The following is a 48,983-nucleotide window of genomic DNA, read 5'->3' on the forward strand; positions in this document are numbered from 1 at the left end:
ACCGCCTCTGCGCCCTGTATTTGCTGCGCCCACCATTGGTTCCCCAGAGTTTCCTGTTTGGGAATATACATTTCCTCCCTCTGCTTGCAAACCGGCATTATTTGCAAAGTTTGCAAGTGCCACTTGAGCAAGGGCAATGGAGCGTCCATTACTAAATGCACCAAGCAGAGAACCATTGGAGTCAAAGCGAATATCCATTAAATCCCCTGCTTGGTAGCCATTTTGGTTAATTGAATAAGTTTCTGAAATCTTATCTACGCTCGTTAGCCCACCAAAAGTTTCGTTTGCTCCAAATTTAAGTTCCAATCTTTGTGGTCCTTTTGAACCATTTTTAGGGTCAAATTGTAAAACAGGTGGATTCATACCTGAAAGCGAACCATCACTATTAAAACTTGCTCTTCCACCTTCAAAAACATTTGGCTTAGTGATAGAACCTCCAATAAATTGTGCAGGTTCAGGCACAATCGCACGGAAACTCCATACTGCATCACCTGTTTTCCAAAACTCAAAGCGAACATTATGCTTACTTCCCAAACTATCAACAATATCTACACTTGTAGCGTGTGTGGCTTTGACAATTTTGCCCGTATTTACTGCTGCACCACCTTCAATCAAAGAAGCTGTATTTAAAGCTTTCATTGTTTCTTTAAAAAGCACATTATTTGTTACATTATCGGAAAAATGGCTTGTAACATATAAACTAAGATTACGTTGTTCATCATCGGCATCATCGTGATTAGCAATCTCAAACATACCCCAACGATTAATTGTTACTCCTACCGTAGCTGTGCTTTCATAATAAGTTTTTTCAGGATTTTTAATCATATTCGCATCATATTGTATGAGGGCGCGCAAGTCTTCTGTTGTTCTAAATTGCCCGGTGGTAGAATCTGCATCTTCAGATTTAGTATAGCGGTATCTAAAAGCAGTAATATCTTCTTCGCCTTGAACAAAATTTTGTAACACGCCTGTGCCGCCAGAAGTAATACGAATATTTTTTACCTTTTCCCCGCCGTCCATTTGATTGCGATTCTCAATTCTTAGCTGTCCTGCATCTACATAAGCATTTACACCTGTTTTATCACGCAATGAATTAATAGCATTTTGTGCGGCTACGATTGAGCTTACACCCGTAATCGCAGAGTTATTTGAAAAGCTGACTTTTTCACCATTGATACCTATTGTGCTCACTTCATTTGTTACAACGGTTTCGTGGCGAATAGCAGCTGTTTTATAACTTAACCAAATACCTTGATTTTCATTTAAAGCAAATGCATCACCATCATCATTAAATAATACACCCAAATCCTCACCTACTTGTGTAAGCACTCCACGCGAATCGTAGATAGCCACTACGCCATCTGCTGCTGTTTGTGCCGTAGAATCTAAAGCTGCAACATCTTGCATTTGGTCAATATGTCTTCCTGCATTCAAATTAGCGCGTAAAGTAATAGTTTTGGTTGCGCGCGCTGGCATAACCATACCGGGGTCAATTTGAATATTACGCACAGGTCCCGTATTATCTACCCTAAAAAAATCAAAATCACTCATTGTGCCAGATTCTGCTGCTTCTAATGGCGGACGCACCCAACCTTGCACAACATACCCACCTGTGGTTACAAGATTCCCATTCGCATCAAAAAGAAATTCGCCATTACGAGTATAGTTATGTGTTGTGCCTCTATCAGGAGAAATAATAAAAAAACCATCGCCCTCAATGGCAACATCTGTTTTTACATCTGTATTTTGTGTGTTTCCCTGTGAAAATACTTTTGTTGTCGCATCAATCCCAACACCTAGTCCTACCGAAAAATCATTTTGCCCTCCTAATCCATTCTTATAAGGCGAAGTTGCAATAAGCTTAATTTGTGAAAGCATATCCACAAAAGATGCTCTTGAGTATTTAAAACCAACGGTATTGACATTAGCAATATTGTTACTTTCCACATCAAGCGCAATTTGGTGCGCCTGCATACCACTAACCCCTGACCATAAAGACCTTAACATATTACATCCTTTCTGATAGAATCTACGATATTTATAACGCACTTACAAGCAATAGATATTCCAATTTTGATAAATTTTATGTATAAATACTAAAAATTTTGTTTTTTTTCAGACTAATTTCACTTTGCTTTAAAAAATATTTTATGCTAGTATTGTGCCTATTTATAGCATCTAATAAAGGTAGAGTATGAAAGAGAACTTACATTCGCTTATTTATCTTGCCCAATGTGATACAACTACGGGATTTTTAAGCCATAATGCGGAGATTCTTAATCTTTGCAAATCACGCCCTAAAGAACAGCCTCTCCTTATAGAATCTAGCTCTCTTCATACCCTCAAAACACTTGTTCGCGTGCCAAAAAAACATAAAAATAGGATTCGTAAAGCCAAATATGCAACTTTTATCTATCCAAATAAAAAAGCTCTAAGGCTTGTGCGTGAAGGGCTACATTCATACTTTCTTAAGGAGTTTAAAACTCTTTATTCCACCTCTGCAAATCCCACCAAGGAAGATTTTAATGAAATATGGGCACGGGAAAAATGTGATGTAATTGTATTAGATAAGCGAGGTTTTAGTCAAAAAACACCCTCGCGTATTTATAAAATCAACCAACATACAATCCAAAGGAGACGATAATGCGCATTGATAAGTTTCTAAGCAGTGTTAATATCCTTAAACGGCGCAAATTGGCGCAAGATATGTGTGAAAATGGTGTGATAACAATCAATAATATCATAGCAAAACCAAGCAAAGAGGTGCGCATAGGCGATATTATACACCTGCGATATCTTGAATATACCAAAATTTATAAAGTCCTTGCAATTCCTACGACAAAGACAATACCCAAATCACAAAGCAATGAGTATTTTAAAGAAATTTTTGAGTAAATTACACTTTAAGATTCTAAAAGCCATTCACAAGTAGCAATACGTTTTACTTTACCTTTAAATAAAATATGAAAATCTTCATTCATATATAAGTGCAAAAGTTCCTTACTTGGGGGAATAAGAATAGCAGATTTCTCACATAACCCAAGTTTTAAAGCTAAAGCAAATACTGCAATCGCACCTGTGCCACACGCTTGAGTAATATCCTCAACACCGCGTTCATAGGTGCTATAACTTATCGCACCCTCTCCTATAAAGCCAAGACTTACATTTGCGTTATATTTATGTCTTAAATCTTCAAGTAATCTATCTTTTTGTGTAGGCAAAGCATTCTCTTGCGAAACAAATCCCACCAAATGTGGCACACCAGAATCTAGCAAGTTCCACGATTTCACACCATAAGGATTAGATTCTATAATATCTTCTTGCAATAAAGCACACTCACCTAAATCACTCTGCACTAAAGAAATGTCGTTATCATCTAGTGTAATGCCAATAAGTCCAACTTTACTTAAAAAAAAGTGTCGTTTTTGAGCAATACCCTCTACATACGCATAATGCCCTACACTCCGACTTGCATTACCACACATTTTTGCAATAGAGCCATCAGCATTATAGAATTCCCATTCATAGGCATAATCTTTATTTATAGCAGGAATAACTGCCACCATACCATCAGCACCAATGCCATTATGTCGTTCACAAACACTTTTTGCTAAAGCAGTGCGAGAGCCATCATCATAGGTATGAGTAGTGAAAATAAGAAAATCATTGCCATTGCTACTATATTTTACAAAACGCATACAATCCTCCATTTTAAGAACTTTGCACACAATCTACACAAGGTAAAGATTGTATATAAGATTCTGCATTATGTTGCAAAGTGCGCAAATCACCCTCATTATTAATTATATCATCAGCTAAACGACATTTATTCTCAATGGGCATCTGCGCATCTATACGCGCTTTAGCTTCTTCAAAAGTAAAATTATTTCGTTTCATAATGCGCTCAATCGCTTTTGCTTTAGGCGTATAGATGACAAGTGAGCGAGCCACAGGATAGGCTTCCTTACCCCCAACTTCAAAAAATAAAGGAATATCTATAAAATACCATACTTTCTTTTCTTCAAGCTGCTGTGCTTGAGTAAGAATTGCCTTTTGGATATGTGGATGAAGTATAGCTTGTAACTCCTCACGTTTAGATGATGAAGCAAAAATAATATTGCCAAGCACTTTGCGATTAATTGTATTATCACTTTGCAAAATCTCATTACCAAAATATGCAATTACCTCCGCACTATGTTCTTCAAGCACTTTATGTGCTATGGAATCTGCACAAATACTTTGGTATCCATAAAGCGAGAGCAAACTTACAAATGTGCTTTTGCCGCTCCCTATTGAACCAGTAAGGGCAATTGCATATCTTAGTTGCTTATCCATAATTAGAACTTTGCAATATCCTGTATTTTCTCAAATATAAAATTTGGCAAGGTAAAAGCATTTTCGTGAATCTTAGCATTGTAATAGTGCAAATGAGGTAGCAAATCTATTTTTTGGAGCAGCATATCTGCACAAGGATGGAAATGTTTAGAAGCAAAAATATAGCTTTTATCGCCTAAAATGCTCAAATAAGGGAAAAAAGGCATAATAATCTTAAAAAATGGTGCATATTCTCTTATCTTTTGCATAAATGCTTCCTCTTCAAGGAGTGGGTGATGACTTCGCACTATAAGTATGCCCTCATTTGTAAGCATACGCGATAAACCATCAATCTGATGTTTATCTAATAAAGAATCTGCAATAATGACATCATATTTTTTAATATCCAAATCCATAGCTTGAGCAAAAAGCGCAAAATCATTATGCGTTATCGTTTGCTGAAAATGTGGCAAAAAACTCACAAGAGAATCTAAACTCTTCTTGTCTGCTTGCACACAATCTACTTTTACATTGTGTTTGAAACATTCATAAGCAATTTCAATATTAAAACTATTAAAAAGTAGGACATTCTTTGGAGCAGGTATAGAACAAAGCGGAATATGAGCGAGCAATTCAGATTCTATAAAAATATATTTTTTTAATAAAAGGTGCTTTTTATCAATCATCGCCACTTCTTCAAAATCAACACTTTTAAAAATTTCTATGGTATGGGTGCTACGCGCGTCTAAAATTTTAGTATCAACAATATATTCTTGTCTGAAGTTTGATGTAAGTTCCCGAGTAATCCACATATTAAAACCTTATATTTATCTATGCTCAAAAAATCTAAAAGAATCTATGAAGTAAATCTAACTCCCTTACAGGTGCTTATGGCACACAAATTTATGAGATGCTCTGCTGTGTTCCCACCCTGAAGCGTTGTCTCACAAACCTATTGCATAAGTCTATAAGGAAGCAGGAGATTATATCGTTTGAGGACTTAAAAGTGATTGAAATAAATCAACCCTCACTTGGTTTTTTAGGATAACAAAAACGATAGCCTCTACGACGAACCGTTTCAATTGTGCCAATATTGAGAGGTTTATCCATTTTTTGACGAATTTGATTTATTGCCACTTCAATGACATTAGGTGTTACAAGCTCGGGCTCTTCCCAAATTGCATCAAGGAGCTGTTCCTTTGAAACAATTTGGTCACGATGACGCGCAAGATGTGTAAGCACCTCAAAAGGTTTACCCTTAACCTCAATTTCTTGCCCTCTATAAGTAATTTTTTCTTCATCGGGATTAATCACTAAATCTTCAATCTCAATTACACTTGAACCCCAAAAACGCAATCGCGCTTGGATTCTAATCAAAAGCACTTCAAGGCTAAAAGGTTTAGGCACAAAATCATCTGCACCCTCTTTAAATGCGCGTATTTCATTCTCTGCTGAAGTTTGAGCAGATATTATAATGACTGGTGTTCGGGGAGATTTTTCTTTTACCTGTGCAATTATATCAATCCCGCAACCATCGGACAAATCCCAATCAGCCAACACTAAATCATAATTTCTAATGCTAATAAAATATTCACCATCCTTAAGATTCTCTGCGATATCAGTCTGATAACTACGCTCATTAAGCATTTCTGCAATATTTTTACATAAGGTAGGATCATCTTCTATGACTAAGATTCTCATTTTCTCTTCCTCTCAATACTTAAATTTAGCTTGAATTATAGCACAGATTATAAAAATATTTTGCCAATTCTAAAATTTCTTGTATTTGAAGTGGCAAATAACACCCTTTTTAACCAAAAAAGACTATCTTTGGCACTATAACGTTTAAGTGCATCATTATTTTCTGTAGCTTGGTTTAAGCCTTCCTCCATTGTATAAAATGCCTCATAGCCCATACTCTTTGCTGTGCGAAGTAATCCTTGATTATAATTCCCATCAGGCCACGCAAGATGCTTTGTCTGCACACCAAGTTGCTCTTGAATCAATCTCTTTGATAATTCAAAATCCTCGTGCCACGAAAGTGAAATAATATTTGAAAATTGATAAGTGTGCGTCATTGACCCTATGCTAAAGACATCTTGCATTGTGCGGATTTCTTCCCAATTACACATCACACTACGTGCGTTGTTTAATATGGCATTTTTACATTGTTCGTGAGGCAAAGAAACATATTCACTTGTTAGCTTTGAAGCCTCATCAACCCATTCTGTTACCACAAATAGTCCAGCTTTTACCCAATAATGCTTCATAATCTCATAAGCGTTTTGATACACATCACGCCACGCTCCATCAAAGCTTAGTAACACACATCTGCGTGGAATAAGACTATTATCTTTTTTAAAAGCAATAATATCATCAAGGCTTAAAAAACTAAAAGACTTTTTATGCAAATACTGAATTTGTTTTTCAAAAGTCCCCAAAGATACGCTATGAGAATCTTGCATATCACGAATATGAGTATATCGGAGTATAGGAATACATATCATAGATAATTTACCAACGACATTTGATTAATTCTGCTTGTTGAAGCGAGCACTGCATTATAATTTGTAGTAAGATTGGAAAAATGATTATAAGTTTGAGCAATATCTGTGCCAATTACATCACTCTTAATAGATTCTATTTGCACACGTAACACTTCATTACGTCTAATTGTATTCTCAAAACTGCGACTATGTGCTCCATTTAATGCTATCATTTTCTCAATATGATCGCTCAAATGCCCAAAAAGCTCAATACCATTTTGGATTCCCTTATTACGCATTTCACTTGTGTATTCTTCCCCATAAGCATCAGGACGATATACTCCTGCTCGGACTGCTTCAATAATACCATCAAGTGAGCGGAAAAAATCTACATCTGGCTGGTCAATTACAAGAGCGTTATTAGCATTGAAAGTAAGTGAAGCACGATGATTGTGGATACTTTGTTCACTAAAATCGCTGCTTGAAGCATCATACATCATAAATTTCATACGCGAAACAGAGCGCATTTCATCACTAATTTCAATACGTCCATCATAACTCAAATATACGCTCACATTGCCCTTTGTTTGTTTTAAAAGTGCCTCATAAGCACTTTTTCCTGCTTGAGTTGGCAAGCCATTTTGTGTTTGCAAGGCAAGGTAGTGCTCCATAGGCTGATTACTATAATTAAGTGCAATGCCGATTGTGTCAAGAATCTGACGATAAGTAACATCATCGGCTTTGGTAACGCTAACCGCTGGTGGCTCATCGTGCGGATTATACAGCGGAATAAAAAATTCTTGTTGAGATTTTGGGTCATTTATATTAAAGTCTGCATTTGGCAACACTAAATATGAACCCTTATTGCTTAATTCAATCCTTGCATTTACAGGTATCCCATTATGATCATCAAGAACTAAATGATAAGTTTGCCCATCAAGACTACCTCCTGCCACTTCAGAAAGTTTTGTTTCATCATTTGCATAACCCATACCATTTGCAAGTATCTGTGATACATTAGAAATAAGCTTAGAACCTTGATTATCAAAACTTACTTGATCATATTCAGTGCGATAATCACGCCTTATACCTTTTGTCTCCACTCCCATATCATTAAGTGTAATAAGTGAAAGACTAAAACCACTTGGTCCATTAAATGGTAAATCCATCATATCCTTATCTTTATGAGTTACATTCATATCTCGTAATACAATCTCTCCGCGTATAATCTCACCTTCAATCTTACCACCAAAATGTTTTTTAATCATTTCAAGCAAATCTTGCACTTCTAAATCATCATCAACATTAATATTTAATGCCTCAATAGGCTCTTCATTAATTGTTCCATCATCGTGATTTGGACGCGTTCCTCCAATCACAAGTGTTTTAACATCTTCGGCAATCACATCTTTAATCTTTGTCCTAAGGGTAGCTGGAAAATTGTCTTTTGTAAGAAATGTAGAGGGAAATTTCAAATCACGATGGTCATAATTATCTTTGATGGCTTTAATATGACTTTGAGAAAATTGTCCCATAAAAGGACTTTTTTGATAGCTTGTAACCCTCGCTCCAAGTGCTGGTAAATCATCAAGATTCTCTACATCTGCATCACTTGAGATAAGATGAAAATCTAAGTTTGCATTCCCGGGCTGCAAGTTTTTAATTTCAATTTCTCCCCAAAAATTTAAATTCACATCAACTACTTTATTTTTACTTGTATTGCCAAACTCTTTACCAATTTTATCAAGCAAATCTTGCACTTTTGTAGCATTTTTAACATTTTTGTAACCCACATCAAAATCAAACTTACTCTTAAAACTTGTGCCATCTGGACGAACACCACGCAAATAGAAGTATTCTTTGCCATTGTTGCTCGTATCATCGTCATTGTCTCCAAGCAAATCCCGTAAGGTATCTCCAACTTTAATATACACTTCTTCTGGAATATCACCACGTTTGATTCTATCCATAATGTCGTTATTAAGCTTAGTTTGGTTAAATTTGCGAATATTAGTTGTGATACTTTTATGATGGTCAGAATCTCGCCCAAAAAATAACTCTTCTCCTGTGATATTATAAGGTATGGGATTATTATTGCTTACCAATGCCTCTAGTGTTTCATTATTACCTTTATATGTGCCATCAGGGTCAAAAGGACGAATCTTCACATTACTTCCAGCAAAAAGAAATTCACCACCAATAGAAGTATTAGCAATATTAATCATATGCTCTTTGAGCTTTTCTAAATCTCTAGCAATGGCTTCGCGAGAAGTTGGAGAGTGTATATCATTTGCAGCTTGAATAAGTTTCGTATTGAATTGCTCGGCAGTTTGAGAAAGTTCTGAAAGTGCTTTATCGGTATTAAGCGTAGAAGTATAAGCATCATTTCCCACATCAATACCTTGGTCAAGATTGATTTTTTCATATTCAAGTTTTAGATTCTGGTTAAATACACTGCTATCTTGGTAGCCATATTGAATCTTTAAGCCAGAAGCAATTTTAGTATTCATGTCCATAAGCTTACTTTGCATCGTGCCTTGATAATAATTCATTTGGTTATATTTTGTGCCAAATGTAACCCTCATTAGTTATTCCTTACTTTGATTTGTATATTAATCATCTCTCTACATCGGCATTTTAAGCAAAAATAATACCTTTTTTGCAAAATCTTGTTTCTTCTTTAAAAATTTAGCGTAAAATATCAAGAGTTTGCTCCTGTTGTTCATAAATAATTTTGCTCTTATCCCACTCTACATTTCCCTCACGTTTCTTTGTGCCCTTTTTGAGGTCTTCCACCCCTTTTTCATTGCCACTTGGTATTTTTGCCTTGCCTTTAATGCTTTTGTGATAAAATGTCGTAGGAGAACCACCAAAATGACTTGTTTTTTTATCATAATTTGACTTTGCTTCACCCATTACCTCAGCCTCGCTTTTACCAAGCAATTCGGGTGGAACTGGTAATCGTTTAACTGCTCCGTTAGGACTAATTTCCATAATACCTAGCAATACACCTCTTTTATGGTCAATCATCAGTGTTTGATTGGGTTTAAGGTTTAATTCTATGCGTGAGATTGTCTCAAAATCAAGAATCATATTATCTGCCCACATTACTGCTACGCTTGCAGTTATAGCTATTAATATACCTTTTATACGCATTTTTACCCCCTATGATTTAGACTTTAATGATAGAATTATAACCTATTTTTTACTCTTTAAAGGATTTTTATGCAAACAATCTCATCAGTTAGCACCCTAAAAGCTCCACAAGCCATCGGTCCCTACTCTCAAGCTCAAATTTATAATGGCATTATTTACACTTCAGGGCAAATAGCCCTTAATGCACAAGGTGATTTTGTAAATGGCGATATAACTGCTCAAAGCACACAGGTGCTTGAAAATCTTAAAGCTATTTTAGAATCTGCTGGAAGTAGTTTGCAAAAAGTCATCAAAACAAGCGTTTTTTTAAGCGATATCAATCACTTCAATGCACTCAATGAAGTCTATGCAAAGTATTTTGGCTCACACAAACCTGCACGAAGCACAATTGCTGTTAAAAGTCTTCCAAAAAATGCACTTGTAGAAATTGAATGTATAGCTATACTCTAATCTTTTAAGGTAAGGATTCGCAATGAATGATTTGCAAAATATTGCTCGCATTTTTACAGCTCCACTTGATTTTATCAATAAATATTTTAAAGTAATAGTATTTTTGTTTATTGCATTTCTCATTCTCGCACCTGATATTGATAAAAGCGATTCTGTTTCTCCAAATCTTGCTAAACTTTATCTCACTACGCCAATTTATGAGAGTGAAAGTTTTGCAGCTCAAATTGAAAAAATTACAAAAAATAAAAATATCAAAGGTGTGCTCCTTATCATTGATTCGCCCGGTGGCACAGTAGGTGCAAGTATTGAAATTGCTGATATGATAAAATCACTTGCTCAAAAAATGCCTGTAATTGCATATACACAAGGTTCAATGGCAAGCGGCAGTTATTATGCAGGTATGTATGCTAACGAAATTTATGCCAATCGTGGCGCACTTATTGGCTCTATTGGTGTGATTTTTAATGGATTAAACATTAAAGAAATGCTTGATAAAATAGGTATCAAAGAACAAGGTATCAAAGCAGGATCTTATAAAGAAGTGGGCACTTCAATGCGACAATGGAGTGAAGAAGAAAAACTATTTCTTGAAAATCTCTTACAAGAACAATATGAGCTTTTTAGAAAAGATGTAATTAAAGCTCGTGGCTCAAGGCTTAAGGTGGTAGATTATAGAGAATTTGCAGAAGGCAAGGTATTTTCAGCACACAAGGCTTTACAACTTGGCTTAATCGATAAGGTTGGTTCTATGCAAGAAGCTGTTGCTACCTTACAACAACACACAGGCGTAAAAGAGGCTATATGGCTCAAAAAAGATAAATTTGAAGTCTATATGGACAAATTTTTAGATTCGGCAAGCTCAAAGATTCTCTCATTGAGTACACCTAAACTCAAAACATCTTTATGAATACTTTAAATGCTCCTCATACACAGCGTATTATCCTCATTAGCGCACCTGATAAAAAAGGGCTCATTTATCATATTTCATCAGTGCTCTATGATCTTGGACTCAATATTGAACGCAATGATGAGTATGTTGATAGAGAAAATGAACGTTTTTTTATGCGCACACATATATGTGGTGAGACAGATGATGAACTCCTTAATACTAAACTTCAAACAATCTTACCCCCTGATAGCACCCTTAAAATCCAACCTGTTTGCAAAAAAAATATTATTATTCTTTGCACAAAAGAAAATCATTGCGTTGGTGATTTACTCTTAAAATATGATAGTAGTGAACTTAATGCTCATATTCAAGCAATCATTAGTAATTATGAAACTCTAAAGCCACTTGCAGATAAATTTTATATACCCTTTTTCCATATCCCAGCAGAAAATCAAAGTCGTAAAGCTCACGAAACACAGCTTTTAAAAGTTATCTCTCATTTTGATAGCGCTTATCTTGTGCTCGCCAAATATATGCGGATTCTCACTAGTGATTTTACACAACATTTTGAAAATAAAATTATTAATATTCATCACAGCTTTCTCCCCGCATTTATTGGAGCAAACCCATACAAACAAGCGTATGAACGTGGCGTAAAACTCATCGGTGCAACTGCACATTTTGTCAATGAGAATCTTGACGAGGGACCTATTATCACACAAGATATTATTCATATTAACCATAGTCATTCTTGGCAGGATATGCAAAAAGCTGGGCGTGATATTGAAAAAGTTGTCCTCTCTCGTGCTCTCAATCTTGCCCTAGAAGATAGAATCTTTGTCTATGGCAACAAAACTATCATATTTTAAGGAATACAATGTGATACAACCTGAAACTTTCTCTGTATTGGTTGATGTGCTTCTTGGGATTTTCTATGCACTACAATGGATTACTTATCTCTTTTTTGGTTTAACACCTCCAGCACATACTAATCCCACATTTAAAAGATACTTTTACACCCTGCGACTTGCACTACCCTTGCGTCTTTTAGCATTATTTGCACTTTATAAAATCATTCAAGCGCTTCTCTAATGCCTACTTCTCAACATTCACACAATCCTAAAACACCTAAATCAATAAAACAATTATTTGCAGAACGTAAAAAAGCACTTTTCAAAAAACCTAGAAAAACAAAACCCAAGCCATCAAGATTCGCACGTATTATTGATACATTATATAATGTCATTTTCACATTTACCACTTTTATCTCGTGGAGCATATCGTGGCTACTTTCCTTACTTTTGTGGTATTGGCTCTTCTTTTTGCTTTATAGGGAATTTGGGATCTATCTTATAGACAAGATTCCGCAAAAATGGCTAGAAATTCTTAATAAATTTTTCTAAACTCGCCTTTTGCATACGATTATAGATTCAGCACTTTTTAGATACAATTACACGCATTTAAGCGCAAATAAAGGATTTTTATGCCCAAACGCACCGACATTCATACAATTTTACTTATTGGTTCAGGACCTATTATTATAGGACAGGCTTGTGAATTTGACTATTCAGGCACACAAGCAGTAAAAACACTTAAAAATCTTGGTTATCGCGTAGTGCTTATTAATTCTAATCCAGCTACTATTATGACTGACCCTGATTTTGCAGACCGCACCTATATAGAGCCTATCACAGAAGAAATTATTGCAAATATTATCACTAAAGAAAAAGTTGATGCGATATTACCCACAATGGGAGGACAAACCGCACTTAATGTTGCAATGAAAATGTTTGAAAAAGGTATGCTAGAAAATATAACATTTTTAGGAGCAAATCCAGAGGCAATAAAAAAAGGTGAAGATAGACAAGCTTTTAAGGAAGCAATGTTAAAAATTGGTATGGATTTGCCCAAATCTCGCTATGCTTATACAGAAAAAGAAGCTCTAGAGGCAGCAAAAGAAATTGGATTCCCTCTAATTATCCGTGCAAGCTATACTCTTGCTGGTGGTGGAAGCGGTGTGGCATATAATATTGATGAATTTAAAGTAGTGGCAAAAAATGGTTTAGAGACAAGCCCGATTAATGAAATTTTAATTGAGGAATCCTTACTTGGTTGGAAAGAATATGAAATGGAAGTTATACGCGATAAAAATGATAACTGCATTATTGTGTGTAGCATTGAGAATCTTGACCCTATGGGCGTTCATACAGGAGATTCTATTACAATTGCTCCAGCCCTTACGCTTACAGATAAAGAATATCAACGAATGCGTGATGCAAGCTTTAAAATTTTACGAGAAATTGGTGTGGATACAGGTGGAAGCAATGTGCAATTTGCTATAAATCCCCAAAATGGCAGAATGACTGTTATTGAAATGAATCCACGCGTATCTCGCTCTTCTGCTCTTGCAAGCAAAGCCACAGGTTATCCTATTGCCAAAGTCGCTACAATGCTTGCAGTTGGATTCTCACTTGATGAGATTAAAAATGACATTACAGGCACACCAGCAAGCTTTGAGCCAAGTATTGATTATATCGTTACAAAAATCCCTCGCTTTACTTTTGAGAAATTTCCAAAAGCAGATTCTACACTCACCACAAGTATGAAATCTATCGGAGAAGTTATGGCGATTGGTGGGACATTTAAAGAATCATTACAAAAAGCATTATGTAGCCTTGAAACAGGTATCTTTGGCTTTAATCATATTTCTACTGATATAGACCTCATCAAAAAAGAAATTCGCCGCCCTAATGCTAACCGACTGCTTTATATTGCAGAAGGTTTTAGAAAAGATATGAACATTGATGAAGTATATGAGTTATGCAAGATTGATAAATGGTTTTTAAATCAAATTTATGAAATTATAGTAGCCGAAAAATATATCAGTGCAGAGATTCTAAACGATAATTCCCTTATGAAACGCATTAAAAGCTATGGCTTTAGCGATAAAATGATTGCTCATTGGCTTAAGGTTAATGAAAATTTAGAACTTAGCGAATCTGAAGTATATCAAGCAAGGGAGCATTTGGGCATTACGCCTCGTTATAATGAAGTAGATACTTGTGCAGCAGAGTTTCCTAGCCTCACACCTTATCTTTACTCAAGTATAGGGAATTTTGAATACATAAATAACTCCAGCTCCTCATTAGATTCTCATCAAAGTAATCCTCGCAAAAAAGTAATGATCATTGGTGGGGGACCAAATCGCATTGGACAAGGCATTGAGTTTGATTATTGCTGTGTGCATTCAAGCTTTGCTTTAGCTGATTTGAATGTGCAAAGCATTATGTATAATTGCAATCCAGAAACCGTAAGTACAGATTATGACACAAGTGATGTGCTTTATTTTGAACCTATAGACTTTGAACACGTAAGAGCAGTAATCAGTAAAGAAAAACCTGATGGCATTATCGTGCATTTAGGAGGACAAACACCGCTCAAACTTGCACATTCTCTTACCAAAATCAATGCCCATATTATTGGCACAAGCGCAAAAGTCATTGATATAGCAGAAGATAGAGAGAAGTTTGCACAATTTGTCAATGATTTAGGATTAAAACAACCTCAAAATGGTATTGCTTTTGAAAAAGAACAAGCTTATTTGGTTGCTCATAAAATTGGTTTTCCTGTATTGGTTCGTCCTAGCTACGTGCTTGGTGGGAGAGCAATGCGCATCGTATATGATGATGATGAGCTTAAAAATTATATGGACGAAGTGATTGCAGTGAGTGATAGTTCGCCTGTGCTTATTGATAAATTCCTTGAATACGCTATTGAGCTTGATGTAGATTGCATCAGTGATGGAAAGAGTGTGTATATTGGTGGGATTATGGAACATATTGAGGAAGCAGGGATTCATAGTGGCGATAGTGCAAGCTCGCTACCATCTATTAATATTAGCAAAATATTAATAGATGAGATTGAACAAACAACGGCAAAAATAGCTCTCAAACTTGGTGTAGTAGGACTTATGAATGTGCAATATGCTATTTATAATGAAAATCTCTATCTTATTGAAGTAAATCCGCGCGCAAGTCGCACTGTTCCATTTGTGAGCAAGGCAACAGGTATCCCTTTGGCAAAAGTTGCTACAAGGGTTATGTGGAATCACTTTGTATATCATACATCGCACAATGCAGATTCTGTGCAAAATTCAAGCATACTTACTCAAAATGCACAACAAGACATTCTCTATGAAGCTCTATGCTTTTATGATAAATACAATAAAATTGATTTTACATCTCATATCTTTAAGCCCAAAGCTCTACATTATGTTTGCCTTAAAGAATCTGTTTTTCCATTTAATAAGCTTGTGGGTGCAGAACTCTCACTTGGACCAGAGATGAAAAGCACAGGAGAAGTTATGGGGATTGGCAAAAGTTTTGGCTTGAGTTTTGCAAAAAGTCAATTAGCTTGCAAAAATACACTGCCTACACAAGGGGAAATTTTCTTATCGCTTGCAAATATTGACAAAAAAGAAGGCATTATTCTTGCGCGTGGATTTATTGAGCTTGGATTCTCAATTTGTGCGACAGAAGGAACATATCGTATTTTGCGTGAAAATAACATTGAAGCCACGCATATCCTTAAAGTGAGTGAGGGGCGTCCAAATATCATTGATAGTATGACAAATAACCAAATCAGCCTCGCTATCAACACAAGTGACCATCATTCTCACAAAGAAGATACTCATCTTATCCGAACACAAATCATTAAAAACTCTATCCCCTATTTTACTACGCTATCAGCAGCGCGTGTAGCCATTGAAGCCATTAAAGAAATGCAAAATAGCAATATGAATGAAGCTTATGCCTTGCAAGATTATCTACAAAACTAAGTCCTAGCAATGATTTCAATCGCTTCTAAAGTGTGCTCGATCTCTTCAGTTGTATTAAATACCCCAGCGCTTAAACGAATGCTTCCTCCACAAGAAAAGCTTCCTATGCTTTTATGAGTAAGTGGTGAGCAATGTAATCCCACGCGTGTGAGAATCCCAAATTCCCTATCAAGTCTCAATCCTACTTTTGAGGGATACATACCCTCAATATTAAAGGCAAGATTCCCAACACACCACTTACTCTCTATCTCATAAATCTTTACACGCTGGATTGATTTAAGCCCATCATAGAGATATTGGCGCAATTTCATCTTGTGAGTATGGATTTGCTCTATATCCTGCTCCTTTATCCATTCAAGCCCAGCTCTAAGCCCAGCAATCGCACACATATTAGGTGTGCCGCTCTCATATTTATCAGGTAATATGCAAGGTTGTGTGATTTCCTCACTCAATGAGCCACTGCCCCCTTGCATAAAACTCTCTAAAAGTTCCTCATTAAAATGAGGATTTAAACTCATAAACCCAAGCGCACTTGGTGCATATAAGCCCTTATGACAAGAGGCACAAATAATATCTGCACTCGTAGCCTTTAAGGGTAAATAACCCACAGCTTGCGAAGCATCAAGGATAAATATCACTTTATGCTTTATGCAAAGCTTATAAATTTCTTCAATAGGCAATACTGCGCCTGTTATATTATTCGCATATACACACACAAAAGCTTTTGCTCCTTTGAGCTTAGATTCAATATCGCATAAATCAAGCTTACAAGTTTGTGAAGATTGAATAAACTCAAGCGTAATACCATATTTTAGCCTTAAGTTTTCAAGTGGACGCAAAACACTATTATGTTCTAATGTCGTAGTAAGCACCTTATCGCCTTTTTTAAGCAAACCATAAAGTGCACTATTAAGCATAGTTGTAGCATTTGCACCAAATATGATACGCTCCTCATTTGGCTGATGAAGTAGCTCTGCCAAGCCTACACGCACCTCATAGAGAATCCGCCCAGATTCTATAGAAAGAGAATGCGCACTCCTAGCAGGAGAAGCCCCCACATTACAAAGATAATCTTTCACTGCCTCAATTACACACAATGGCTTAGGAAAGGAAGTAGCGGCATTGTCAAGATAAATCAATGTATTCATATCTCTCATAAGCTTATTGTTATCCAAGAAGCATAATTGCCACATCGCTCCCTATTTGCGCTCCTTGAGTTGCATAAATTTCTTTAACTACACCATCAATAGGAGAAAGCACCTCATTCTCCATTTTCATAGCTTCTACAATGGCTAGAGTATCGCCTTGTTTAACTTTATCGCCTACTTTCACTTTAAGTTTTGTAAGTGTGCCGGGCATCGGAGATTTAGCGTGCCCGGGTGCAGTTGCTTGAGGCAAAGCACCTGCTTTTTGCTCCTTGATAACCTTCCCCCCCAAAGAAGTGGAAATACTCTCAACAAATACCTCCTTAAGCTCCCCATCAACACGTATAAAAAATGGACGCACCTCATCTGTTTTTTCGCCACTCCCCTCAATTTTAATCGCATAGTGCTCTCCATTGACAACAATCTCAAACTCTTTAGGTAATTTATCATCACATTTTTCTTCATATGATTCCAAAGGCTCGGGGTTAAGCGCATTAGCATTGCGCTCTTGCAAAAACGTTTGCGCAATAGTCCCAAACATTGCATAAGATATAACATCTTGCGCACTCTTAGCAAATCCTGCACTTTCTTCTTTTGCTTTTTTAAGTTCAGGAGAGAGTAAATCCGCAGGGCGCACACGAACAATATCTTCACCCTCGCTTAAAACTTTTTTTACTAACATTTCATTTAAAGGTGCTGGTGTGCGACCATATAGCCCCTTAATTACGTTGCGCGTTTCCGTTGTAATAGTCTTATATCGCTCTCCCATAAGCACATTAAGCACTGCTTGAGTGCCAACAATCTGACTTGAAGGTGTTACCAAAGGCACATAACCAAAATCCGCCCGCACATTTGGAATCTCCTGCATTACTTCTTCCATTCTATCAAGAGCATTTTGTTCTTTGAGTTGATTTGCCATATTTGAAATCATACCACCTGGAATCTGATTGACAAGCACACGCGTATCAATTTGATTATATTGAGATTCAAATTTTTTATATTTACGGCGGTTTTTGCGCAAAATCTCTGCTGCTATCTCCATAGAGGCTATATCAAGCTTAGTATCCCATTTTGTCCCTCTAAGTGTAGCGACCATAGATTGTGTGCAAGGGTGGCTTGTGCCTTCACTTAAAGCTGAATTTGCTAAATCTAACACATCAACTCCAGCCTCTACTGCTTTCAAATGTGCTCCAAATGCAAACCCTGCGGTTGAGTGCGTATGTAAACATAGATATACACCTAGCTCTTCTTTGAGTGCTTTTACCAAATCATACGCTGTAAATGGCGTAAGCAAACCCGCCATATCCTTAATTGCAATAGAATCGCAACCCATTTCTACAAGCTCTTTTGCATAATCTACAAAGCTTGAAATTGTATGCACAGGAGAAGTTGTATAACAAATTGCACCTTGTGCGTGTTTGCCATATTTTTTCACGCTCTCAATAGAAACTCTAAGATTACGAGCATCATTAAAGGCATCAAAGATTCTAAAAATATCCATACCTGCTTCACTTGAAAGCCTTACAAATTCCTCAACCACATCATCAGCATAATGCCGATAGCCTATAAGATTCTGTCCTCTTAGAAGCATTTGCAATGGCGTTTTTACAAAAACTTTTTTAAACTCATTCAAACGTTCAAAAGGGTCTTCTTTAAGATAGCGTAAGCAAGTATCATAAGTTGCCCCACCCCATACTTCTACGCTATGAAAGCCAATAGAATCAAAAATCTTTGCTGCCTCAAGCAAATCTTGCGTGCGCATACGAGTAGCCAAAAGCGACTGGTGTCCATCTCGCAAACTATTTTCTGTGATTTTTATCATAACCTCACCTTCTATTTGGATTGTTTATTATTATAAATTCTATCGCATTTGGCATTATAAATGACAAAATACAGACTAAGAGAGCACCTCATAGGTTAATATTGTAGCATTTTGTGCGTGCTGTTGCTCACAAAGATGTAAGTTTTCAATTTTTAATCTCACCAATTCATCAAGATGAGAGATTCCTTTTTGTGCTAGAGCACGAGCATAAATACCACGATAAAATTTCGCATAATGGCTTACTTTCTTGCCATTTTTTAAAAATACGATTTGGTAGTATTGCCTCGCACATTCACATTTATAAGCCTTTATATATGCTTCAGCGCGCAAATCTAGCACTTCCTCTCCACATAGAATCTTATCAATTTTAGCTTTTAAATCTTTATAGAGATTTTTTAAGCTAAAAGCTCCTGTACCTTTGCCTTGATGAAGGTTGTAGTATGGCAAAGGCTCATCTGCCCTCACTGCACCAAAAAGATTACTAAAAATATACAAATTTTCACGCACATAGCTTTGCGCTTTAAAATCTAAGCTTTCAAAATCAAGTGCTTTATACCCCACACCACTATAAAGCTTAATAGCTTCTACTTTTGGAGAAGTAGGTAGATTCTGTGAAAGGGCAAAATCACGCATATCAAGAATCTTGCTCCCAAAAAGTGAAGCTATTTCACTCTCGCTTGCAGTTTGCAAAAATGTTATATACTCACGCACTGCTTGAGAATCTAGTATGTGAGATAATGCATTATGCGAAGTCTTTGTTGTATTTTGAGGCTTATTTTTGCCTTCACTTGGACTAAAGAGGATTTTCATACTCATTTTTTATTTTAATCCAAACAAATACGCATAAGGCGAGGAGGGATTGACAAAAGATTTTAAGTCATTATATGGAATATGAAGTTCTATGTCTCCATAAACATAAGGAGCAATCTCATAAATATGCCATACAAATTTTATGCCTTGAGATGTAACAAAAAAAGTCTGTGGCGATTCTTTCAGCGGCAAAGTCTCCTCAAAAAGTTTCTCTTTATATTCTGGTGTCTCTAGTTTTTGAGTAAGCATTTGCAAAAGTGTATTTTTATTTTTCTCATCTAAAAGAAACAAATCCTCTAATTTGCTTGATAATCTTTCGCCATTTTGCAAAGAATAGCTTTCCATTGTTGTGCTATGAACCCCGTGTGCTCCTCCCTCATACACATAAGAAAATTTCTGTAATGATACAATATGTGAATCTATAAATTCTACACTATACATTTTTGCATATTCTGCATTAAATTGCTCTTTTTCTTGGCTATATGCCTTAAAATCCTGCTTTGCTAGATATTGAATCTGCTTTTGTAGCTCTGGCACATCTTTTGCCCCATCTGCAAGTTGCGCGTTAAGCTTTTCTACGATATGAGATTCAAGTTTGTGATTATATGAAGGCAAAATGATAGGTTTTCTGTAAGTAGATTCAAATGAAACAACTTCCTTATCTGCTTTTTTAATGGAATGTGCATAATGTCCTTGTGCGAAAGTTACCTCATTTAAAGGCAATGTATCATCTTGAATAAAGCTAAATCTCTCTCCTTTAAAATAACTTTTTTGATGCCAAAATAGCCTATCGCCGCGAGGATTATCCTCTTCCCATACACCACTTACCTTTAAAAATCCTTTTTCATCTTTACTAAAAGTAATCTTTTGAGCATCAAGTGATGACATAAAATGTTCATTGTCTCCCATCGCTTCATTCCACACATTTGGCAAAGTAATAGCAATCATTAAAGGAAAATCTTTGCTATTTTGCTTTAAATAAACTACTCTTCCTTTTTCAGGGTCATTTTGTATATTCTCTATGCTAGATTCTATATCTATATCACGCTTTTTATCCTCCCATATAGATAAATACCCTACTTGCTCCTTATCGCCTACCTTGCCTTTAAGCACATAAAAAGCCGTGCTATTTTCTTGCAGTCCTAGTAACTCCCGCACAGATGCAGAATCTCGTGCAATATCTTGCCCTTGAGCCTTGCTCTCTTGCGTTTGTTCTTGAGTAGATTGCTTCTTTTGAGAATCTTTAGAATCTCCACAGCCTATTAAACAAAAACCTAAATAAATCCCCAAAACAATATATATTAGACTTGAAAACCTCATAATACCCTCCTTCGCCTTAAAAGAACTACCAACCACGCGAAACAATATGACAACTCATACAGCCTCTTAAAATCCGTCCGTATGCGCCAGCACTTTCAATAAATTCATCACGTTTTAAAAATTGCTCCATTGCTTCAATGTTCTCTTGATTTCTATTTAAAACGCCTGTTACAACATTTATGTCTCTGCGCCTTTGCGGACCAAGATAAGTATTTGGGTCAATGTGTAGTAATTTCTTGTTGAGTGCCTTAAAATCTTTAAGTCCCTCATTAATTAATTCTTTTCTATTATACAAAAATCCTCTTTCCATTCTGTCCATTGCCCATTCCATATCCTGCATAATTTGTGTAAGTTGATGATTCTGTGCGAAAATACCACATACACACAAACTTATAAATAATAAAACCCTCATTTTGCCTCCTCAAATAGTTTTGAACCAATCCGCACAAGATTTGCCCCATAAGCAATCGCTATTTCAAAATCCCCGCTCATACCCATAGAAAGAATCTTCGCACCACTTCCTTTAAGAGAATCAAACACATCACGAGTTAATCTAAAACTACGTTCTATAAGTGCTCTATCATCGCTATGTGCGCCAATACTCATTATGCCCTCAAGCTTGATATTTGGGCAAGTAGCACAAATGTGCTCATATATTTCTTTAGCAGATTCTACGCTCACACCGCTTTTACTCTCTTCATTTGTAGCATTCACTTGAAGCAGTGCGCGAATCTTCTGCTCTCCTAATCGCTTTTGCAAAGCAAGGGCGAGTTTTATAGAATCTAGGCTATGCAAAAGTGTAGGATTCAAAGAAAGAAGCGTATTAATTTTATTTTCCTGCAAATTCCCAATAAAATGCCACTCCAAAGGCAAATCATCTAAAGATTCAATTTTTGCGCGTAAATCCTGCACTTTATTCTCACCAAACGCCCTTTGTCCGCATTCATAAAGAGCGCGTATTTGCTCCGTGCTTTGATACTTGCTTACGGCAACAAGTGAGATGATTTGATGAGGACTATAAGCGAGTCTAGCCCTTTCGATTCTACGCAAAATGCGTTCAAGATTTAAAGCTAACATATTCTTTCCTTATGACAATAAACGGAAAATATCATTATACAATCCTAAAAACATTAAAGCCAAAAGTATTGCCCACCCACACAATGTAAGATAATACGCAACATTTTCACTCGGTGGCTTCCTCATAATAATTTCATAACAATTAAATATAATATGTCCTCCATCTAGTGCGGGGATTGGCAGGAGATTAAGAATCCCTAGATTCACTGAAATAAGAGCAGTAAGCCAAAAAAGTATTACCCAACCCTCTTGGGAAGCTGAACCTATTACAGACACTATACTCACAACACCACCCACTTCACTACTTGGCACGACACCACTTATAAGCTTTACAATTCCTTGAGCAATAAGCGTACTTGCCTTAAGCGTTTCCTCAAAACCATACCTTATGCTCTCCCAGCCACGATAGCTCACTTTACCTACAGCATTAGCACTTGCTATACCAATTACACGCCGAGTAATGTCTTCACCAAAAATATTTTTTGCTTCTTTTTCTATCGGAGTGAGATGAAGGTTAAAAATTTGTGAAGGAGCTCGCTCAATGCTTATAAGTAATTCTCCACTTGAAGAAAGAATTATAGAATCTAACTCCTCCCAAGTTTTAATCTCTTCATCATTTATACTTAAGATTCTATCCCCTGCTTTGATACCAGCTAAGTAGGCAGGGTAGTTTTCTTTGACTTCTCCCACCACGGGTAATAAACTTAATTTTCCACCTATACCTACCGCTATATAGAGAAAAAAAGCAAGGAGTAGGTTAAATAATGGTCCTGCCAACAAAATAGCTATACGTTGCATTGGGGATTTGCTAAGATATGAATCTACCTCATAATTGCGTGCTTTTGGATTACTATCATCTTGTCCTTTTAATTTGACATAACCACCAAGGGGAATAAGCGAAAGAGCGTATTGTGTTTGCCCTATTTGCACACTTGCAATTTTTTTGCCAAAGCCTATACTAAATACTTCTACTCTCACACCGCATAGACGAGCCACAAAAAAATGTCCTAATTCGTGAAAAAATACCAAAAAAGATAAGATGATAAGGGCGATAAAAATACTCATACGCTCAAACTTTTAACATATTTTAGAGTATAGTCCGCCCCAGAATAAAGAGTAAGCGCTACTGCAATCCATAGTAATATCTCACCGCCGGGGAAAAAATCTGCCAATAAAAATGCGATTGCAGTAATTTGTGCACCTGTTTTATATTTGCCACTTCTACTTGCTGCCACACTTGCCCCACTTCCTGCCACCATTACGCGCAATCCAGTAATAAAAAATTCTCGCGATAAAATCAAAAATACCGCCCAAGGAGATGCCCTATCTAAAATCAAAAGTGCGATAAAAGCAGATAGAATCAACATTTTATCTGCTAATGGGTCAAATACTTCCCCGAATCGTGAATGCACACAATATTCACGCGCAATATAACCATCAAAAAAATCTGTGATCGAAGCTATACAAAAAATAAAGCAAGTGAGGTAATTTACCCAACTCTTATCAATATAATCAGGAAATACTGCATCATAATGTAATGCCACAAAAAGCAATAAAACTGCTAAAAATATCCGTGAAATACTTAAAAAATTAGGTAAATGCTTCACTATTGTTCCTTATAAATAATGGCTATATAAATTGAAAATTAAAGTAGATTCTACAATGGATTATTTAACTTAACACAAAAGTATCAAAAGTTATACTAGTTTTTGCTACAATCACGCACGATATTTATTATAAGGAGGCAGGAGATGATTAATATTTTTATAAGACGCGGAGGACTTATTGTGCGAGAGAGCTTGTATTCAAGTGATGAGCAAATTAAAGTTTTCCACGAAGAAGATAAGATTTTATGGATTGATTTGTTTCGCCCCTCAAGCGATGAGGTAAATTATATTTCACAAACCTATCATCTTGAAGTGCCCACCAAAGAAGAAAGAGAAGAGATTGAGCAATCAGCTAGATATTGGGAAGATAGCGGGAGTATTACGATAAATACTTACTTTCTCGTGCGTTCTTTAGAATCTGAACTCCATAATGAAACAATTACTTTCTTACTTCGTAAAAATATCCTTTTTACAATCCGATACAGCGAGTTTCGTGTCTTTGATGAGATTCAACAAATTGTTCTCGCTACACCAAAAGTGTTTGAAGATGGATTTGACCTCATTGGCAAAATCTTTGAAATACGCGTAGAAAAAGATGCAGATTTACTTGAGAGTGCAGCAAAAAACACTCGTGCATTGCGTAAAAGAGTATTTAACTCTCAAGTAATCAACTATGATGAAATGCTAGAAGAACTTTCGTCTTTACAAGAATTAAATATGAGCGTGCGAGATTCTCTTTTTGATAAAAGAAGAGCCATCACCGCTGTGCTTAAAAGCGACAAAGCAGATGCTGATGTGAAAAAAAATATTACCATTGTTCTAAAAGACTTAAATTCACTTGTTGAATTTACAGCCGTGAATATGCACGCGTTGGACAATATTCAAACGATTCTAACAAACCAAATTAATATTGAACAAAACAAAACCATTAAACTATTCACGGTTGTAACCGTAGCAATGATGCCCCCAACTCTTATTGGCACAATTTATGGTATGAACTTTGATAATATGCCCGAATTACATTGGGATTTCTCTTACCCTGTGGCACTTGTGATTATGATTCTCTCTACAATTTTCCCTATCATTTATTTTAAGAAAAAAGGTTGGATTTGATGGATTTTTCTTGGATAGGAGATTTTAATGCGTGGGTGGCACTTGCTACACTTGTATTTTTAGAAATCGTGCTTGGCATTGATAATCTTATTTTTTTATCCATTATTATTTCACGCCTTGAAGAATCTCAACGCGATAAGGCTCGTATTTTTGGCTTAATGCTTGCTATGCTCTCTCGCATTGCACTTTTAATCTCACTTTTTTGGGTAACAAAGCTTACAAAACCACTTTTTTACATTTTGGATTTAGCAGTAAGTGGGCGAGATATTGTGTTGTTTTTGGGAGGATTATTCTTGATTTATAAAGCTACAAGCGAGATTCACGAAATGACGCAAGCACGAGAAGAGCACACTCCTGCCCCAAAATATACAAATTTTAACTTAGTGTTGCTCCAAATTATGGTGCTTGATATTGTATTTTCACTTGATTCTGTTATCACTGCTGTGGGTATGGTAGATATTTTATCTGTAATGATTATTGCCATTGTTGTAAGTGTATTTGTTATGCTTTTTGCTTCTAAGGGTATTTCACATTTTATAGAATCTAATCCAAGCATTAAGATTCTAGCGCTTGCATTCTTAATTTTGGTAGGCATAACACTTGTAGCTGATAGTTTGCATTTCCATATACCTAGAGAGTATGTTTATTTTGCTATTATCTTTTCTTTAAGCGTGGAAATTATTAATATTTACTCTATCAAATCACGCAAATAAATAGTAAAAGTATCATAGGAATGTAGCATTTATAACAATTACCTAAGGATAAATAGAACTTCTCCTTAGGTTTTAAATTTTAGGATTATAGTTCTTGATGTCTAAAAACTATAAATATAGCGCACTCCAATATTGTAATTACGAGAAGCTGTAAGTTTTACTTGAGTGCCTGCCACATTTCCATCAAATAATGTCATAGCAACTAAAGGCACTCTAACTATGGCTTCTAAACTATGTTTAGTATCTACCACACTACGCAAACCAAGATTTAAACTCACATCAAGCCCTGTTTTTTTAAGGTTTATACCAGCTGCTTGTATATCGCTAAAATCCTTATTGTCAATCGTATTGCTGCCTACGCCCACACCTACAAATGCGCCAAAGTTTGCACTCTCACTCGTGATAAAATTAAAAAGAGCATCAACATTCACACCATAATTCATTAAGGTTGTCTTGCCCGGATTCTCATCATTAAAATTTGCATAAGTGAAGTTTGCATAATAGCGCAATCCAACATCAGAAGTAAAAAATTGCTTATAACCAGCAATAATTTCATAACTTGCCCCAGCCCCTACTGCTTTATCTTTTGCTCCATTTTCTACATATTCTCTTTCCCCTGCGCCGTGCCCTATACCCACACCAAAAAATGCACCACTTTCTTCACCTACTAGCGCAGAACTTGATAACGCTAAAGCCACGACAGAGCTAACTAACAATTTTTTAGTTTTCATTGAAACCACCTTTAAAGAATTGATTTTGCATTTATAATGCGTGTCAATTCTACCCCCCCCCCCCCCGATTTTTGCTTAAAAAGCAAAAAAATAAGGTTGTATTTAAACTTTAATATGCAAAAATGTAACAATAAATTAAAGCAGGTGCAAAGATAAATATCTACCTTACCAAATTGCATAAAAAATCTCATTAATGCTCTAAGGGTGTAATGGTTTTAATCCTTTGAGTGTAAGAACTATCTTACTCATTACACTTCCTCCGCGCACCATACCGCTCTCATAGTTATATACCTTAAGCCCACCATTAAGTGCATTTTGACGAATAGTTGCGCTTTGGGAATAAGTTGTAATAATGCCTTGTGGATGCAAAAGAGAAGCAAGGAGTGAAAAATACTCTGTATTCCATAAAGTTGGATTCTTCTTTGGACTAAAGGCGTCCTGATAGATAATATCAAATGTATCCTTTGGTAAAAGCTTGCAAGCTTCAATCGCATCACCTTTATAAATATAAAGCTCAAAGGCTACACTTTGAGCTAATATACCGCTGTGCATTATCATTTTTTTATCCTGTGCAGAGGCAAAAAAATACATAATCTCATTAATATTTTCTATATACTCGCTCATATAAGGAGGATATGCCCATTTGTGTAATGCGTTAAATATATTTTTATCTTGCTCGGGAGAAAAGATATGCACTTTACCACAATAACCCTTTTGGACAAGTGTGCTTAAAAGTGCAAAAGTGTTGTATCCTAACCCAAAACATATATCAAGTGCATAAATTTCGCTTGGTAAGCCTCCATAGACAGATTCTAAATGCGCTAAAGAAGGGTATATGTGCTTATAGAGTGTCTCACTTAATGCGCCATCTTTTAAGCTATGATAGCATTCATCAAAAACTTCATTATATGCGCTCAAACTTCCGTCATTACTCTGTCTTATCCAACTTTTGCCCTTTTGCTCCACGCTCTAGTGTGCCTCATCATTCCTTACTTCATAGCCATTTTTGAGAATCCACCAACTCAAAGCCGTAGCTTGTTGCAATCTCTTATAAAGTGATTGAGCAAATTCCTTATCATTGTGTCGTTCCATAGCTTTATGGAAATATTCTATTTGCTCGCCATCCTTATTATAAATAAATCTATCTGTGGCGACAGAAAAATAACCAAGTGCATCATTTTCTCCAGCCAATGCTGCACTATCATTGCTTACAAGCGGAGTGCCAAAACTATAATAAGTGTAATTTTCAGGAGCGATAAGCTCTACAATGCTTGGGGTAATATCAATATGAGAGCCAATATTTGTATTTTTTTTCATTTCAAGAGTAGGTGAATAAATAATCAATGGAATAGTGTTTTGCGTTTTTAAAGAAGGCTTTGCATTTGGATATTCTCCATCATAATGATTCCCTGTAATGACAAAAAGCGAATCAGGAAGTACACGTGAAACCTCTTGAATAAAACGCGTTATCACTTTATCTTGATACCAAATATGCCCAAAAAATCGCGCATCTTTCTTTTTGTATTCAGAATGATTTGTAAGAAATTTCTGTATATCTTCAAGGGGCACATTAAACTGCTCTAAAGGCACATCATAAGGTGAATGATTAGAAGTGGTGAGTATCATATTAAAACTTGGTGTGCTTCTGTGTTTAAAAACATTATCTTTTATAAGGGTAAAAAGATAGTGGTCATATGCTCCCCATAAGCCCTCATAAGGAGAGGCATAACCATTAAGTTTTGCATTTTCAACAATATGAGTGCTATAATATATCTTTTCAAAACCTTGTGATGCGCTATATTGGTCAAGCCTTTGCCAAATACCGCTGCCACCATAATAAAAATTTGTTTTATATCCTAAATCTTTCATAATTACGCCCGGTGCAGTGATAAAAGGCTGTAATGTCCCTATTATAGAATTTATGGGAATCTCTGTCTGAAACAATCCTGTAAGTTGCACATCTATACTTTTAATAGTAGAATCTGCATTTTGCAAAAATACACCAATTTTTGTTCCGTGTGCATCATTGAGTAAAGATTTGAGTCCTGAAGTCAAACCAATCTCATCAAACTCTTTATCAAAATGCCATTCACTCAAACTTTCTGCTACAATATAAAAAATATAATTAACTTTCTCTTTACTGCTATAAGTAACTTTTTTTGCTAACAAATCTTTGAGGTTATAATGTGTCTGTTTAGAATCTAGCTCAAAATACTCTTGCACCACTTCAAGTGGTGTTTGGGAAGTATAATCGCTAAAATGAGAATTTGAAATTCTCATATAACCGCGATAAACAAGGTAAAGATTCCTAAAAGCGCCCGTAGAGACTTTACGCAAAAAAGTATTTTCTACAGGCTTAGCAATTTGGTCTAAATTCCCACCCTTAAAGCTAAACGAGGAATTAATAGAAAACATCATTAAAAGCGCAAAAATAACAAACAAAATAGCTGAAGTAATTAAAGATTCTTTGCTTGTAGAGCGAGAGCGAATAGAGCTTAATGGGTCATAGCCATATTCGCGCGTAATTTTGGTAAAAATTTTGCTATAAGTATACATAAATAAAAAACTGAGAATGCTATACATAAATAAAAAACTGAGAATGCTATAATGTCCACTTATACCTGTATGAAAAATTGCCTTTTGGTCATCAAAAATAAATCCAAGTAAATTTGCATTAAAAACATCATTATAAATCTCATAAAATGCAATCTCTGCAATACCTATAAATAAACTCACAATCACCACAATAAACGCATAAATCCATAAAATAACCCAACGCAATTCGCTCCAAAAAAATAATAGACCAATGGCAAAATATACAATACTTAAAGTGGCTATATGTCTAGAATCATAACGCAGTCCATTGATAAAAGTGTTTATGTATTCGCTAAAACTTTTTACTTCCCCTATGGCATCATAATATACTCCACTATAAAGCACAAAGCAAAGTTTTATAGCAAAAAATAAAGCAAATAAAAATAAAGCAAAGGTAATTGACTTAACAAGCAGCTTTTCAAACCACTTTCTTTCCATTTCTCCCTCCAAAATATAATCTTATTAATGTCTGAATCACTCGCCATATCAAAGCGATAATACAACCTATCCACAAAAATGGGTCAATACAATAATTTATAATACTCATCTGCCCTAGAATCTGTAACTCATAGCCTAGAATAGACAAAAGTAGCCCATAGCCTGCCAAAGCACACAGACTATAAGAAAAAAGAGATAAAATACAAAGAAAATAAAGTTGAATTTTAAACTCTAAATGGTAAATATCAATAAAACCATAACCTAAAAACCCATAATAAACTAATATTCCTAATCCAATCCATATATATTGTATGCTCGGTGGAAAAAAGTGATGAGATTGCATAAAATGCGACATTTGTATCAATAAAGAATCTGCTCTCATAGTGCAGAAAGGAGTTGCTGTTCTTTGAACAACAATGCGCATAAGTAAAAAACGAATAAGCCACCAAAGGCTTAAAAAGCATAGCATTAAACTTGGCACATCAAAAAGTGCATATACATAATCACACGCACTCCAGCCATATATGGGCACATTAAAACATATAAGCCACACTATGGCAATAATTACTATAAACTTGTTTCTTAAACATTGCAAACAAAATATTAATGCGCAAAAAATGGTAAGATTAATCGCTATACATACAGCTATACTCATAATTCTGCCTCTATTTGTTGTGGTTGCGAATTTTGCTTGGTAGATTTTACAAGCAAAGACTTTGGCACAAGTGCAGTTTTAATATGTGTGCGTCCGTGAGTATAAGCAATATGCACGAAAGATTCATTAATAGCTACACTTGGATAAGAAACTTCATTGTCAAGCAATGTGTCAAGCTGCAAAAGAGGTTCAAATATCACTTGAGAATCTTTAAGACTAGATTGAAGTAATTTATAAATCCATAATTCCTCGCGTTTGTTTCCCGTAAGAGAGCTTGCTTGATTGTGTAATAAAAATAAAGAATCTAAAGCATTAAAAAGCACAGAAGAAGCATCATAATTTTTGAGATTGCTTGGTTTTGAATCTGCACATATTGTGCTACACTCACTTACATAAAGTGTATGTTCATAAGCTTTGTGATTGCGATAAATTCCTATACTTGAGTGCATTGTAAGTGGCACAAAGCTTGGTTGTAGTTGGGAGCGAAGCTGTGTAGGACGTGTAATAGAAGTAAGTTGTAAAGAAGGGCTAAACTCTAGCAAAAGCGGATATTTGCGCGCAAGCTCGTGATAAATAGGCAAGATAAATCCACCATCACTTTTGGACATTGCAGGTGTGCGCACAAGATGAGAAAAGTTAAGCAAAGGGCTTATGTGCAATTCTTGCATATAACGCAAAGATTGTAGATTTTTGTCTAATTGAGAAGCAGATTCTAATAAAAGCCAATAAATTTTGCTTGTCGACCAACCACCCATACTCACTCCTACAACGAATAAATGCACTCTCCCTTGCATATCCACAAAAGTAATAGGATTCCCTAGTTTTTTAATAAATTTTCCACTTAGAGCAGAAAGTGTAGGAGCGTCTAAAAGAAGTCGGGGTTCGCTCCAGTACCCAATCTGTGTATCTACTCTATTTTTCTTTATATCTTTATCAAAAGTAAAAAAGCTCTGATAAATCCCTACATCTCTCGCACCTTCATTACTTCCTGCAAAATATAAGAGCATAAAATCCTTATTGCTCACACTTGAGATATTGACAATCGCGCTTGCGTGTGCAGAAGCTCGAGAATTAGGAATATCAAAATAAATAATAGCTTGTGAGAGGGTATTTAATGGGGGGGGGGGCGATAAAAGATTTTGCTCTGGTAATACTAAATTCTGTTGCGAAAAATCAAGCTTAGTCTTGGGTGTCTCATCATTAATAAGACACCACCAAGCACACAAACAAAGCAAAAACACAAATATGCTATGCTTCGAATATATGTAAAAGAGATCTCGCATTTTCATTACTTAAAAAAGCGTTTTAACAAATTGCGAAATGCGTGTAATGCCTTCTTTAAGCTGCTCTAAAGAACACGCAAAAGAAAGTCGCGCAAATCCCTCCATACCAAAAGCAACTCCGGGCACAAGTGCTATTCCTTGCTCCTTAAGTAATGCTTGGCAAAATCCCATAGAATCTGTACCATACCGAGGTAATGTAGAAATATTAATAAAGAGATAAAATGCACCTTGAGGCTCACACACATTAAGGTTTTGAATATTATTAATCGCATCGCACGCAAAACGCATACGCTCTTCAAATGCCTTTCTCATATCCTCAATATCATTATTTGCCTCTCCTTTAAGTGCTACTATGGCAGCTTTTTGCGTGATAGAATTAATATTAGAAGTACATTGGCTTTGAAGATTGTTCATTAATTTAACAAGTTTTTTGTCTTTACACGCGAGATAGCCTATACGCCACCCTGTCATCGCCACAGACTTACTTAGTCCATTAATTGTGATAGTGCGCTGCATCATATCCTCATTTACAGCTGCAACAGAGAAAAATTTCACTCCATAAACAAGTTTTTCATACATTTCATCACTCACAACCCATATGTTTGTGTCTTTTAACACTTCAGCAAGAGATTCTAGTTCTTCTTTAGTATAAACCATACCGGTAGGATTAGATGGGGTATTAAGCACAAATACTTTTGTCTTGGGTGTGATGGCTTCACGGAGCTGTTTTGGTGTAATTTTAAAATTATTTGCTTGCGTTGTTTGCACAATGACAGATTTACCGCCGCTAAAGGTTACAAGTTCAGGATAGGTAACCCAATAAGGAGAGGGGATAATCACCTCATCATCTTTATCAACAAGAGCTTGAAAAACATTAAAAAGTGAGTGTTTTGCTCCATTGCTTACAAGTATTTCATTACGCTCATAAGCAAGAGTATTTTCACGCAAAAGTTTATCTTTAATCGCCTCAAGTAATTCTGGAATCCCTGCCACCGCAGTATATTTAGTAAAACCACTTTTTAACGCTCTAATAGCCTCATCTTTTATAATTTCTGGCGTATCAAAATCAGGTTCTCCAGCCGAAAAACTTAATATATCTTGCCCCGCAGCTTTTAATTCTCGTGCAAGTGTGCTAATGGCAATTGTGGTAGATTCTCCTAAAAGCTCTACACGTTTTGCATAAGTTGTCTTTTTCATCTTTTCTCCTTGTGCTTAAGATTACTCTTTAATATCCGCAAGTTTGAGTGTAAATTCAATCTCACCCTTGCTTAAACGCATTTCTTTTGCAATCGCATCAATGCTCCAACCATCACGAAACATACCAATAATGCGTTTTTCATCAATATTTGTGCTAGAAGTAGGAAAATAACCAAACTCGCGGATTTTCTCCTCAATACCAACAATTTTCTCTTCAATATAATCGCCTTCTTTATTGACTTGTGCTTCAAGAATCTCTATTTGGCGATATACATTTACCAAAGCATTATTGACTGCATCAATGCTCTCTGTTTTAATTTTGGTATTTAATGCAGTAGAGCTTAATTGATTCTCAAGTTCATTATCTTTAATCCATTTATGAATTTTAAAAATTTCATTATTAAGATCTTCCATACCTTTTTCAAAACGTCTTAATCGCTTGTTTAAATCAAAATTACGGGTATAATTAAAAAATGCAACTAAACATACAATACCTATTGAGACAAGCCCAAAAATCATACTGATACTACTCATTGAAACACCAAACATAAACTATTCCTCCATTTTTTGTAATCTTTTAGAATCTAAAATTGCTAAACGTTCCATTTGAACCACAAAGCTATCAAAATCTCCTGTGTCTTTATGATGAATACGCTCAAATTTTACAATCTGTTTATGGATTGCAGATGCAAAAATACCAATATATCTTTGTGGAAAGATAGGTAAAAATATACGCAAATAATACTCTTCTCCCTCTTCAAACACATTTGAAGGCATACATAACACATTATGCCCAACAAAATGAGCAATTCCTTCAAATGCCAAAGGAATATATTGTGTCGTTTTATTTAAAAGTATTTGCTCAATATTCTCCACCTTTTGATAAAGCTCTACAAGCAGCTCAAGCAAAACCTCATCGGTATCCTCTGTGGCTTTTTTAGATTTAAGTTTATTAAGCCATTGTGCAATAGAACCATAACGATGTTGCGCAAGAGTAACAAACTCCTTATTAAAAGTTGCCTGATTAGCTTCATCTAGCTTTGAAAAAGCTACTTCAAGTTCACACGGCACGATACGTGTGTAAATACCGCATTGCTCAAGTATGCCTTTAATATCCATATACAACCCTTATAGAATCTATTAAAATACAAATAAAAAATATCATACCTAAATAACCATTAGTAACAAAGAAAGCTTTGGGAATATTTTTTAAATGCACACTGACTAAATATTGTTCATAACAAAGCATAAGAGCAGATAAAACTACGCCTATTTCTGCAATTTTGCCAAGCTGTGCTTCATATACAAAACTTACCCAAAATCCTACTGCTATAAGATGACATAAACGCGAAATCCACAATGTAGCTTTTACTCCAAAATACGCAGGAATAGAGTGTAGATGGTTATCCTTATCAAACTCTATATCTTGAATAGAATAAAGCAAATCAAATCCCGCTACCCAAAATAGCACCCCCACAGATAAAAATATACTCCACAAAGGAATCTCACCCATAACTGCAATAACTCCAGCTATGGGTGCTAAACCCAAGCATACACCAAGCACCCAATGTGCTATGGCACTAAAACGTTTGGTATAAGAATAAAAAGCCAAAATAACTAAAAATGGCACACAAAGATAAAACGCAAGGGTATTGATAAAATAAGAAACAAATATAAAAATTAAAGCATTGATAACATTAAAGGCTACAAGACCGCTAAGACTAATACGCCCATCAACACTCGGACGCTTATTTGTACGTAAATTGCGTATATCAATATCCCTGTCTTTAAGACGATTAAAGCCCATAGCAAAATTTCTTGCACTCACAAGAGCCAATATACAAAGAATAAAAGTTTCCCACCCACACCACGGAATCCCATACACTTGCATACTTGCTACAACTATTGCAATAAGAATAAAACTGCTTGAAAAAATTGTATGCTCAAAAGCAACAAGGTCGCTAAAATTTTTTATTCGCCTACCCAACGCTTGAAATAAGTTCATTTTAAATCCAGTCCTTGATTTGATTATTCTTTATCTTGCTTAAGGTAAAATAATGTAAGATTTTAAAATACCTTACCAAAAAATAAGCTAAAACTCTTGCAAAATAAGGCAAAATCGTTTAATATATCGCATTCTAAAAGGTGGGGTTATTTCTCTAATATTAAAAATTTTAAAGGACAGGGTGTATGGACAACTTGAATTACATTGACATAGGGATTTTAGTATTGCTTATTTTACTTTCCCTTAAGGGCATTTGGCAAGGTATTATCCGAGGTTTAGCAAGCTTTTTGGGTATATTACTTGGGATATTCTTTGCCTCAAGATTCTATAATGATGCGGGCGAATGGTTTGCAAGCAACATTTATGATTTTAATTCCCCTGACCTTAATGCGCTTGTAGGTTTTCTTATCATTATTACATTCATTTGGGCAAGTTTTCTGCTTCTTGGTGAGATTCTCTATCGGGCGATAAAATTCACGCCTCTTGCGGTGCTTGATGGTGCTTTTGGTTTAATGTTTGGATTCTGTAAGGCATTTTTGCTTATTTCTATAATTGTCTTTGGTATTTCACAAATTGGGTGGCTTAAGAATTTTTCACAAAATATTGAACAAAGCAGTTCTCTATTTCCGATGATGAAAAATCTTGCTGTGCATATTATGAATCTTGAGCAAATACAAGAAGTTAAAGAAAATTTAAATAATTTTAATACACAACAACTTGAAGAAAAACTTGACAATACGACAAAACAGCTTCAAAATAAGCTACCAGCATCGCCTAAACAAGATTCTCATAATTGGCGACAAAGGTAAATAAGGTAAAATATGTTTTCAAATTTTTATGTTCAACAACGTATAAAAAAAATGGAGCTTATGCGACAAGAAGGCTTTAATCCTTACGCTAATAAAACTACACGCACTATCAGTAATTACAATTTTTTAAATAAATATAATCATCTCAAAACGCAATCTTCACATGATACGCAAGATTGTGCGCAAAATAAAGAGATTGAAAGCATTGTAGGACGTGTGCGTTTTATCCGTCTAATGGGAAAAGCGTGCTTTATTAAGATTCAAGATGAAAGTGGTATCCTTCAAGCTTATGTATCAAAAAATGATATTGGAGAAGACTTTTTATTGATTAAAAAAGTGCTGGAAGTTGGGGATATTATTAATGTAAGTGGTTATGCTTTTGTAACCAAAACCGGCGAATTAAGTATCCACACACTTACATTGCAAATACTTACCAAAAGTATCGTCCCACTCCCAGAAAAATTTCACGGACTAAACGATATTGAGCTACGTTATCGCCAACGTTATGTAGATTTAATCGTTAATAACAAAGTTAAAGAAACTTTTAAACTGCGTAGCCAAATTGTCTCGTGCATACGACAATTTTTTGAACAAAAAGGATTCTTAGAAGTGGAAACACCTATGCTCCATTCTATTCCTGGCGGAGCAAATGCGCGCCCTTTCATCACTCATCATAATGCACTTGATGTAGATAGATATCTACGAATTGCGCCCGAACTTTATCTCAAACGTCTTATTGTAGGGGGATTTGAAGCTATTTTTGAACTTAATCGTAATTTTCGCAATGAAGGTATGGATCATTCACATAATCCAGAATTTAGTATGATTGAATTTTATTGGGCATATAAGACTTATGAGGACCTCATTACACTTACGCAAGAACTTTTTGCTTTCTTATTCAAAAAACTCAACTTACCACATAGTTTGATACACGATGAGTTAGAAATTGATTTCTCACAATGGCACATTATAGGCTACAAAGAAGCATTAATTAAAATTGGTGGTTTAGATAAAAATATCATTGATAATCAAGACGCACTCCTTAGCTTCCTTATGGGCAAACATCTTAAGGTAGATAAGAGTATGTCTTATGGCAAACTTTTAGGCGAAGCTTTTGATGAATTTGTTGAACATAAACTCATCAATCCGACTTTTATCACGCAATATCCCATTGAAATTAGCCCTTTAGCTCGGCGTAATGATGGGAATCCAAATGTTGCTGATAGATTTGAGTTATTCATCGGTGGTAAGGAAATTGCCAATGGTTTTAGTGAGCTTAATGACCCGCTCGACCAATTTGAGAGATTCAAAGAGCAAGTCAAGGCAAAAGATGCGGGAGATGAAGAAGCGCAGTATATGGATGAAGATTATGTATGGGCACTTGCGCACGGTATGCCACCTACTGCTGGAGAAGGCATAGGTATTGATAGATTAGTAATGCTTTTAAGCAATGCAAAAACAATTAAAGATGTAATTTTATTTCCTGCATTAAAGCCAACTAAATCAAATTTTGATATAATACTTTCTCAAGACGCATTATCTAATGCTCAAATAAGCAAGGAGAACTAATGGATTACTCAATCAAAGAGCAGGACTTTGAAGTCTTTGAGCTCATAGAAAAAGAGCTTGAACGACAAAATGAGCATTTAGAAATGATTGCGAGTGAAAATTTTACTTTTCCAAGTGTTATGGAGGCTATGGGAAGTATTTTAACAAATAAATATGCTGAAGGCTACCCATTTAAACGCTATTACGGGGGCTGTGAGTTTGTTGATAAAATTGAAGAAATTGCGATTGAACGCGCAAAAAAACTCTTTGGTGCAAATTTTGTTAATGTGCAACCACATTCAGGCTCACAGGCTAATGCAGCGGTATATGCAGCGATTTTAAAACCTTATGATAAAATTTTAGGTATGGATTTAAGCCACGGAGGACATCTCACACACGGGGCTAAAGTCAGCACTTCAGGGCAACTTTATCAAAGCTTCTTTTATGGTGTAGAACTTAATGGGCGTATTGATTATGATAAGCTCGCACTTCAAGCTCAAGTGGTTAAACCAAATGTTCTTGTATGTGGATTCTCTGCTTATACTCGTGAGCTTGATTTTAAAAGATTGCGTGAGATTGCAGATTCTGTAGGGGCTTACCTTATGGGTGATATTGCTCACGTAGCTGGGCTTGTGGTTGCAGGAGAATATCCAAATCCTTTTCCACATTGCCATATTGTTACCACCACGACACATAAAACATTGCGCGGACCTAGAGGTGGAGCGATTCTTACAAATGATGAAGAACTCTATGCTAAAATCAATAAGGCTGTATTTCCAGGTATCCAAGGTGGACCTCTTATGCATATTATCGCAGGAAAGGCAGTAGGCTTTAAAGAAAATCTCAAACCTGAATGGAAAATTTATGCAAAACAAGTAAAGTCAAATATTCAAGCTCTTGCAGAAGTGCTCATCAAGCGCAACTATGAACTTGTAAGCGGTGGAAGTGATAATCATCTAATTTTAATGAGTTTTCTTAACAAAGATTTTAGTGGCAAAGATGCAGATTTAGCACTTGGTAATGCGGGAATAACGGTGAATAAAAATACCATTCCGGGAGAAATCCGTTCTCCTTTTATTACAAGTGGTATTAGGATTGGCTCTCCTGCTCTAACTGCACGAGGTATGAAAGAAAAGGAGTTTGAATGGATTGGAGAAAAAATTGCTGATATTCTTGATGATATTAACAATACCAATTTACAAGAACATATTAAGGCACAAGTCAAAAACTTTAGTCGAGATTTTAGAATCTATGACCGACCAATTTTTTAGGGGGGTGAGTCGTGACAGAAATGGATTTAAAGTTAATTAAAATGGATACATCGCATTATTATAAACGTGTCAGTGGATTAGGAACAAAAGTTAGTCATATGGGGCGAATTCTCTATGATAAATACGAGAGAGTAGATGCAATGCTCACTTCTATGCTTATTAACAAACATTTTCGTAAGGAAATTGTAATTGCACATTCACTTTTGCTTGCTAAAGGAGCAAAAGTGGAAAATATTGTTTTTGATTACAATGGGCGTAATCCTGAAAAATTCTATCATCGCGCTCAACTACTTTTACGTGAAGAAGGTTTCTTAAATTTTACAGCATTTTGTTCTAAAACACCAGGACATTTACACCTCTATATACATAAAGGACATACAGAGATTAATGAGGGAAAACGTTTGGCTAAAACGCTTTCTATCAAGTTAGCTCAACGCTGTCCTAAAGAATGGAGAGTGTTTCCTAGTGATGAAATGCCTTCAAATTTTAACATTTTAGCCTTGCCCTATGATGTTTATGCTAAAGAGCGTGGAGCATCTTGGGCAAGACATATGTAGCCAAAACATAATATGAGAAGTTTAAATTATTTAAGGAGTAACTAATGGAAACAAAACGAGAACTCAATGATATCTTAATCAATGATGATGAATTGCAAAAACAAAACCGCACAAAAAAACTTATGATGATGATTGCCACAGCATTAGTTTTTTTAAGTATTTTAATTGCAGTAGTTTTTATCCTTACACGTGATGATGAAGAGCTTGATGAGAGACATACTGCAACCAACAGTGGTTTAACTCCCATAGATTCTCAAAACGATACATCACATTCAAATCCTCAAGATGGTTTTGTTGATATTCCACTTGCTAATAGTGAATCAAATGATGATCCATTTCAGCAAATTCTTAATGACATTCGCAGCCGTGATCCAAAAAATACAAATACACAAACACAGGTTGCACAAAATCAACCACAAGCTCCTGCCACTCCAATAGAGCCAACAAAACCTGCACAACCTGTACTTCCACCTAAAAATACTACCCAACCTACTCAAAAAGTATCAGATTCTCCAAAAAAACCTGCAACCACTGCTGCCACAAGAGAACCAGCGAAACCTGCACAACCTGTGTTAGTTCAGCCTACTCAAACAAACAAACCGGAGCCAACAAAACCTGCACAAAATGCAGCTCCTGCTAAACCTGCTCCAACTCAAAATCAACCACAAGCTCAAAAAAATGTGGCAAATGTTTTTGAAGATGTCTCTGTAACTCGTATGGATACTTCTAAAAATGGGCAAGTTGCAGAAAAGGGATTCTATGTGCAGGTAGGCTCATTTGCCAATAAGCCAAGTGCAGATTTTCTTAAAAAAATTAGTAACTATAGCTATCGTGTTTATGCAGGCACTTCAAATGGGCAGCCGACAACAAAATATCTCATCGGACCTTATCATTCACGCACTGATGCTGGACGCGATTTGCCTAAATTTACAACCCTTGTCTCTGACCCAGTGCATTTTGAGGTAAAATAATCTTATAATGAAAAAAACTTTTGGATTGATTGGTGTAGGTGGCTTTGTCGCTCCTAGACACCTTCAAGCCATTAAACATAATAATGGTGAGTTACTCTGTGCAATTGATAAACATGATTCGGTTGGTATTTTAGATAGTTATTTTCCAAATGCTGATTTTTTTACTGAAGCTGAACGTTTTGAGCGCCACCTTGATAAACTTTGCCGCAATGGCACACCTCTTGATTACATCAGTATCTGCTCACCTAATTATCTTCACGATACACACATACGCCTTGCCTTACGCAATGGTGCATCAGCAATTTGCGAAAAACCCATTGTGCTTAATCCTTGGAATCTTGACGCCCTCATACAAGCCCAACAAGAAAATAAACAAAAAATCTACACAATTTTGCAGCTTCGTCTTCACCCAAGCATTATCGCCCTTAAAAATCGCATTCAAACCCTATTAACACAAAATCCTCGCAAAATCTTTAATATTGATTTAAGTTATATTACTGCAAGAGGCAAATGGTATTTTCGCTCTTGGAAAGGTGATGAAAGCAAAAGTGGAGGTGTAGCAACTAATATCGGGGTACATTTTTTTGATATGCTGCTGTGGATTTTTGGCTCATTCAAAGAAAGTATTGTGCATATTCGTAATGAAAAAAGCGTGAGTGGTTACCTTATATTAGAACACGCACAAGTGCGTTGGTTTTTATCTATTGATGAAACACTTTTACCTGATGAATGCAAAATACAAGGAAAAAGAGTTTATCGTCGCCTTATATTCGAAAATGAAGAGTTTATCTTCAGCGAAGGGTTTGATGATTTACATACAAGAAGTTATGCAGAGATTCTCTGTGGCAATGGGTTTGAATGCACTCAATCACGAGAGGCTATTGAACTTATCCACCATATCCGCCATAGCACACCCATTGGCATTAAGGGCGAATATCACCCTCTGAATGCAAAGGTGCAAGTAGTATGAAATGCTTTATCCACCCTACAAGTATCATTGATGAAAATGTCAGCATAGGAGAAGGGAGTAAAATATGGCACTTTTGCCATATTCTTAGTGGCAGTTCGATAGGCACAAACTGCTCTTTTGGGCAGAATTGTATGATAGGTCCAAATGTGATAATTGGTAACAATCTTAAGGCTCAAAATAATATCAGTATTTATGAGGGTGTGAGAATCTGCGATGATGTGTTTTTGGGACCAAGTGTTGTTTTTACCAACGTCATTAATCCTCGTGCATTTATTTCACGCAAGAGTGAATTTCGCCCTACTCTTATTAAACGCGGTGCTTCTATTGGCGCAAATACTACTATTATATGTGGTGTAGAAATTGGGGAATACGCCTTTGTTGGCGCTGGAAGCGTAGTTACAAAAAACATTCCTAATTTTGCTCTTTATGTGGGAAATCCCGCACGACACCTTGCTTGGGTAGATAAAGCAGGAAAAAAACTTGTATTTGATGCAAAAATGATGGCTTATGATAGTTATGATGGCACAATGTATCATCTATGCAATAATCACATTGAAATAATAAATGAGAATCTGTAATGATAAATGATTCACTCCCTCACACTTGCACCCTGCCAAGTTTAGAATCTGCACACATTGCAGTCATTGGCTTAGGCTATGTCGGGCTGCCTCTTGCTGTGGCTTTTGGCAAAGTTTATCCTACAATAGGTTTCGATATTGATTCTAAACGTATAGAGGAACTACAAACTGGCATTGACAACACTCAAGAAGTAAACAAAGAGGATATTCTTCAGGCTTCACAATTATATTTTTGCGACCAACTCACACATATTGCATCAGCAAATATTTATATTATATGCGTGCCAACTCCTATTGACAAAAATAAAGTCCCAGACCTTTCTCCACTCCTTAATGCAAGCAAACTCGTAGGCAAAGTGCTCCAAAAGGGGAATCTTGTCATTTATGAATCTACGACTTATCCCACTTGCACAGAAACCGAATGCAAAAATATGCTTGAATCCACTTCTCACTTATCTCTTAATAAAGACTTTTATCTCGGATATTCGCCAGAGCGCATAAATCCTAGTGATAGCTCACATACGCTCACACAGATTCGCAAAATCACTTCGGGTAGCACATTAGAAGTAGCAAAGTTTGTGGATTCTCTGTATGCTTCAATTATTACTGCAGGAACGCATTGTGTTTCTTCAATCAAAACTGCCGAAATGGTAAAAATTATTGAAAATGCCCAGCGCGACCTTAATATTGCCTTTGTAAATGAAATGTGCATTATTTGTGATTATTTAGATATAGATGCACTTGAAGTGCTTGAAGCAGCAAAAACAAAATGGAATTTTCTTCCCTTTAGCCCCGGATTAGTCGGCGGACATTGCATTAGCATTGACCCATATTATCTCACACACAAAATGAATGCTATTGGTTATATTCCACAAGTGATTAGTTCAGGGCGACTTATTAATGATATGATGCCACATTTTGTCGCACAAAAAATGATCAAATTAATGATTGCCCAACATATAGAAGTGCTCTCAAGCAAAATTCTTATTCTTGGCATAACATTTAAGCAAAATTGTCCTGATATACGCAACTCTAAAGTGCCACTTGTCAAAAAAGAGCTTGAAGACTTTGGCGCACAAGTGAGTATCTATGACCCTCTTGCTAATGTCAAAGAAGTTCAAAAACAATATGGTATTACCCTCTTACCCTCACTTCCTACTAAATATTTTGATGCAATTTTTCTAGCAGTGGCACACGATAAATTCTTATCTCTCTCTCATCAAGATCTGGGCAAAAAAGAGCACATTTATTACACACTTACTCACCATAAACTGAGTCCAGATTTATAAAATTGCACGATAAGATAAACAAAAAATGCAACACTCATACAATGAAGCGCATAATATGCTCTCTTAGAATATATCGCCCATATACATAAAATACCATACCCACATATAAACCACAATGGCGTATAAAATGTAATAGCATTAATCTGTTTATCTTTTATCCACAAAAAAAATTCATCACACACCCACCCAAAACCAAATATATGAGCTACAAGCATTAAAGGAAAAAATACTACAAAAATGAGACTAAGAGGGATTGAAAGCACATTTAAAGGTGTAAAATAAGGAAAAAACCAATGCACAAACGGCAACATATCTAAAAAAATAAGTGTATTAAAACTTATGGGTACAGATACTATTTTATGCCATAATCCACCTACCCAATGAATATGGCGCACAAAAAGATAAATAAAAAATACGCCGCTTACAGAAAGTGCAAAACCTATACTAAAAATTAAACGTGGAAAAAGTGCTAAACACACGCATACAACGACAAATAGCAATTTAAAACTGATTAATCTAATGCCGCTATATACGACAAAGAATCCGCACATTGCCATTATAAAAGAGCGTAAAAATGAAGGTGAAAAATCAAGCACAATAAGATAGCCAAAAAGACACACAAGCACCAGCAATCCAATATCAAAATATTTATTCCGATAGCTCACAAATCTATGAAAACTATTATACACAAGACTTAAAAGCCCTCCTATAACAAAACTTAAAATCCCCAAATGAAATCCACTAATAGCAATTAAATGGGCAATACCAAGCTTATTGCTTATATCACGCCAAATATGTGGTAAAAAATCTGCCATAAAAAGCGTTTTATATAAATCAGCTACTAAAGATTCTTGATGCTGTGAATCTATCCATTTTCTCACACCTTGACGATAATCATATTCAGACAAAAGTGAAATACGATAAGAAATAAAAAAACAACTTTTTAAATATTGTGCAAAAGAACATTCAAGCCTTTTGCCATAGATTCTCACAAAACGATGTGAAATATCCTTAATATCTTCTTTGCTTGTAGTATAAAATACTTCACCATCGCTTGTTTTGAGCTTTAAGACCTCATAGACGCTATTTTTGCCATTATTTTGTTTGCTCTTTGTATATTGAGCAATGACTTGTGCATATAGCTCTTGCGTATGTGTGGGTGTAGTATAGATTCTATACTGAACATATTCTTGATATAAATGCAAAGCAAAAACCAACGCGCAAACACATATAAATACTGCCCATTGTCTTCTTGTGCTAAAAAGTTCAACTTCAAAAAGTGAATGTGTATTTTTATGAGAATCTTTCACTTAAGTTCATCAAATATTTGGCATTTGGACTTGTGGAGGCAAATTCTCTATTTGTGTCATAAACTCTTCTCCATCAATGCGAGTTTGTGTCATCTCGTGCTCATACTTTTCGGGCACATCTTCAAAACGTGTAAAGCGCGTATCAAATTGAATCTCCACGCTTCCTGTTTCGCCATTACGATTCTTAGCAATAATAATTTCAGCTTTCTCAATTTCGCGTTTTTGATATTCTGGTTTAAAATCTTTTTCCTTACCTTCTTTTTTTAATCGCGCATATCTGTCATTATCTGCACGTTTTTTATACACATCTTCACGATATAAAAATAAAATAATATCTGCATCTTGCTCTATCGCACCAGAATCTCGCAAATCTGATAAAATAGGTCTTTTATCATCACGAGATTCCACAAAGCGATTAAGCTGTGAAAGTGCAATGATTGGCATATCAAGCTCACGAGCTAACATTTTAAGCCCACGCGAGATTTCAGAAACTTCTGCTTGTTTGCTACCCTCATTTTTACCGCCATTCATAAGCTGCAAATAATCAATGATTGCTATACTAATTTCTGGGTGCTGTTTTTTTAATCGGCGCAAACGCCCTTTTAATTGTGCAATACTTAAATTTGAATTATCATCAACCCATATAGGCTGCTTTGCAAATGCATCAATAGTTTCACTCAGGTTTGACCACTCATTATTAGTAAGATTGCCTATTCGTAGATTTTGTAAATGAATAGAAGCCTTTGCACTTATCATACGCATAACAAGCTGGAGAAAAGGCATTTCAAGGCTAAAAAAAGCTACGCCTTTTGGAGAATCTAAAATATGTTGAGCAAGATTAAGCACAAATGATGTCTTTCCCATAGAAGGACGTGCGCCAATGATAATAAAATCTCCCTTATTAAAGCCTGTTGTCAGCAGATTAAGCCTTTTAAATCCCGTGTCAAGCCCTACTACAACTTGATTACCACGATTTTTAAGCTCCTTGAGATGTTCTAGAACTCCTATTGCCATTTCGTGTGCGTTCATAACATTATCTTGAGGTTTACCAAGTGCTACATCATTGAGCTTACGCTCCACTTCATCTATAATATCTTCTACACTCTCTTGCATATCAAGTGATTTTTCACGCAAAAAATTTGCCAAAGAATGAAGCTCGCGCTTGATACTCGCCTCTTTAATCTCGTTCACATACGCTTCAATATTGGCAATAGGATTAAGGGCTATAATCTCAAGTAGTTCTTCTTGTGAAATTTTTTTATGTGATGGTTTTCTAGTAAGAATAAGCTCTGTATCAATTGGAAGATTACATTTATTTAAATATACACACATATCAAAAATATCACGATGTGCTGGATATAGAAAATCATCAGCTTGAAGTTCAGCAGAGATTTCCTCAAATTTTTCAGGAGAGAAAAAAATTGATGAAAGGACAATTTTTTCAATACTAATAATATGCTCTTGTTGCTGCATCTTTTATATCCCTATTGTTCAAATGATTTTAGATTCCATAATCTTACCTTGTTTTTATTTAAAGAGTAATTTGTATTGAGTTAAATGTGCTTATTCGTATGCCTCCATAAAAGCGTAAATTTACTGCCCTCTCCTAGCACACTTTGCACCTCTATTTTTATATTATACTCGGCACAAATACGTTTAATAAGTGTTAAACCTATACCAAAGCCGCCTTGAAAATCATTGCATCGCACATACCGCTCAAAGATTCTGTCCATTTGCATTTGGGGCATACCACAGCCACTATCAGCAATAGACAAAAGTCCTTTTTGTAACACTATATTAATATGTCCGCCTTTTTTATTATATTTAATTGCATTGTTCAATAAATTATCAATCACACAACTCATTTTTTCTGCACTCGCAACAATCATACTTGGCTCTATATGGATTTGAACTTGAATGGATTTTTGCTCAAAAAATGGTGAAAAATATTCCAATCTCTCTTTGAGGAGAACCTCTAAAGCAAGATTCTCACACTTATTATTAATACTATGTGGAAAATTATACGCCACCAAATCCTTATACAAATGACTTAAACTCTTTGAAGCAAGCTTAATACGCTCAATTTTTTGCATCTGTGCTGATGTAAGATTTTGTGTTTGAAGCGTCTCAATACTCATTAAAATAATACTCAAAGGCGTATTAATTTCGTGAGTGGTGTCTTTAATAAAATTATTAAGAAAGTTAATCTTCTCCTGTATGGGCTTTAAAAAAAGTCGCACTAAAAAATATGCTACAATACCCACGATAAAAAGTGAAAGAACAAAATAAAAAATAAGCTTTATTTGTAAAAGCAATATTTGAGAATCTAACGCATTATCTTGGATAAAAATTTTATACCTAGGATTCTCACGGAATTTAGAAAGTGGGCTTTTGCTTTTTTGCGTGTTTTGCTTGTGGGATTGAGATGTTTTATTAAGATGCGAAGTCAAAAGCGGAGACTTTGGCAATCGCTCGTGCATTGAGGGTTCCATAATCACTTTACCCTCACGAATTGCAACGCCTTGCTTAATTTCATTCTCACTCAACGCAACATAAAGCGTATCATAAATTATTTCATTTTTATGATTATAAATGCGCAAGGGATAGTTAATATCTGCGCTAATTTGTTTTAAGGCAGAAGGTATATCATCTTTATTTGTATGTAAAATTTCATATACTTCAAGACTAATCTCGCGTAATTCACTTACCTGTTGAGCAATAAGATGACGTTTTTCTTTTGCATAAAAAAACCAAAAAAATACACATAAAAAAACTCCTGTTGTGCCAAGATATAAACACAACACTTTAATAATTGCACGTTTTGAATTATCAGACATCACTCCTCCCAATCACGCATTATAACAATACCCTCGCCCACGCTGGTTAAGAATACTATCTTTACCCAAAATTTTACGTAGATTCTTCACATATACACGCAAACTCATTTCGCTTGGCTCTTGTTCATATTCCCAAAGTGTATCAAAAATTATCTCTTGAGAGACATAACTTCCTTTATGTTGGAGCAAAAGTGATAAAAGCAAGCTTTCTTTTTGTGTAAGAGGAATGACTATGCCACTTTCATCATAAAGTAATTGCGTAAGAATTCCAAATTTAAAGCCATTAGGCAAAATAATAAAATCCTTATGAGTGTGCAAAAACGGACGCTTGAGTAATGTATTGATACGACATTGAAGTTCTAAGAGTTCAAAGGGCTTTTTAATATAATCATCACAACCTACTTTATATCCGTTGTGCAAATCATCAATTCTATCAAGTGAAGTAATAAAAATAGCAGGAGTATCTTTCCCGCACTCCCGTAATTCTTTGAGCACATCAAATCCATTACCTTGAGGCACTTTCACATCTAAAATCCACAAATCAAAATATTGTTCATAAGCGCAATCTAGAGCATCTTTAGCATTATCACACAATCGCACATTATAGCCTTGTTCTTGCAAAAACTCCAATAGAATCTCTGAAAGAACAAAATCATCTTCAAGTAACAAAATTTTTGCCGACATTTTATTTCTCTCTTAATCTTCATTTTGCCCCCATTTAAAGGGAGCATTTACCTATTTTTTATCTTTGCAATGACACAAAGCTTTTTTGCCCTTAGAATCTTTAAAATCTCCACACGCCATTAAACCACTTTCTTTGCGCTCTTTACTACTCATTTTTTCAAGATGCTTTTTCATCGCCTCACGTGTAGCTTTTTTATATTCTCTGTATTGCTTAACACTCAATTTTTCGGTCGCTTTTTCATATTGCTCCTTGAGTTTGCTTTTAAACTCTTTTGCCTCTTTTTCTGTCTTTGACTTAAGCCGTTTTGCTACTTCAAGTTCATAATCTACAAACTCTTCTACTTTTACAATGCCAGAAAGCTTAACAAGTTCCGCATCACTTCTTGAGCTAAAATCTGCTGCATTAAGATTACTACAAAGCAGTGCGCTCAAAACGCTGCCCAATACATATACTTTTACATTTTTCATAAAAACTCCTTATTATGTTTTGTCTGTATAGACTTAAGAATTTTATAAAAATAAGGTGAAACCAAAGTAAAATCAAATATATTCTTTATAAAGCAAATAAATACAAGCTATCAAAGATACACATACAACGAGAGGCTTAATGATTTTTATGCCATAGCCAATAGCTATACGCGAACCTAAACTCGCACCTATAAACTGCCCTAAAGCCATACATAATCCCACAATCCATAGAATCTTTCCACTTAGTGCAAAAACAAGCATTGAGGCAATATTTGTAGCAAAGTTAAAAAGTTTGGTATGAGCAAGTGCATCAAGCAAACCAAAACCGCCTAAAGAAATCAGTGCTAACATTAAAAATGAACCTGTGCCCGGACCAAAAAATCCATCATAAAATCCAATGCCTCCAAGCACAAAACCCAAAGGCACAAAGCCAAGAAGTGCGTGAGAAGATGCTTCTGTGATTTTTGGCGAAAAAAGAAAATAAAAAGCAAAAATAATGAGCAAAAAAGGAATACATTTGCGCAAAAAATCTGCTTCAAATACCTGCACACACAATGTTCCCAACAAAGAAGATATAAATACTACAATCACAAAAGGTAAATGCTCTCTTAAACGAATATAGCCTTTCATATAAAAATGAAAACTTGCTCCAAAACTCCCAAAACAACTTTGAAATTTATTCGTGCCAAGTGCTTGAAGAGGAGGAATACCCACAAAAAGTAAGGCAGGGATTGTTATCATACCCCCACCTCCAGCTATGGCATCAATAAATCCTGCCACAAATGCTGCAAACATCAAAAAGATAATCATACCTACATTTATATCAAGTTCCATCACTTTTACCCCAAAGCCAGTTGTTGTTTCTGAATTTACTCTAATAATCTAAATATTCTATCTTATGAATTTATTGAATTTTATAAAACAAAGGATATTACTAGGAAGAAAAAGTCCCCCCAAAAAAAAGAGGAGACTTAAAGAAGTGTTACTTCAATTAGTTAAGTAACCTAAGAATATTTTGCTGAATTGCATTTGCTTGAGAGAGAGCATA

At 35.6% G+C, this 48,983-nt stretch carries 50 protein-coding genes (1 of these 50 cut by a window edge); 18 read left to right on the forward strand and 32 right to left on the reverse strand.

Annotated elements, in window-relative coordinates:
- Positions 1–2,007, reverse strand: the 5' portion of a protein-coding gene (flgE, locus tag LS66_RS02120; protein WP_011116543.1) for a flagellar hook protein FlgE. Its footprint begins 150 nt before the window's first position; 2,007 of the gene's 2,157 nt are visible here — the first part of the coding sequence; its start codon is at positions 2,005–2,007; its stop codon lies off the left edge, out of view.
- Between the two features lie 187 nt (positions 2,008–2,194).
- Here flgE and LS66_RS02125 point away from each other — a divergent pair, with 187 nt between their 5' ends.
- Together LS66_RS02125 and LS66_RS02130 are read left to right on the forward strand one after the other, a co-directional pair.
- Positions 2,195–2,644, forward strand: a complete 450-nt coding sequence (locus LS66_RS02125; protein WP_011116542.1) for a hypothetical protein — start codon at positions 2,195–2,197, stop codon at positions 2,642–2,644.
- Positions 2,644–2,895: an RNA-binding S4 domain-containing protein gene (locus LS66_RS02130; RefSeq protein ID WP_011116541.1), complete on the forward strand. Its 252-nt coding sequence runs from the start codon at positions 2,644–2,646 to the stop codon at positions 2,893–2,895. Before LS66_RS02125 ends, LS66_RS02130 begins: the two co-directional genes overlap by 1 nt.
- A gap of 8 nt (positions 2,896–2,903) precedes the next feature.
- On the opposite strand, the gene dapF is transcribed toward LS66_RS02130, so the two are convergent.
- From dapF to LS66_RS02165, 7 genes are all read right to left on the reverse strand, one after another.
- A complete protein-coding gene (dapF, locus tag LS66_RS02135) occupies positions 2,904–3,698 on the reverse strand; it encodes a diaminopimelate epimerase (protein ID WP_034366806.1) in 795 nt (264 codons plus the stop codon).
- Positions 3,699–3,711: 13 nt separating this feature from the next.
- Positions 3,712–4,335, reverse strand: a complete 624-nt coding sequence (gene coaE, locus LS66_RS02140; protein WP_034366804.1) for a dephospho-CoA kinase — start codon at positions 4,333–4,335, stop codon at positions 3,712–3,714.
- Positions 4,336–4,337: 2 nt separating this feature from the next.
- Positions 4,338–5,126: a spermidine synthase gene (locus LS66_RS02145; protein WP_034366802.1), complete on the reverse strand. Its 789-nt coding sequence runs from the start codon at positions 5,124–5,126 to the stop codon at positions 4,338–4,340.
- A gap of 208 nt (positions 5,127–5,334) precedes the next feature.
- Positions 5,335–6,015: a homeostatic response regulator transcription factor HsrA gene (gene hsrA / locus LS66_RS02150; RefSeq protein ID WP_034366799.1), complete on the reverse strand. Its 681-nt coding sequence runs from the start codon at positions 6,013–6,015 to the stop codon at positions 5,335–5,337.
- A 47-nt stretch (positions 6,016–6,062) separates the two neighbouring features.
- Positions 6,063–6,821: a polysaccharide deacetylase family protein gene (locus tag LS66_RS02155; RefSeq protein WP_011116535.1), complete on the reverse strand. Its 759-nt coding sequence runs from the start codon at positions 6,819–6,821 to the stop codon at positions 6,063–6,065.
- Complete coding sequence (gene flgL / locus LS66_RS02160) at positions 6,818–9,385, reverse strand: flagellar hook-associated protein FlgL (RefSeq protein ID WP_034366796.1); 2,568 nt, start codon at positions 9,383–9,385, stop codon at positions 6,818–6,820. The genes LS66_RS02155 and flgL overlap by 4 nt, the downstream gene beginning before the upstream one ends.
- A 103-nt stretch (positions 9,386–9,488) precedes the next feature.
- Positions 9,489–9,956, reverse strand: coding sequence for a hypothetical protein (locus LS66_RS02165; protein ID WP_011116533.1), 468 nt, complete (start codon positions 9,954–9,956; stop codon positions 9,489–9,491).
- A 69-nt stretch (positions 9,957–10,025) separates the two neighbouring features.
- Here LS66_RS02165 and LS66_RS02170 point away from each other — a divergent pair, with 69 nt between their 5' ends.
- From LS66_RS02170 to carB, 6 genes are all read left to right on the forward strand, one after another.
- Positions 10,026–10,406: a RidA family protein gene (locus tag LS66_RS02170; RefSeq protein WP_011116532.1), complete on the forward strand. Its 381-nt coding sequence runs from the start codon at positions 10,026–10,028 to the stop codon at positions 10,404–10,406.
- A gap of 22 nt (positions 10,407–10,428) precedes the next feature.
- The gene (gene sppA / locus LS66_RS02175; protein ID WP_201273638.1) at positions 10,429–11,313 is read left to right on the forward strand and encodes a signal peptide peptidase SppA; all 885 of its coding nucleotides are present in this window, start codon (positions 10,429–10,431) and stop codon (positions 11,311–11,313) included.
- Positions 11,310–12,164 carry a formyltetrahydrofolate deformylase gene (purU, locus tag LS66_RS02180; RefSeq protein ID WP_034366792.1) on the forward strand — a complete coding sequence of 285 codons (855 nt, stop codon included), beginning with the start codon at positions 11,310–11,312 and terminating at the stop codon, positions 12,162–12,164. Before sppA ends, purU begins: the two co-directional genes overlap by 4 nt.
- A gap of 10 nt (positions 12,165–12,174) precedes the next feature.
- Positions 12,175–12,387, forward strand: a complete 213-nt coding sequence (locus LS66_RS02185) for a hypothetical protein (RefSeq protein ID WP_034366789.1) — start codon at positions 12,175–12,177, stop codon at positions 12,385–12,387.
- Positions 12,387–12,698: a hypothetical protein gene (locus tag LS66_RS02190; protein WP_034326010.1), complete on the forward strand. Its 312-nt coding sequence runs from the start codon at positions 12,387–12,389 to the stop codon at positions 12,696–12,698. Before LS66_RS02185 ends, LS66_RS02190 begins: the two co-directional genes overlap by 1 nt.
- A gap of 80 nt (positions 12,699–12,778) precedes the next feature.
- Positions 12,779–16,132, forward strand: coding sequence for a carbamoyl-phosphate synthase large subunit (carB, locus tag LS66_RS02195; RefSeq protein ID WP_034366785.1), 3,354 nt, complete (start codon positions 12,779–12,781; stop codon positions 16,130–16,132).
- On the opposite strand, the gene LS66_RS02200 is transcribed toward carB, so the two are convergent.
- From LS66_RS02200 to pgsA, 8 genes are all read right to left on the reverse strand, one after another.
- On the reverse strand, positions 16,129–17,325 hold the full coding sequence (locus tag LS66_RS02200) for an aminotransferase class V-fold PLP-dependent enzyme (protein ID WP_081947952.1): 1,197 nt from the start codon (positions 17,323–17,325) through the stop codon (positions 16,129–16,131). The two genes, carB and LS66_RS02200, sit on opposite strands and share 4 nt — an antisense overlap.
- Entirely contained in the window at positions 17,300–19,099 is a 1,800-nt protein-coding gene (gene oadA, locus LS66_RS02205; RefSeq protein ID WP_034366782.1) for a sodium-extruding oxaloacetate decarboxylase subunit alpha, read from the reverse strand. Before oadA ends, LS66_RS02200 begins: the two co-directional genes overlap by 26 nt.
- Positions 19,100–19,174: 75 nt before the next feature.
- Complete coding sequence (locus LS66_RS02210; protein ID WP_236096960.1) at positions 19,175–19,915, reverse strand: YaaA family protein; 741 nt, start codon at positions 19,913–19,915, stop codon at positions 19,175–19,177.
- Positions 19,916–19,918: 3 nt separating this feature from the next.
- Positions 19,919–21,229 carry a DUF3298 and DUF4163 domain-containing protein gene (locus LS66_RS02215; protein WP_034366777.1) on the reverse strand — a complete coding sequence of 437 codons (1,311 nt, stop codon included), beginning with the start codon at positions 21,227–21,229 and terminating at the stop codon, positions 19,919–19,921.
- Between the two features lie 25 nt (positions 21,230–21,254).
- On the reverse strand, positions 21,255–21,641 hold the full coding sequence (locus LS66_RS02220; RefSeq protein ID WP_034366775.1) for a hypothetical protein: 387 nt from the start codon (positions 21,639–21,641) through the stop codon (positions 21,255–21,257).
- The gene (locus LS66_RS02225) at positions 21,638–22,306 is read right to left on the reverse strand and encodes a YggS family pyridoxal phosphate-dependent enzyme (RefSeq protein ID WP_034366772.1); all 669 of its coding nucleotides are present in this window, start codon (positions 22,304–22,306) and stop codon (positions 21,638–21,640) included. Before LS66_RS02225 ends, LS66_RS02220 begins: the two co-directional genes overlap by 4 nt.
- Before the next feature lie 9 nt (positions 22,307–22,315).
- Positions 22,316–23,371, reverse strand: coding sequence for an RIP metalloprotease RseP (rseP, locus tag LS66_RS02230; RefSeq protein WP_034366768.1), 1,056 nt, complete (start codon positions 23,369–23,371; stop codon positions 22,316–22,318).
- The gene (gene pgsA, locus LS66_RS02235; protein ID WP_011116519.1) at positions 23,368–23,913 is read right to left on the reverse strand and encodes a CDP-diacylglycerol--glycerol-3-phosphate 3-phosphatidyltransferase; all 546 of its coding nucleotides are present in this window, start codon (positions 23,911–23,913) and stop codon (positions 23,368–23,370) included. Before pgsA ends, rseP begins: the two co-directional genes overlap by 4 nt.
- Before the next feature lie 144 nt (positions 23,914–24,057).
- Between pgsA and corA the strand changes: the two genes are divergently transcribed.
- Together corA and LS66_RS02245 are read left to right on the forward strand one after the other, a co-directional pair.
- Positions 24,058–25,026 (forward strand): magnesium/cobalt transporter CorA, encoded by a 969-nt coding sequence (corA, locus tag LS66_RS02240; RefSeq protein WP_011116518.1) that lies wholly within the window; start codon positions 24,058–24,060, stop codon positions 25,024–25,026.
- Positions 25,026–25,739: a TerC family protein gene (locus tag LS66_RS02245; RefSeq protein ID WP_034366765.1), complete on the forward strand. Its 714-nt coding sequence runs from the start codon at positions 25,026–25,028 to the stop codon at positions 25,737–25,739. The genes corA and LS66_RS02245 overlap by 1 nt, the downstream gene beginning before the upstream one ends.
- A gap of 101 nt (positions 25,740–25,840) precedes the next feature.
- Here LS66_RS02245 and LS66_RS02250 read toward each other — a convergent pair whose 3' ends face one another.
- From LS66_RS02250 to mqnP, 10 genes are read right to left on the reverse strand one after another with little or no spacing between them, the layout of a single operon-like run.
- Positions 25,841–26,470 (reverse strand): outer membrane beta-barrel protein, encoded by a 630-nt coding sequence (locus LS66_RS02250; protein WP_034366808.1) that lies wholly within the window; start codon positions 26,468–26,470, stop codon positions 25,841–25,843.
- 11 nt (positions 26,471–26,481) lie between these two features.
- Positions 26,482–26,649 (reverse strand): hypothetical protein, encoded by a 168-nt coding sequence (locus LS66_RS10240; protein WP_236096961.1) that lies wholly within the window; start codon positions 26,647–26,649, stop codon positions 26,482–26,484.
- A gap of 19 nt (positions 26,650–26,668) precedes the next feature.
- On the reverse strand, positions 26,669–27,436 hold the full coding sequence (locus LS66_RS02255) for a tRNA (5-methylaminomethyl-2-thiouridine)(34)-methyltransferase MnmD (RefSeq protein ID WP_052057427.1): 768 nt from the start codon (positions 27,434–27,436) through the stop codon (positions 26,669–26,671).
- A 3-nt stretch (positions 27,437–27,439) separates the two neighbouring features.
- Positions 27,440–29,503, reverse strand: coding sequence for an LTA synthase family protein (locus LS66_RS02260; protein WP_236096962.1), 2,064 nt, complete (start codon positions 29,501–29,503; stop codon positions 27,440–27,442).
- The gene (locus tag LS66_RS02265) at positions 29,484–30,158 is read right to left on the reverse strand and encodes a hypothetical protein (protein ID WP_034367170.1); all 675 of its coding nucleotides are present in this window, start codon (positions 30,156–30,158) and stop codon (positions 29,484–29,486) included. The genes LS66_RS02260 and LS66_RS02265 overlap by 20 nt, the downstream gene beginning before the upstream one ends.
- The gene (locus LS66_RS02270; protein WP_236096963.1) at positions 30,155–31,441 is read right to left on the reverse strand and encodes a sialidase family protein; all 1,287 of its coding nucleotides are present in this window, start codon (positions 31,439–31,441) and stop codon (positions 30,155–30,157) included. Before LS66_RS02270 ends, LS66_RS02265 begins: the two co-directional genes overlap by 4 nt.
- A 9-nt stretch (positions 31,442–31,450) precedes the next feature.
- Positions 31,451–32,638 (reverse strand): pyridoxal phosphate-dependent aminotransferase, encoded by a 1,188-nt coding sequence (locus LS66_RS02275; protein ID WP_034367167.1) that lies wholly within the window; start codon positions 32,636–32,638, stop codon positions 31,451–31,453.
- 21 nt (positions 32,639–32,659) lie between these two features.
- On the reverse strand, positions 32,660–33,187 hold the full coding sequence (locus LS66_RS02280; RefSeq protein WP_011116509.1) for a hypothetical protein: 528 nt from the start codon (positions 33,185–33,187) through the stop codon (positions 32,660–32,662).
- Positions 33,188–33,190: 3 nt separating this feature from the next.
- Positions 33,191–33,757 (reverse strand): hypothetical protein, encoded by a 567-nt coding sequence (locus LS66_RS02285; RefSeq protein WP_034367164.1) that lies wholly within the window; start codon positions 33,755–33,757, stop codon positions 33,191–33,193.
- Entirely contained in the window at positions 33,747–34,643 is an 897-nt protein-coding gene (mqnP, locus tag LS66_RS02290) for a menaquinone biosynthesis prenyltransferase MqnP (RefSeq protein WP_011116507.1), read from the reverse strand. The genes LS66_RS02285 and mqnP overlap by 11 nt, the downstream gene beginning before the upstream one ends.
- A 185-nt stretch (positions 34,644–34,828) precedes the next feature.
- Here mqnP and LS66_RS02295 point away from each other — a divergent pair, with 185 nt between their 5' ends.
- From LS66_RS02295 to LS66_RS02330, 8 genes are read left to right on the forward strand one after another with little or no spacing between them, the layout of a single operon-like run.
- Entirely contained in the window at positions 34,829–35,452 is a 624-nt protein-coding gene (locus tag LS66_RS02295; RefSeq protein WP_034367161.1) for a CvpA family protein, read from the forward strand.
- A 12-nt stretch (positions 35,453–35,464) separates the two neighbouring features.
- Positions 35,465–37,021 carry a lysine--tRNA ligase gene (gene lysS, locus LS66_RS02300; RefSeq protein WP_034367158.1) on the forward strand — a complete coding sequence of 519 codons (1,557 nt, stop codon included), beginning with the start codon at positions 35,465–35,467 and terminating at the stop codon, positions 37,019–37,021.
- Positions 37,021–38,271 (forward strand): serine hydroxymethyltransferase, encoded by a 1,251-nt coding sequence (locus LS66_RS02305; protein ID WP_011116504.1) that lies wholly within the window; start codon positions 37,021–37,023, stop codon positions 38,269–38,271. Before lysS ends, LS66_RS02305 begins: the two co-directional genes overlap by 1 nt.
- An 11-nt stretch (positions 38,272–38,282) precedes the next feature.
- Positions 38,283–38,828, forward strand: coding sequence for a DUF1882 domain-containing protein (locus LS66_RS02310; RefSeq protein WP_011116503.1), 546 nt, complete (start codon positions 38,283–38,285; stop codon positions 38,826–38,828).
- 44 nt (positions 38,829–38,872) lie between these two features.
- A complete protein-coding gene (locus LS66_RS02315; protein ID WP_011116502.1) occupies positions 38,873–39,799 on the forward strand; it encodes an SPOR domain-containing protein in 927 nt (308 codons plus the stop codon).
- Between the two features lie 7 nt (positions 39,800–39,806).
- The gene (locus tag LS66_RS02320) at positions 39,807–40,769 is read left to right on the forward strand and encodes a Gfo/Idh/MocA family protein (RefSeq protein WP_034367155.1); all 963 of its coding nucleotides are present in this window, start codon (positions 39,807–39,809) and stop codon (positions 40,767–40,769) included.
- On the forward strand, positions 40,766–41,347 hold the full coding sequence (locus LS66_RS02325; protein WP_011116500.1) for an acyltransferase: 582 nt from the start codon (positions 40,766–40,768) through the stop codon (positions 41,345–41,347). The genes LS66_RS02320 and LS66_RS02325 overlap by 4 nt, the downstream gene beginning before the upstream one ends.
- Positions 41,347–42,636, forward strand: a complete 1,290-nt coding sequence (locus LS66_RS02330; protein ID WP_034367152.1) for a nucleotide sugar dehydrogenase — start codon at positions 41,347–41,349, stop codon at positions 42,634–42,636. The genes LS66_RS02325 and LS66_RS02330 overlap by 1 nt, the downstream gene beginning before the upstream one ends.
- On the opposite strand, the gene LS66_RS02335 is transcribed toward LS66_RS02330, so the two are convergent.
- The 6 genes from LS66_RS02335 to LS66_RS02360 form a co-directional block, all read right to left on the reverse strand.
- Positions 42,609–43,946, reverse strand: coding sequence for a ComEC/Rec2 family competence protein (locus tag LS66_RS02335; RefSeq protein WP_201273640.1), 1,338 nt, complete (start codon positions 43,944–43,946; stop codon positions 42,609–42,611). The genes LS66_RS02330 and LS66_RS02335 overlap by 28 nt on opposite strands.
- Positions 43,947–43,955: 9 nt before the next feature.
- Entirely contained in the window at positions 43,956–45,419 is a 1,464-nt protein-coding gene (locus tag LS66_RS02340; protein WP_034367149.1) for a replicative DNA helicase, read from the reverse strand.
- 80 nt (positions 45,420–45,499) lie between these two features.
- Positions 45,500–46,783, reverse strand: a complete 1,284-nt coding sequence (locus tag LS66_RS02345) for a HAMP domain-containing sensor histidine kinase (RefSeq protein WP_034367146.1) — start codon at positions 46,781–46,783, stop codon at positions 45,500–45,502.
- Positions 46,784–46,795: 12 nt separating this feature from the next.
- Positions 46,796–47,467 (reverse strand): response regulator transcription factor, encoded by a 672-nt coding sequence (locus tag LS66_RS02350; protein WP_034367144.1) that lies wholly within the window; start codon positions 47,465–47,467, stop codon positions 46,796–46,798.
- 51 nt (positions 47,468–47,518) lie between these two features.
- Entirely contained in the window at positions 47,519–47,935 is a 417-nt protein-coding gene (locus LS66_RS02355; protein WP_011116494.1) for a DUF1104 domain-containing protein, read from the reverse strand.
- Between the two features lie 72 nt (positions 47,936–48,007).
- A complete protein-coding gene (locus tag LS66_RS02360; protein ID WP_034367142.1) occupies positions 48,008–48,769 on the reverse strand; it encodes a TSUP family transporter in 762 nt (253 codons plus the stop codon).
- Between the last annotated feature and the right edge of the window lie 214 nt (positions 48,770–48,983).

Origin of the sequence: Helicobacter sp. MIT 03-1614, assembly GCF_000762925.2 — a bacterium.
GTDB lineage: Bacteria > Campylobacterota > Campylobacteria > Campylobacterales > Helicobacteraceae > Helicobacter_C > Helicobacter_C hepaticus.

What these genes read in the sequence shown, in the direction of transcription:
- LS66_RS10240 (WP_236096961.1), bottom strand. Translation starts at nt 26,649, where the DNA reads ATGCAATTTGGTAAGGTAGATATTTATCTTTGCACCTGCTTTAATTTA.
- LS66_RS02170 (WP_011116532.1), top strand. Translation starts at nt 10,026, where the DNA reads ATGCAAACAATCTCATCAGTTAGCACCCTAAAAGCTCCACAAGCCATC.
- LS66_RS02350 (WP_034367144.1), bottom strand. Translation starts at nt 47,467, where the DNA reads ATGTCGGCAAAAATTTTGTTACTTGAAGATGATTTTGTTCTTTCAGAG.
- LS66_RS02270 (WP_236096963.1), bottom strand. Translation starts at nt 31,441, where the DNA reads ATGCGAGATCTCTTTTACATATATTCGAAGCATAGCATATTTGTGTTT.
- LS66_RS02190 (WP_034326010.1), top strand. Translation starts at nt 12,387, where the DNA reads ATGCCTACTTCTCAACATTCACACAATCCTAAAACACCTAAATCAATA.
- mqnP (WP_011116507.1), bottom strand. Translation starts at nt 34,643, where the DNA reads ATGAACTTATTTCAAGCGTTGGGTAGGCGAATAAAAAATTTTAGCGAC.
- LS66_RS02320 (WP_034367155.1), top strand. Translation starts at nt 39,807, where the DNA reads ATGAAAAAAACTTTTGGATTGATTGGTGTAGGTGGCTTTGTCGCTCCT.
- LS66_RS02280 (WP_011116509.1), bottom strand. Translation starts at nt 33,187, where the DNA reads ATGTTTGGTGTTTCAATGAGTAGTATCAGTATGATTTTTGGGCTTGTC.
- coaE (WP_034366804.1), bottom strand. Translation starts at nt 4,335, where the DNA reads ATGGATAAGCAACTAAGATATGCAATTGCCCTTACTGGTTCAATAGGG.
- LS66_RS02165 (WP_011116533.1), bottom strand. Translation starts at nt 9,956, where the DNA reads ATGCGTATAAAAGGTATATTAATAGCTATAACTGCAAGCGTAGCAGTA.
- LS66_RS02325 (WP_011116500.1), top strand. Translation starts at nt 40,766, where the DNA reads ATGAAATGCTTTATCCACCCTACAAGTATCATTGATGAAAATGTCAGC.
- LS66_RS02225 (WP_034366772.1), bottom strand. Translation starts at nt 22,306, where the DNA reads ATGTTAGCTTTAAATCTTGAACGCATTTTGCGTAGAATCGAAAGGGCT.
- LS66_RS02360 (WP_034367142.1), bottom strand. Translation starts at nt 48,769, where the DNA reads ATGGAACTTGATATAAATGTAGGTATGATTATCTTTTTGATGTTTGCA.
- LS66_RS02250 (WP_034366808.1), bottom strand. Translation starts at nt 26,470, where the DNA reads ATGAAAACTAAAAAATTGTTAGTTAGCTCTGTCGTGGCTTTAGCGTTA.
- LS66_RS02155 (WP_011116535.1), bottom strand. Translation starts at nt 6,821, where the DNA reads ATGATATGTATTCCTATACTCCGATATACTCATATTCGTGATATGCAA.
- LS66_RS02305 (WP_011116504.1), top strand. Translation starts at nt 37,021, where the DNA reads ATGGATTACTCAATCAAAGAGCAGGACTTTGAAGTCTTTGAGCTCATA.
- LS66_RS02215 (WP_034366777.1), bottom strand. Translation starts at nt 21,229, where the DNA reads ATGAGGTTTTCAAGTCTAATATATATTGTTTTGGGGATTTATTTAGGT.
- dapF (WP_034366806.1), bottom strand. Translation starts at nt 3,698, where the DNA reads ATGCGTTTTGTAAAATATAGTAGCAATGGCAATGATTTTCTTATTTTC.
- sppA (WP_201273638.1), top strand. Translation starts at nt 10,429, where the DNA reads ATGAATGATTTGCAAAATATTGCTCGCATTTTTACAGCTCCACTTGAT.
- LS66_RS02315 (WP_011116502.1), top strand. Translation starts at nt 38,873, where the DNA reads ATGGAAACAAAACGAGAACTCAATGATATCTTAATCAATGATGATGAA.
- LS66_RS02330 (WP_034367152.1), top strand. Translation starts at nt 41,347, where the DNA reads ATGATAAATGATTCACTCCCTCACACTTGCACCCTGCCAAGTTTAGAA.
- LS66_RS02355 (WP_011116494.1), bottom strand. Translation starts at nt 47,935, where the DNA reads ATGAAAAATGTAAAAGTATATGTATTGGGCAGCGTTTTGAGCGCACTG.
- purU (WP_034366792.1), top strand. Translation starts at nt 11,310, where the DNA reads ATGAATACTTTAAATGCTCCTCATACACAGCGTATTATCCTCATTAGC.
- corA (WP_011116518.1), top strand. Translation starts at nt 24,058, where the DNA reads ATGATTAATATTTTTATAAGACGCGGAGGACTTATTGTGCGAGAGAGC.
- LS66_RS02245 (WP_034366765.1), top strand. Translation starts at nt 25,026, where the DNA reads ATGGATTTTTCTTGGATAGGAGATTTTAATGCGTGGGTGGCACTTGCT.
- LS66_RS02345 (WP_034367146.1), bottom strand. Translation starts at nt 46,783, where the DNA reads ATGTCTGATAATTCAAAACGTGCAATTATTAAAGTGTTGTGTTTATAT.
- LS66_RS02285 (WP_034367164.1), bottom strand. Translation starts at nt 33,757, where the DNA reads ATGGATATTAAAGGCATACTTGAGCAATGCGGTATTTACACACGTATC.
- LS66_RS02340 (WP_034367149.1), bottom strand. Translation starts at nt 45,419, where the DNA reads ATGCAGCAACAAGAGCATATTATTAGTATTGAAAAAATTGTCCTTTCA.
- carB (WP_034366785.1), top strand. Translation starts at nt 12,779, where the DNA reads ATGCCCAAACGCACCGACATTCATACAATTTTACTTATTGGTTCAGGA.
- flgL (WP_034366796.1), bottom strand. Translation starts at nt 9,385, where the DNA reads ATGAGGGTTACATTTGGCACAAAATATAACCAAATGAATTATTATCAA.
- LS66_RS02125 (WP_011116542.1), top strand. Translation starts at nt 2,195, where the DNA reads ATGAAAGAGAACTTACATTCGCTTATTTATCTTGCCCAATGTGATACA.
- lysS (WP_034367158.1), top strand. Translation starts at nt 35,465, where the DNA reads ATGTTTTCAAATTTTTATGTTCAACAACGTATAAAAAAAATGGAGCTT.
- LS66_RS02275 (WP_034367167.1), bottom strand. Translation starts at nt 32,638, where the DNA reads ATGAAAAAGACAACTTATGCAAAACGTGTAGAGCTTTTAGGAGAATCT.
- oadA (WP_034366782.1), bottom strand. Translation starts at nt 19,099, where the DNA reads ATGATAAAAATCACAGAAAATAGTTTGCGAGATGGACACCAGTCGCTT.
- LS66_RS02220 (WP_034366775.1), bottom strand. Translation starts at nt 21,641, where the DNA reads ATGAGGGTTTTATTATTTATAAGTTTGTGTGTATGTGGTATTTTCGCA.
- LS66_RS02295 (WP_034367161.1), top strand. Translation starts at nt 34,829, where the DNA reads ATGGACAACTTGAATTACATTGACATAGGGATTTTAGTATTGCTTATT.
- LS66_RS02145 (WP_034366802.1), bottom strand. Translation starts at nt 5,126, where the DNA reads ATGTGGATTACTCGGGAACTTACATCAAACTTCAGACAAGAATATATT.
- LS66_RS02260 (WP_236096962.1), bottom strand. Translation starts at nt 29,503, where the DNA reads ATGGAAAGAAAGTGGTTTGAAAAGCTGCTTGTTAAGTCAATTACCTTT.
- LS66_RS02130 (WP_011116541.1), top strand. Translation starts at nt 2,644, where the DNA reads ATGCGCATTGATAAGTTTCTAAGCAGTGTTAATATCCTTAAACGGCGC.
- LS66_RS02265 (WP_034367170.1), bottom strand. Translation starts at nt 30,158, where the DNA reads ATGAGTATAGCTGTATGTATAGCGATTAATCTTACCATTTTTTGCGCA.
- LS66_RS02200 (WP_081947952.1), bottom strand. Translation starts at nt 17,325, where the DNA reads ATGTGGCAATTATGCTTCTTGGATAACAATAAGCTTATGAGAGATATG.
- LS66_RS02210 (WP_236096960.1), bottom strand. Translation starts at nt 19,915, where the DNA reads ATGAGTATGAAAATCCTCTTTAGTCCAAGTGAAGGCAAAAATAAGCCT.
- rseP (WP_034366768.1), bottom strand. Translation starts at nt 23,371, where the DNA reads ATGAGTATTTTTATCGCCCTTATCATCTTATCTTTTTTGGTATTTTTT.
- hsrA (WP_034366799.1), bottom strand. Translation starts at nt 6,015, where the DNA reads ATGAGAATCTTAGTCATAGAAGATGATCCTACCTTATGTAAAAATATT.